The 54,881-nt window shown below is 72.8% G+C and carries 47 protein-coding genes and 1 tRNA gene; 42 read left to right on the top strand and 6 right to left on the bottom strand.

Going from position 1 to position 54,881, the window contains the following annotated elements; all coding sequences use genetic code 11:
- From KBY32_RS36030 to KBY32_RS34720, 14 genes are all read left to right on the top strand, one after another.
- The coding region (locus KBY32_RS36030) for a biotin/lipoyl-containing protein (protein ID WP_210982877.1) at positions 1 to 504 on the top strand (504 nt) is incomplete at its 5' end.
- A gap of 231 nt (positions 505 to 735) precedes the next feature.
- Entirely contained in the window at positions 736 to 1,065 is a 330-nt protein-coding gene (locus KBY32_RS34780; protein WP_055624625.1) for a TcmI family type II polyketide cyclase, read from the top strand.
- A complete protein-coding gene (locus KBY32_RS34775) occupies positions 1,062 to 2,333 on the top strand; it encodes a beta-ketoacyl synthase (protein ID WP_055624624.1) in 1,272 nt (423 codons plus the stop codon). Before KBY32_RS34780 ends, KBY32_RS34775 begins: the two co-directional genes overlap by 4 nt.
- Positions 2,330 to 3,541: a ketosynthase chain-length factor gene (locus tag KBY32_RS34770; RefSeq protein WP_210982876.1), complete on the top strand. Its 1,212-nt coding sequence runs from the start codon at positions 2,330 to 2,332 to the stop codon at positions 3,539 to 3,541. Before KBY32_RS34775 ends, KBY32_RS34770 begins: the two co-directional genes overlap by 4 nt.
- 43 nt (positions 3,542 to 3,584) lie before the next feature.
- Positions 3,585 to 3,863, top strand: coding sequence for an acyl carrier protein (locus tag KBY32_RS34765; RefSeq protein ID WP_210982875.1), 279 nt, complete (start codon positions 3,585 to 3,587; stop codon positions 3,861 to 3,863).
- A 104-nt stretch (positions 3,864 to 3,967) separates the two neighbouring features.
- Positions 3,968 to 4,756 (top strand): 3-oxoacyl-ACP reductase FabG, encoded by a 789-nt coding sequence (fabG, locus tag KBY32_RS34760; RefSeq protein ID WP_210982874.1) that lies wholly within the window; start codon positions 3,968 to 3,970, stop codon positions 4,754 to 4,756.
- Positions 4,757 to 4,788: 32 nt separating this feature from the next.
- Positions 4,789 to 5,739: an aromatase/cyclase gene (locus KBY32_RS34755; protein WP_210982873.1), complete on the top strand. Its 951-nt coding sequence runs from the start codon at positions 4,789 to 4,791 to the stop codon at positions 5,737 to 5,739.
- Between the two features lie 2 nt (positions 5,740 to 5,741).
- Entirely contained in the window at positions 5,742 to 7,223 is a 1,482-nt protein-coding gene (locus KBY32_RS34750; RefSeq protein WP_210982872.1) for an FAD-dependent monooxygenase, read from the top strand.
- A 42-nt stretch (positions 7,224 to 7,265) separates the two neighbouring features.
- Entirely contained in the window at positions 7,266 to 8,801 is a 1,536-nt protein-coding gene (locus KBY32_RS34745; RefSeq protein WP_210982871.1) for an FAD-dependent monooxygenase, read from the top strand.
- A gap of 4 nt (positions 8,802 to 8,805) precedes the next feature.
- Positions 8,806 to 9,681 (top strand): alpha/beta hydrolase, encoded by an 876-nt coding sequence (locus KBY32_RS34740; RefSeq protein WP_055624617.1) that lies wholly within the window; start codon positions 8,806 to 8,808, stop codon positions 9,679 to 9,681.
- On the top strand, positions 9,678 to 10,982 hold the full coding sequence (locus tag KBY32_RS34735; protein ID WP_210982870.1) for an MFS transporter: 1,305 nt from the start codon (positions 9,678 to 9,680) through the stop codon (positions 10,980 to 10,982). The genes KBY32_RS34740 and KBY32_RS34735 overlap by 4 nt, the downstream gene beginning before the upstream one ends.
- Positions 10,979 to 11,845, top strand: coding sequence for a 4'-phosphopantetheinyl transferase superfamily protein (locus tag KBY32_RS34730; RefSeq protein ID WP_210982869.1), 867 nt, complete (start codon positions 10,979 to 10,981; stop codon positions 11,843 to 11,845). Before KBY32_RS34735 ends, KBY32_RS34730 begins: the two co-directional genes overlap by 4 nt.
- On the top strand, positions 11,842 to 13,437 hold the full coding sequence (locus KBY32_RS34725) for an acyl-CoA carboxylase subunit beta (protein ID WP_210982868.1): 1,596 nt from the start codon (positions 11,842 to 11,844) through the stop codon (positions 13,435 to 13,437). Before KBY32_RS34730 ends, KBY32_RS34725 begins: the two co-directional genes overlap by 4 nt.
- Before the next feature lie 13 nt (positions 13,438 to 13,450).
- Complete coding sequence (locus KBY32_RS34720) at positions 13,451 to 13,672, top strand: acyl-CoA carboxylase subunit epsilon (RefSeq protein WP_247690414.1); 222 nt, start codon at positions 13,451 to 13,453, stop codon at positions 13,670 to 13,672.
- Between the two features lie 49 nt (positions 13,673 to 13,721).
- On the opposite strand, the gene KBY32_RS34715 is transcribed toward KBY32_RS34720, so the two are convergent.
- Entirely contained in the window at positions 13,722 to 15,020 is a 1,299-nt protein-coding gene (locus tag KBY32_RS34715; RefSeq protein ID WP_247690413.1) for an MFS transporter, read from the bottom strand.
- A gap of 83 nt (positions 15,021 to 15,103) precedes the next feature.
- Between KBY32_RS34715 and KBY32_RS34710 the strand changes: the two genes are divergently transcribed.
- The 13 genes from KBY32_RS34710 to KBY32_RS34650 all read left to right on the top strand — a co-directional run bounded on the left by KBY32_RS34710 (position 15,104) and on the right by KBY32_RS34650 (position 32,259).
- Positions 15,104 to 16,072 carry a LysR family transcriptional regulator gene (locus KBY32_RS34710; RefSeq protein WP_210982867.1) on the top strand — a complete coding sequence of 323 codons (969 nt, stop codon included), beginning with the start codon at positions 15,104 to 15,106 and terminating at the stop codon, positions 16,070 to 16,072.
- 248 nt (positions 16,073 to 16,320) lie between these two features.
- Positions 16,321 to 17,379: a hypothetical protein gene (locus KBY32_RS34705; protein ID WP_199835481.1), complete on the top strand. Its 1,059-nt coding sequence runs from the start codon at positions 16,321 to 16,323 to the stop codon at positions 17,377 to 17,379.
- On the top strand, positions 17,379 to 19,628 hold the full coding sequence (locus tag KBY32_RS34700) for a glycosyltransferase (protein ID WP_210982866.1): 2,250 nt from the start codon (positions 17,379 to 17,381) through the stop codon (positions 19,626 to 19,628). Before KBY32_RS34705 ends, KBY32_RS34700 begins: the two co-directional genes overlap by 1 nt.
- On the top strand, positions 19,625 to 21,013 hold the full coding sequence (locus KBY32_RS34695; protein WP_210982865.1) for an acyltransferase: 1,389 nt from the start codon (positions 19,625 to 19,627) through the stop codon (positions 21,011 to 21,013). The genes KBY32_RS34700 and KBY32_RS34695 overlap by 4 nt, the downstream gene beginning before the upstream one ends.
- Positions 21,014 to 21,149: 136 nt before the next feature.
- Positions 21,150 to 22,112 carry a hypothetical protein gene (locus tag KBY32_RS34690; RefSeq protein ID WP_210982864.1) on the top strand — a complete coding sequence of 321 codons (963 nt, stop codon included), beginning with the start codon at positions 21,150 to 21,152 and terminating at the stop codon, positions 22,110 to 22,112.
- Between the two features lie 165 nt (positions 22,113 to 22,277).
- Positions 22,278 to 23,660, top strand: coding sequence for a nitrate/nitrite transporter (locus KBY32_RS34685; RefSeq protein WP_210982863.1), 1,383 nt, complete (start codon positions 22,278 to 22,280; stop codon positions 23,658 to 23,660).
- 126 nt (positions 23,661 to 23,786) lie between these two features.
- Positions 23,787 to 24,938: a uroporphyrinogen-III synthase gene (locus tag KBY32_RS34680; RefSeq protein ID WP_055624609.1), complete on the top strand. Its 1,152-nt coding sequence runs from the start codon at positions 23,787 to 23,789 to the stop codon at positions 24,936 to 24,938.
- A gap of 224 nt (positions 24,939 to 25,162) precedes the next feature.
- Entirely contained in the window at positions 25,163 to 25,762 is a 600-nt protein-coding gene (locus KBY32_RS34675; RefSeq protein WP_210982862.1) for an ABATE domain-containing protein, read from the top strand.
- A gap of 319 nt (positions 25,763 to 26,081) precedes the next feature.
- On the top strand, positions 26,082 to 26,603 hold the full coding sequence (locus KBY32_RS34670; protein ID WP_010039908.1) for a sigma-70 family RNA polymerase sigma factor: 522 nt from the start codon (positions 26,082 to 26,084) through the stop codon (positions 26,601 to 26,603).
- Between the two features lie 59 nt (positions 26,604 to 26,662).
- Positions 26,663 to 27,445, top strand: coding sequence for an anti-sigma factor (locus KBY32_RS34665; protein WP_210982861.1), 783 nt, complete (start codon positions 26,663 to 26,665; stop codon positions 27,443 to 27,445).
- An 83-nt stretch (positions 27,446 to 27,528) separates the two neighbouring features.
- Positions 27,529 to 29,886: a UvrD-helicase domain-containing protein gene (locus tag KBY32_RS34660; RefSeq protein ID WP_210982860.1), complete on the top strand. Its 2,358-nt coding sequence runs from the start codon at positions 27,529 to 27,531 to the stop codon at positions 29,884 to 29,886.
- 317 nt (positions 29,887 to 30,203) lie between these two features.
- Positions 30,204 to 31,625, top strand: coding sequence for an NAD-dependent malic enzyme (locus tag KBY32_RS34655; protein WP_055624605.1), 1,422 nt, complete (start codon positions 30,204 to 30,206; stop codon positions 31,623 to 31,625).
- Positions 31,626 to 31,977: 352 nt separating this feature from the next.
- The gene (locus tag KBY32_RS34650; protein ID WP_007498188.1) at positions 31,978 to 32,259 is read left to right on the top strand and encodes an HU family DNA-binding protein; all 282 of its coding nucleotides are present in this window, start codon (positions 31,978 to 31,980) and stop codon (positions 32,257 to 32,259) included.
- A gap of 76 nt (positions 32,260 to 32,335) precedes the next feature.
- Here KBY32_RS34650 and KBY32_RS35770 read toward each other — a convergent pair whose 3' ends face one another.
- The 3 genes from KBY32_RS35770 to murA are packed head-to-tail and all read right to left on the bottom strand — an operon-like array spanning position 32,336 to position 33,956.
- Positions 32,336 to 32,470, bottom strand: a complete 135-nt coding sequence (locus KBY32_RS35770) for a hypothetical protein (protein WP_267890993.1) — start codon at positions 32,468 to 32,470, stop codon at positions 32,336 to 32,338.
- A 2-nt stretch (positions 32,471 to 32,472) separates the two neighbouring features.
- Entirely contained in the window at positions 32,473 to 32,607 is a 135-nt protein-coding gene (locus KBY32_RS35765; RefSeq protein WP_267890993.1) for a hypothetical protein, read from the bottom strand.
- A 2-nt stretch (positions 32,608 to 32,609) separates the two neighbouring features.
- Entirely contained in the window at positions 32,610 to 33,956 is a 1,347-nt protein-coding gene (murA, locus tag KBY32_RS34645) for a UDP-N-acetylglucosamine 1-carboxyvinyltransferase (RefSeq protein ID WP_055624604.1), read from the bottom strand.
- Between the two features lie 298 nt (positions 33,957 to 34,254).
- Here murA and KBY32_RS34640 point away from each other — a divergent pair, with 298 nt between their 5' ends.
- From KBY32_RS34640 to KBY32_RS34595, 10 genes are all read left to right on the top strand, one after another.
- A complete protein-coding gene (locus KBY32_RS34640) occupies positions 34,255 to 34,827 on the top strand; it encodes a YqgE/AlgH family protein (protein ID WP_055624603.1) in 573 nt (190 codons plus the stop codon).
- 29 nt (positions 34,828 to 34,856) lie between these two features.
- Positions 34,857 to 35,144, top strand: coding sequence for a DUF3039 domain-containing protein (locus KBY32_RS34635; RefSeq protein WP_019754409.1), 288 nt, complete (start codon positions 34,857 to 34,859; stop codon positions 35,142 to 35,144).
- A gap of 215 nt (positions 35,145 to 35,359) precedes the next feature.
- The gene (locus tag KBY32_RS34630; protein WP_210982859.1) at positions 35,360 to 36,673 is read left to right on the top strand and encodes an extracellular solute-binding protein; all 1,314 of its coding nucleotides are present in this window, start codon (positions 35,360 to 35,362) and stop codon (positions 36,671 to 36,673) included.
- Positions 36,670 to 37,575: a carbohydrate ABC transporter permease gene (locus KBY32_RS34625; RefSeq protein ID WP_055624601.1), complete on the top strand. Its 906-nt coding sequence runs from the start codon at positions 36,670 to 36,672 to the stop codon at positions 37,573 to 37,575. Before KBY32_RS34630 ends, KBY32_RS34625 begins: the two co-directional genes overlap by 4 nt.
- A gap of 5 nt (positions 37,576 to 37,580) precedes the next feature.
- A complete protein-coding gene (locus tag KBY32_RS34620) occupies positions 37,581 to 38,423 on the top strand; it encodes a carbohydrate ABC transporter permease (protein WP_210982858.1) in 843 nt (280 codons plus the stop codon).
- A gap of 1 nt (position 38,424) precedes the next feature.
- On the top strand, positions 38,425 to 40,056 hold the full coding sequence (locus tag KBY32_RS34615) for a beta-N-acetylhexosaminidase (RefSeq protein ID WP_210982857.1): 1,632 nt from the start codon (positions 38,425 to 38,427) through the stop codon (positions 40,054 to 40,056).
- A 245-nt stretch (positions 40,057 to 40,301) separates the two neighbouring features.
- On the top strand, positions 40,302 to 41,195 hold the full coding sequence (locus KBY32_RS34610) for a xanthine dehydrogenase family protein subunit M (RefSeq protein WP_055624598.1): 894 nt from the start codon (positions 40,302 to 40,304) through the stop codon (positions 41,193 to 41,195).
- Positions 41,192 to 42,646 carry a 2Fe-2S iron-sulfur cluster-binding protein gene (locus KBY32_RS34605; RefSeq protein WP_210982856.1) on the top strand — a complete coding sequence of 485 codons (1,455 nt, stop codon included), beginning with the start codon at positions 41,192 to 41,194 and terminating at the stop codon, positions 42,644 to 42,646. Before KBY32_RS34610 ends, KBY32_RS34605 begins: the two co-directional genes overlap by 4 nt.
- Entirely contained in the window at positions 42,643 to 44,955 is a 2,313-nt protein-coding gene (locus KBY32_RS34600) for a xanthine dehydrogenase family protein molybdopterin-binding subunit (protein WP_055624596.1), read from the top strand. The genes KBY32_RS34605 and KBY32_RS34600 overlap by 4 nt, the downstream gene beginning before the upstream one ends.
- Before the next feature lie 264 nt (positions 44,956 to 45,219).
- The gene (locus KBY32_RS34595) at positions 45,220 to 46,413 is read left to right on the top strand and encodes an SUKH-4 family immunity protein (RefSeq protein WP_210982855.1); all 1,194 of its coding nucleotides are present in this window, start codon (positions 45,220 to 45,222) and stop codon (positions 46,411 to 46,413) included.
- 186 nt (positions 46,414 to 46,599) lie between these two features.
- Here the strand turns inward: KBY32_RS34595 and KBY32_RS34590 are convergent, their stop codons facing one another.
- Positions 46,600 to 47,829, bottom strand: coding sequence for an LPXTG cell wall anchor domain-containing protein (locus tag KBY32_RS34590; RefSeq protein WP_210982854.1), 1,230 nt, complete (start codon positions 47,827 to 47,829; stop codon positions 46,600 to 46,602).
- A 198-nt stretch (positions 47,830 to 48,027) separates the two neighbouring features.
- Positions 48,028 to 48,102 (bottom strand) — tRNA-Cys (locus KBY32_RS34585).
- A 200-nt stretch (positions 48,103 to 48,302) separates the two neighbouring features.
- Here KBY32_RS34585 and KBY32_RS34580 point away from each other — a divergent pair.
- From KBY32_RS34580 to menC, 5 genes are all read left to right on the top strand, one after another.
- On the top strand, positions 48,303 to 49,757 hold the full coding sequence (locus KBY32_RS34580) for an MFS transporter (RefSeq protein WP_115507333.1): 1,455 nt from the start codon (positions 48,303 to 48,305) through the stop codon (positions 49,755 to 49,757).
- A 157-nt stretch (positions 49,758 to 49,914) separates the two neighbouring features.
- Entirely contained in the window at positions 49,915 to 51,705 is a 1,791-nt protein-coding gene (locus KBY32_RS34575) for a DEAD/DEAH box helicase (protein ID WP_055624590.1), read from the top strand.
- A gap of 353 nt (positions 51,706 to 52,058) precedes the next feature.
- Positions 52,059 to 52,700, top strand: coding sequence for an IclR family transcriptional regulator (locus tag KBY32_RS34570; RefSeq protein ID WP_055624649.1), 642 nt, complete (start codon positions 52,059 to 52,061; stop codon positions 52,698 to 52,700).
- A gap of 107 nt (positions 52,701 to 52,807) precedes the next feature.
- Positions 52,808 to 53,578, top strand: coding sequence for a chorismate synthase (locus KBY32_RS34565; RefSeq protein WP_210982853.1), 771 nt, complete (start codon positions 52,808 to 52,810; stop codon positions 53,576 to 53,578).
- The gene (gene menC, locus KBY32_RS34560; RefSeq protein ID WP_210982852.1) at positions 53,575 to 54,684 is read left to right on the top strand and encodes an o-succinylbenzoate synthase; all 1,110 of its coding nucleotides are present in this window, start codon (positions 53,575 to 53,577) and stop codon (positions 54,682 to 54,684) included. Before KBY32_RS34565 ends, menC begins: the two co-directional genes overlap by 4 nt.
- The last annotated feature ends 197 nt before the right edge of the window (positions 54,685 to 54,881 follow it).

Below are 54,881 nucleotides of genomic sequence, written 5' to 3'. Positions count from 1 at the left end.
GACCCGGCGTTCGCCCCCGAACTCACCGGCAGCGCAGACCCCTTCACGGTCCACACCCGCTGGATCGAGACCGAGTTCGTCAACGACATCAAGCCCTTCACCTCCCCCACCGACACCGACACCGACGTCGACGAGGTGGGGCGCGACACCGTGGTGGTCGAGGTCGGCGGGCGGCGCCTGGAGGTGTCGCTGCCCGCGTCCCTCGGGATGGCCCTCGCCCGCACCGGCCTCGCCGCCGGGGCCCGGCCCAAGCGCCGGGCGGCGCGAAGCTCGGGTCCCGCGGTCTCCGGCGACACCCTCGCCTCGCCCATGCAGGGCACCGTCGTCAAGGTCGCCGTGGAGGAGGGGCAGCGGGTCGAGGAGGGCGACCTGGTCGTCGTCCTGGAGGCCATGAAGATGGAGCAGCCCCTCACCGCGCACCGGTCCGGCACCGTCAAGGACCTGGCCGCCGAGGTCGGCGCCTCCCTCACCTCCGGCGCCCCGATCTGCGAGATCAAGGACTGAGGACGTCCGAGGAGGTGCGAACCGTGACATACGACGACGGGCGCGAGACGCCCGCTCCCCAGCCGCCGGCCTGGCTCCTGGCCGGCGAGGACGACGAGAACGAGCGCGAACAGCCGCACATCTGCCGGGGCATCGACTGACGGAAACGCGCCCGCGTATTCCGCGTGAGCGCCGCGTCTTTCGCCCGCCTGCCCTTCGTTTCCCCACGCACCCTTTCCGAGGAGAGAGTTCATGCACAGCACTTTGATCGTGGCCCGGATGGAACCGGGTTCCGCGGCCGATGTCGCCTCGTTGTTCGGCGCGTTCGACGACACCGAGATGCCGCATCTGATGGGCACCCGGCGCCGGCAGCTCTTCCAGTACCGGGGCCTGTATTTCCACCTCCAGGACTTCGACGCGGACAACGGCGGCGAGCTCATCGAGAAGGCCAAGTCCGACGAGCGTTTCGTGCGCATCAGCGAGGACCTGAAGCCCTTCATCGAGGCGTACGACCCTGCCACCTGGCGGTCCCCGGCGGACGCCATGGCCCAGCGCTTCTACTCCTGGGAGGCGTCCCGATGAGCGGTCGTCGTGTCGTCATCACCGGGATCGAGGTGCTCGCCCCCGGCGGCGTCGGCAAGGACGGCTTCTGGGACATGCTGAGCGAGGGCCGTACCGCCACCCGCGGCATCACCTTCTTCGACCCGAGCCCGTTCCGCTCCCAGGTGGCGGCGGAGATGGACTTCGACCCGGACCGGCACGGGCTCACCCCGCAGGAGGTCCGCCGGATGGACCGGGCCGCCCAGTTCGCGGTGGTCGCGGCGCGCGGCGCGGTCGCGGACAGCGGCATCGACCTCGCGGCCCACGAGCCGCACCGGGTGGGCGTCACCATCGGCAGCGCGGTCGGCGCCACCACGGGCCTCGACGAGGAGTACCGGACCGTCAGCGACGGCGGCCGGCTGCACCTGGTGGACCACACCTACGCCGTACCGCACCTGTACAACTACCTCGTCCCGAGCTCCTTCTCGGCCGAGGTCGCCTGGACGGTCGGCGCGGAAGGCCCCAACACCGTGGTCTCCACGGGCTGCACCTCCGGCATCGACTCGGTCGGCTACGCGGTCGAGCTGATCCGGGAGGGCTCGGCGGACGTGATGATCGCCGGGTCGTCGGACGCGCCGATCTCCCCGATCACCATGGCCTGCTTCGACGCCATCAAGGCGACGACCCCGCGCCGGGAGGACCCCGAGCAGGCGTCCCGGCCGTTCGACGGCACCCGCAACGGCTTCGTGCTCGGCGAGGGCTGCGCCGTCTTCGTACTGGAGGAGCTGGAGAGCGCCCGGCGCCGCGGGGCGCACGTCTACGCCGAGATCGCGGGCTACGCCACCCGCAGTAACGCGTACCACATGACCGGTCTGCGGCCGGACGGCGCCGAGATGGCGGAGGCCATCACGGTGGCGCTCGACGAGGCCCGGATGAACGTGGACCAGATCGACTACATCAACGCGCACGGCTCCGGCACCAAGCAGAACGACCGGCACGAGACGGCCGCGTTCAAGAAGAGCCTCGGCGAGCACGCCTACCGGACCCCGGTCAGCTCCATCAAGTCGATGGTGGGCCACTCGCTCGGCGCGATCGGCTCCATCGAGATCGCCGCGTCGGCGCTGGCCATGGAGCACCACGTGGTCCCGCCGACTGCGAACCTGCACACCCCGGACCCCGAGTGCGACCTCGACTACGTGCCGGTCACCGCCCGCGAGCAGCTGACCGACGCGGTGCTGACGGTCGGCAGCGGGTTCGGCGGCTTCCAGAGCGCGATGGTGCTCGCCCGTCCCGAGAGGAGCATGGCATGAGCGCGGTGGTGGTGACGGGCCTGGGCGTCACGGCACCCAACGGCCTGGGCGTCCAGGACTACTGGGAGGCGACCCTCGCCGGGAAGAGCGGCATCGGGCGGATTACCCGCTTCGACCCGTCCCAGTACCCGGCGCGGCTGGCCGGGGAGATACCCGGCTTCGCGGCCGAGGAGCATCTGCCGAGCCGGCTGCTGCCGCAGACCGACCGGATGACCCGCCTCGCGCTGGTCGCCGCCGACTGGGCGCTGGAGGACGCCGGGATACGGCCGCAGGATCTGCCCGACTCCAGCATGGGCGTGGTCACCGCCAGTTCGTCGGGCGGCTTCGAGTTCGGTCAGGGCGAGCTGCAGGCGCTGTGGAGCCGGGGCAGCCAGTACGTCAGCGCGTACCAGTCGTTCGCCTGGTTCTACGCCGTCAACAGCGGCCAGATCTCCATCCGGCACGGCATGAAGGGCCCCAGCAGTGTGGTCGTCAGCGACCAGGCCGGCGGTCTGGACGCGGTCGCGCAGGCCCGCCGGCAGATCCGCAAGGGCACGGCCGTCGTCGTCTCCGGAGCCGTGGACGCCTCCATCTGCCCGTGGGGCTGGGTCGCCCAGCTCGCCGCGCAGCGGCTCACCACCCGGGACGAGCCGAGCCAGGCGTATCTGCCCTTCGACGCCGCCGCCGACGGCTACGTCCCCGGCGAGGGCGGCGCGCTGCTCGTCCTGGAGTCCGAGGAGTCGGCGCGCTCCCGCGACGCCCGGGTCTACGGCGAGGTCGCCGGGTACGCGGCCACCTTCGACCCGGCGCCGGGCAGCGGACGCCCGCCGGGGCTGCGCCGGGCGATCGAACTCGCCCTGGCCGACGCCCGGATGGACGCCGAGGACATCGACGTCGTGTTCTGCGACGCCGCCGCCGACCCCGAGCTGGACCGGATCGAGTCGGAGGCGATCACCGCGGTCTTCGGCCCGTACGGCGTCCCCGTCACCGCGCCGAAGACGATGACCGGCCGCCTCTACTCGGGTGCGGCCCCCCTGGATCTGGCCACCGCGCTGCTGTCCCTGCGGGACGGGGTGATCCCGCCGACGGTGCACGTCACCCCGGCGCCGGAGCACACCCTCGATCTGGTGGCCGACCGCCCGCGCGAGACCGGACCGCGCTCGGCGCTGGTCCTGGCCCGCGGCCACGGCGGCTTCAACTCGGCGGCGATCGTCCGGGCGTCCGCCTGACCGACCCGCCACGACCCACGCGAACGAACGAGAGGAACCCCACGTGTCCACACAGCAGTTCACCCTCGACGACCTCAAGCGCATCCTTATCGAGGGCGCCGGCGCGGAGGAGACCGTCGACCTCGACGGCGACATCCTCGACGCGGACTTCGAGCACCTCGGCTACGAGTCACTGGCCCTGCTCGAGACCGGCGGCCGGATCGAGCGCGAGTACGGCATCACCCTCGACGACGACGTCCTGTCCGAGTCCAACACGCCGCGCGCCCTGATCGACGCCGTCAACGGACAGCTGAAGGGCGGGTCGTCGCAGGCCGCCGCCTGACGCCCCGCGCCCCCGACCCCACCTGAACCGCCGCCGTCGGCGACCCCTTCGGCCGACGGCGGCGCCCCCTCGCAGCCATCACCTCCAAAGGAGTTGGAACAGACATGCCGCAGCAGCAGACGCAGCGGGTCGCAGTGATCACCGGGGCCACCAGTGGCATCGGACTGGCGGCGGCCCGGCAGCTGGGCTCCACCGGGCACCGGGTGTTCATCGGCGCCCGCAACGCCGACAACGTGGCCGCGACGGTCAAGCAGCTCCAGGAGGAGGGCTTCGAGGCCGACGGCGCCGCCGTGGACGTCCGCTCCCGGGACGCCGTACGGGCCTTCGTGCAGGCCGCCGTCGACCGGTTCGGCGGCGTCGACGTCCTCGTCAACAACGCCGGCCGCAGCGGCGGCGGTGTCACCGCCGACCTCACGGACGAGCTGTGGGAGGACGTCGTCGACACCAACCTCAACAGCGTCTTCCGGATGACCCGCGAGGTCCTCACCACCGGCGGCATGCGCGACCGGGGCTGGGGCCGGATCATCAACATCGCCTCCACGGCCGGCAAGCAGGGCGTCGTCCTCGGCGCCCCCTACTCGGCCTCCAAGCACGGTGTCGTCGGCTTCACCAAGGCGCTCGGCAACGAGCTGGCGCCCACCGGGGTCACCGTCAACGCCGTCTGCCCCGGCTATGTCGAGACCCCCATGGCCCAGCGGGTCCGCCAGGGCTACGCCGACGCCTACGGCACCACCGAGGACGCGATCCTCGAGAAGTTCCAGGCCAAGATCCCGCTCGGCCGCTACTCCACCCCGCAGGAGGTCGCCGGGATGGTCGGCTACCTCGCCTCCGACCCCGCCGCCTCCGTCACCTCCCAGGCGATCAACGTCTGCGGTGGCCTCGGCAACTTCTGACCCCCGACCACCGAGAAGAAGAGGACGAGGACGTGACCACGACGAACGCGACGACCCGCGAGGTGGCGCACGAGATCACCGTCTCGGCCCCCGCCGACGCCGTCTACCGGCTGATCGCGGAGGTGGAGAACTGGCCGCGGATCTTCCCGCCCACCATCCACGTCGACCATCTGGAGAGGGGCGCCCGCGAGGAGCGCATCCGGATCTGGGCCACCGCCAACGGAGCCCCCAAGAGCTGGACCTCGCGCCGCACCCTGGACCCGGACAACCGCCGGATCACCTTCCGCCAGGAGGTCTCCACGCCCCCCGTCGCCGCGATGGGCGGCGCCTGGGTCATCGAGGAGCGGCCCGGCGGCGAGTCGCTGGTGCGGCTGCTGCACGACTACCGGGCCGTCGACGACGACCCGGCCGGCCTGGCCTGGATCGACGAGGCCGTCGACCGCAACTCCCGCTCCGAGCTGGCCGCCCTGAAGGAGAACGTCGAACGGGCTCACGCCACCCGCGAGCTGACGTTCTCCTTCGAGGACACCGTGCTCATCGAGGGCGCGGCCAAGGACGTCTACGACTTCATCGACCAGGCCGACCGCTGGGTCGACCGGCTGCCGCACGTGGCCCGCGTCCGCTTCGAGGAGCCCACGCCCGGCCTGCAGGTGCTGGAGATGGACACCCGGGCCAAGGACGGCTCGACGCACACCACCAAGTCGTACCGGGTGACGTTCCCGCACCGCGCGATCGCCTACAAGCAGGTGACCCTGCCGGCGCTCATGACCCTGCACACCGGCCTGTGGACGTTCGAGGAGTACCCGCGCGGGGTCGCCGCGACCTCCCAGCACACGGTCGTGCTCAACCCCGACAACATCCAGCGGATCCTCGGGCCCGACGCGACCGTGGAGGACGCCCGCGAGTACGTGCAGGGCGCCCTGAGCACCAACAGCCGGGCCACGCTGGGCCACGCCCGGGACCACGCGGAGAAGAGCCGCTGACCATGGCCACCGACACCTCCCCGGGCAGCCGGGTCGTCGTGGTGGGGGCGGGCCCGGTCGGCCTGTTCCTCGCCGGGGAGCTCCGCCTGGGCGGCGCCGACGTCGTCGTCCTGGAACGGCTGCGCACCCCCACCACGGAGTCCCGCGCCTCCACGCTGCACGCCCGCACGGCCGAGCTGTTCGACTGCCGGGGCCTGCTGGACGCGCTCGGCGACCCGCCGCGGGAGCCGCGCGGCCACTTCGGCGGCGTCCCCATGGACCTGACCGTGCCCGGGCCGTACGCGGGGCAGTGGAAGGTGCCGCAGACCCGGACCGAGGAGCTGCTCCAGGACTGGGCCCGCGCCCTCGGCGCGGACGTCCGGCGCGGCTGGGAGGTCACCGGACTCGACCAGTCCGACGCGCACGTGGAGCTGACGGTGGCGGCCCCGGACGGCGAACGGCGGCTGCGGGCGGCGTACGTCGTCGCCTGCGACGGCGAGGACAGCACCGTGCGCGCCCTGACCGGGGCGGCCTTCCCGGGCTCCCCGGCGGGCCGCGAGCTGCTGCGGGCCGACATCGCCGGCATCGACATCCCGAACCGGCGCTTCGAACGCCGGGAGCACGGGCTGGCGATCGCCGCCAAGATGCCCGGCGGCACCACCCGGGTGATGGTGCACGCCTTCGGCCGGCCCGCCCGGCCGCGCACCGGACCGCCCGCGTTCACGGAGGTCGTCGACGTCTGGCGGCACGTGACCGGCGAGGACCTGGGCGCCGGGCGCCCGGTGTGGCTCAACGCGTTCGGCGACGCCAACCAGCAGCTGGTGCGGTACCGGCACGGCCGGGTGCTGTTCGCCGGGGACGCCGCCCACCGGCAGATGCCCAGCGGCGGCCAGGCGCTCAACCTCGGGCTGCAGGACGCGGCCAACCTGGGCTGGAAGCTCGCCGCCGTGGCCCGCGGCCGGGCCCCCGAGGCGCTGCTCGACACCTACCACGACGAGCGGCACGCCGTCGGGCGCCGCGTGCTCGCCAACATCCGCGCCCAGGCGCAGCTGCTGCTCGGCGGGCCCGAGGTGGAACCGGCCCGCGCCCTGCTCGCCGAACTCATCGAGGCGGGCCCCACCCGGGACCACCTCGCGGCGATGATCACCGGGCTCGACATCCGCTACCCGGTGGGCGGCGGCACCCATCCGCTGCTCGGCGCCCGGCTGCCGCTCGGCACGCTCCCCACCCCGGACGGCCCGGTCGGGGTCGCCGAGGCGCTGCGGGACGGGCGCGGCTTGCTGCTGGTCGCCGACTCGGCCCGGGCGGAGCTGCGCTGGCTCGGCAAGATCTGGGCCGACCGCGTCACCCCGGTGGCGGTACGGGCCGGCGCGGACGCGCCGCTGCACGGCGCCGAGGGGCTGCTGGTGCGCCCGGACGGCCATGTCGCCTGGGCCGGCGCGGACCCATGGGCGGCCACGGCGGCGATCCGGCACTGGTTCGGACGGCCGGACCCCGGGCTGTGATCCCACGCGAGGCCGAACACCGCAAGTCATGGCAAGTCGTACATGTTCCTATCGATTCGGGCGTGCAGAGAGGGAAGCACTGTGGACACGGATGTGATCGTCGTCGGTGCGGGGCCGACCGGCCTCATGCTGGCCGGAGAACTGCGGCTGGGCGGAGCCCGGGTCGTGGTCGTGGAGAGGCTGGCCGAGCCGACCGGGCAGTCCCGCGGACTCGGCTTCACCGCCCGCGCCATGGAGGTGTTCGACCAGCGGGGCCTGCTCCCGCGCTTCGGAACGCTGGAGAAGAGCCCGATGGGCCACTTCGGCGGCATCCAGTTCGACTACACCGTCCTGGAGGACGCCCACTTCGGCGCGCGGGGCGTCCCGCAGTCGCAGACCGAGGCCGTTCTGGAGGAGTGGGCCGGTGAGCTGGGCGCCGACATCCGCCGGGGCTGGGAGCTGACCAAGCTGTCCGAGGACGGCCACGGTGTCGAGATCGTCGCCGCGACCCCCGACGGCGAACAGCGGCTGCGCGCCGCCTATCTGGTCGGCTGCGACGGCGGCCAGAGCGTCGTACGCCGGGCCGCCGGCTTCGACTTCCCCGGGCTGCCCGCCACCCGCCGGATGTATCTGGCCGACGTCACCGGCTGCGCCATCCGCCCCCGCTTCCTGGGCGAGCGGCTGGAGCACGGCATGGTGATGGCCGCCCCGCTCGCACCCGGCGTCGACCGCATCATCGTCTGCGAGCACGGCACCCCCGCCGGGGACCGCCCGCAGGCCGTGGAGTTCGAGGAGGTCGCCGCCGCCTGGGAACGCATCACCGGCGAGTCCCTCGCGGGCGGCGGCGCCGACTGGGTCAGCTCCTTCACGGACGCCACCCGGCAGGTCTCCGCCTACCGCAAGGGCCGCGTCCTGCTCGCGGGGGACGCCGCGCACGTCCACCTCCCGGCCGGCGGCCAGGGGCTTAGCACCGGCGTGCAGGACGCCGTCAACCTGGGCTGGAAGCTCGCCGCGGTGGCCCGCGGCCGGGCCCCCGAGGCGCTGCTCGACACCTACCACGACGAACGGCACCCCGTCGGCGCCCGTCTGCTGATGAACACCCGCGCCCAGGGCATGATCTTCCTCGGCGGCCCCGAGGCCGACCCCGCCCGCGCCGTCTTCGGCGAGCTGATGGAACTGGAGGACGTCCGCCGCCGCCTCGCCGGGATCGTCAGCCACCTCGACATCACCTACGACCTCGGCCCCGGCACCCACCCCCTGCTCGGCCGCCGCCTCCCGCCGCGCCCGCTGGAGCTGCCCGACGGCACCCGCACCGGCACCGCCGACCTGCTCCACCCGGCCCGCGGCGTCCTGCTCGACCTGGGCGGCGACCCCGCCCCGCGCGAGTCCGCGGCCCGCTGGTCCGACAGCGTCACCGTGGTCACAGCCCGCCCCGAGGACCCCGACGCCTTCGCCGGGGCCACCGCCCTCCTCGTCCGCCCCGACGGCCATGTGGCCTGGGCGGCCGGCGGCGACGGCGCCCGGGACGACGTGGCCGCCGGCATCGACCGTCTCGTCCAGTCCCTGCACCACTGGTTCGGCAGCCCGGAGGTGGCGTAACGCCATGACCACCGCGTCCCTGTCCGTCGGCCCCCGCGTACGGCGGATCACCCTGAACGCCGCCGGGCACACCCTGTCCGCCCTGCTGAGCGCCCCGGACACGCCACCGCGTGCCACCGTCGTCGCGCTGCACGGGGCCGGGATGAGCGCGGGGTACTTCGACGGCGGGGCCCAGCCCGACGCCTCCCTGTGCGCGCTGGGAGCGCATCTGGGCTTCCAGGTCCTCGCCGTCGACCGGCCCGGCTACGGCGACTCCGCCGCCGGGCTCCCCGAGGGCCTGGACCTCGCCGGGCAGGCCCGCGTCCTGCGGGCCGCGCTCGACGACTTCCGCGCCGGATACGACACCGGCGTCGGCACCTTCCTGCTCGCGCACTCCTTCGGCGGCAAACTCGCCCTCACCCTGGCCGCCGAGACCCCGCCGCCCGGACTGCTCGGCCTGGACGTCTCCGGCTGCGGGCACCGCTACGCCCCCCGCTCCGAGGAGTTGCTCACCAGCACCGACCGGGCCCGCTGGAAGCACAACTGGGGCCGGCTCGCCCTGTACCCGCCGGCCACCTTCCGGCACAGCGCCGACTTCGTCCGCCCGGTGCCCGAACGGGAACTGCGGGCCGCGTCCGCCTGGCCCGACGTCTTCGACGCGCTCGCCCCGCGCGTCCGCGTCCCCGTACGGCTGACGTTCGCCGAGCACGAACTGTGGTGGCGGCACGACGCCGACGCCCTCGACGACCTGCGGGCCCGGCTCAGCTCCGCCCCGCGCGTGGTCGTCGACCGGCAGCCCGACGCCGGGCACAACATCAGCCTGGGCCGCACCGCCCGCGCCTACCATCTGCGCGCGCTCGCCTTCTTCGAGGAGTGCCTGCCCGAGCGGGACGGTCCATGACCGGGTCCCACGCCGGGAAACGGGGGCCGCGGGGGCTGCTGGCCGCGGGGACGCGGTCGCTGGGCGTACGCAACTTCCGGCTCTTCGCCGGCGGGCAGATCGCCTCCGTCACCGGCACCTGGATGATGGTCGTCGCCCAGGACTGGCTCGTCCTCGACCTCACCGGCGACTCCGGCACCGCCCTCGCGACCGTCACCGCGCTGCAGTTCACCCCGATGCTGCTGCTCACCCTGTATGGCGGCCGGATCGCCGACCGGTACGACAAGCGGGCCCTGCTGACCGGGGCCAACATCGCCTCCGGGCTGCTCGCGCTGCTGCTGGGCCTGCTCGTCACCGGCGACGCCGCCCGGCTGTGGCACGTGTACGCGTTCGCGCTGGCCCTCGGCGTCGCCAACGCCGTCGAGGTGCCGGCCAGGCTGTCCTTCATCGCCGAGCTCGTCGGACCGGAGCTGGTGCCCAACGCCTCCGCGCTCAGCGGCGCCTACTTCAACATCGCGCGCGTCGTCGGCCCCTCGCTCGCCGGGCTGCTGATCGAGGCCGCCGGCACCGGCACCGTGATGCTCCTCAACGCGGCGAGCTACGCGGCCACCGTCGCCGGGCTGCGCGCCATGCGGCCCGGCGAACTGCACCGGCCGCCACGCCCCGCCGCCCACGACACCCGGGTCGTGGAGGGACTGGCCCATCTGCGGTCCCGGCCCGACCTGGTGGCCACCCTGTCCCTGCTCGCCGCCGTCTCGCTGTTCGGCCTCAATCTGCAACTGACCCTGCCGCTCATGGCCCGGACCGTCTTCCACACCGACGCCGCCGCGTTCGGCCTGCTCACCGCCGCGCTCGCGGCCGGCTCCCTGCTGGCCGCCTTCACCAGCACCCTGCGCCGGGGCCGCCCCCCGGCCCGCCTGGTCATCGGCTGGGCCTGCGCGTTCGGCGCGCTCGCCGCGGCCACCGGCTGGGCGCCGAACCTGACGGTCGCCCTGCTCCTGCTCGTCCCGACCGGCTTCGCGTCCCTGTACTTCGCGCAGGCCGCCAACCACCGCGTCCAGCTCGGCAGCGACGCCGCCCACCGGGGCCGTGTCATGGCCCTTTACACCCTGATCCTGCAAGGCAGCGCCCCGCTCGGCGCCCTGTTCGTCGGCGCCGTCACCCACTACCTGGGCACCCGCTCCGCGCTGTGGGCCGGGGGACTGATCTCCCTGGCGGCCGCGCTCGTGGCGGCCGTCGCCGACCGCCGCGCCCCGCGCACCGACGCCACCGGGACCGAGCGGACGCCCCACCCCACCACCGGAACCGGGAGCCGCCCGTGAACCACCCCCTCGACCCGCACCCCGCCCGCGGCACCCGGCACCTGGGCCCGTCGGACCTGCACCTGTGGCTGCTGCCCGCCCCGGCCTCACCGCGCGACGCGCCCGTCCGCGAACTCGACGAGGACGAGCGCCGGCGCGCCGCCGCCTACCGCCGGCACGCCGACCGGCAGATGTACGTCGCCGCCCATGTGGGCCTGCGCCGGGTGCTGTCCGTCTACACCGGCGTCGCGCCCCGGCGCCTCGTCATCGGCCGGGAGTGGTGCGAGGAGTGCGGGGAACGGCACGGCCGGCCCGTCCTCGTCGACCTGCCGGGCGCCCCCGAGTTCTCCCTCTCGCACAGCCACGGCCTCGCCCTGGTCGCCATCGCCCGCAGCCGGGTCGGCGTCGACGTACAGGCGCTGCCGACGCCCGCGACCGTCGACGCCTGTCTGCCCCTGCTGCACCCGGCCGAACGGCAGGAGATCACCCGCGTCCCGGCCGAGCGCCGGCCGACCGCCTTCGCCCGGCTGTGGTCCCGCAAGGAGGCGTATCTGAAGGGCCTCGGCACCGGGCTCGCCCGCGCCGCCGACCTCGACTACCTGGGCGAGGGCGCCGAGTCCTGGCGCCCGGCCGGCTGGACCGTACGCAACATCCCGCTGTGCGACGGGCACGTCGGCGCCGCCGCGCTGGCCGGCGCCGGCGACCGGAAGGCCGCCCTGCACCCGGTGCCCGCCGACTGGCTGCACGCCCGCGACGCCGTGGACCGGATCCTCGCCGTCGAACCGGGCCTGCGCACGGTGCTGCGCGCCCACGACCCGTCGTCCGTCCGCCCGCACGACCTCATCGACACCCGGAACAGGAAGGAAAGGGCCCAGGCATCATGACCGTCGTCGAACCCGAGACGCTGCTGCCCGACACCGACGCCCCCGAGGCGGACCGGTTCACCGAACTGGCGGCCATCAAGGAGCTCGCCCGCACCGGCCCCGACCCGAGGGCCACCGAACGCCAGCACGCCAAGGGCAAGCTGACCGCCCGCGAACGCATCGAACTGCTCCTGGACCCCGGGTCGTTCACCGAGGTGGAGACCCTGCGCCGGCATCGCGCCCAGGGCTTCGGACTGGAGGCCAAACGGCCGTACACGGACGGCGTGATCACCGGCTGGGGCACCGTCGAGGGCCGTACGGTCTTCGTCTACGCCCATGACTTCCGGATCTTCGGCGGCGCCCTCGGCGAGGCCCACGCGCAGAAGATCCACAAGCTGATGGACCTCGCCCTGATCGCGGCCGGCGCCCCGCTCGTGTCCCTCAACGACGGCGCGGGCGCCCGGATCCAGGAGGGCGTCTCCGCCCTCGCCGGGTACGGCGGCATCTTCCGGCGCAACACCAAGGCGTCCGGCGTCATCCCGCAGATCAGCGTGATGCTCGGCCCGTGCGCGGGTGGCGCCGCGTACAGCCCGGCGCTCACCGACTTCGTGTTCGCGGTGCGGGACATCTCGCAGATGTTCATCACCGGGCCCGACGTCGTGAAGGCGGTGACGGGGGAGGAGATCACCCAGAACGGCCTCGGCGGCGCCGACGTCCACGGCGGCACCTCCGGCGTCGCCCACTTCGTCTACGACGACGAGCGCACCTGCCTGGAGGAGGTCCGCTATCTGCTGACCCTCCTGCCCTCCAACAACCGCGAACTGCCGCCGGCCCAGCCCTCCGGCGACCCGGCGGACCGCCCCGGCGACGCCCTGCTCGACCTGGTCCCCGCCGACGGCAACCGCTCCTACGACATCCGCAAGGTCATCGAGGAGATCGTCGACGACGGCGACCACCTGGAGGTGCACGCCGCGTTCGCCACCAACCTCGTGTGCACCCTCGCCCGGATCGACGGCCACGTCGTCGGTGTCGTCGCCAACCAGCCCGCGTCCATGGCCGGCGTCCTCGACATCAAAGCCAGCGAGAAGGGTGCCCGGTTCGTCCAGTTCTGCGACGCCTTCAACATCCCGCTGGTCACCCTCGTCGACGTGCCCGGCTTCCTGCCCGGCGTCGACCAGGAGCACGAGGGCATCATCCGGCGCGGCGCGAAACTCCTGTACGCCTACTGCAACGCCACCGTGCCCCGCGTCTCCGTCGTCCTGCGCAAGGCGTACGGCGGCGCCTACATCGTCATGGACTCCCGGTCCATCGGCGCCGACATCGCCCTGGCCTGGCCGACCAACGAGATCGCCGTGATGGGTGCCGAGGGTGCCGCCAACGTCGTCTTCCGCCGTGAGATCGCCGCCGCCGACGACCCCGAGGCGATGCGCCGCCAGAAGATCGAGGAGTACCGCGGCGAACTCGTGCACCCCTACTACGCGGCCGAGCGCGGCCTCGTCGACGACGTCATCGACCCCCGCGAGACCCGCCTCGCCCTCAGCCGCGCGCTGGCGATGCTCGCCACCAAGTCCGAGTCCCTGCCCACCCGCAAGCACGGCAACCCGCCCCAGTGAGGAGGAGCACCCCATGACCACCATGACCCCGACCGACCTGCTCGCCGCCACCTCGGTCCGCGTCCTGCGCGGCGCCCCGAGCCCCGAGGAACTGGCCGCCTTCACCGCGGTCCTGACCCTGCGCCTCGCCCCGGCCCCGGCCCCGGACCCGGCGCCGGCCCGCCCCGCCACGGCCGCCTGGTCCCGCCCCGACCGCACCCGCCCCTACACCAGCCCCCGCGCCTGGCACACCTGATCCGCGGGGCCGCTCCGGGTGCCGGCGGGGTCCGAAAACCCGCTTCGTCCTACGCGTCCCGCCCGCCCCGCCGCCCCAGGACCGGTGCCAGAGCCGCCACCACCAGGGCGACCCCCGCCGCCACGACCGGCACCGCGTACCCGGCGGACGGGGACAGGTGGTCCGTCGTGAAGCCGCCGGCCGCGCTGCCGCAGGCGATGCCGCTGAGCAGGGCCGTCACCGCCAGGGTCATGCCCTCGTTGAGACGGCCCGGCGGGGTGCGCCGCTGCACCAGGGCCATGTTGGTGATCATCGTCGGCGCGGTGGCCATCCCGGCGAGCAGCAGGGCGCCGGCCAGGAACACGAGCGAGCCGGTGCCGGCGGCCACCGCGGGCAGGACCAGCAGCGCGGTCATCGCCGCCACGCACCACGGGTAGCGGCGCTCGGGGGACCCGGTGAGCCGCAGCCGCCCGTACAGCAGGCCCGCCGCGCAGGACCCGGCGGCCTGGAGCCCCAGCACCGCGCCCGCGGCCGCCCGATGCCCCTGCTCGTCGGCGAACGCGAGCGTCACGACCTCCGTCGCCCCGAACACCGCGCCCAGCGCGAGGCAGACGGCGAGCAGCGCGGGCATGCCGGGCGCGCGCAGCGGCGCGGGGCCGGACGTCGAGGCCGGGCCGTGCGCGGGCGGCTCGGTGGACCGCTGGGCGGCGAAGGCCAGCACCCCCGTCACGAGCAGCGTCACGGCGACCAGCGTGCCCGCCTCCGGGAAGACGGCCCCGCACAGGAAGGCCGCGAGCACAGGGCCGAGCATGAAGCACAGTTCGTCGACGGCCTGCTCGAAGGAGTTCGCGGTGTGCAGCGCCCCCGCGTCGTCCTTCAGCAGATGCGCCCACCGCGCCCGGGACATACCGCCGGTGTTGGGCGTGGTCGCGGTGGCGGCGTACGACGCGAACAGCGTCCAGGCGGGGGCGCCGTACCGCACGCACAGCACCAAGGAGATGCTGCCCAGCGCCGCGAGGAGCGTGGCCGGGACGGCGACCCGGGCCTGCCCGTACCGGTCGACGAGCCGCGCGATCCAGGGCGCGACGACCGCGGTGGCCGCGAGCCCGGTCGCGGTGACGGCCCCGGCGAGGGCGTACGACCCGCGTGTGCCGGCGATCATCACGACCGCGCTCACGCTGAGCATGCCCATGGGCAGCCGGGCCGCCAGATTGGCGGCGGTGAAGGCGAGCGCGCCGGGCCGGGCGAACAGCCGCCGGTAGGGCCCGGGCGGCCGGCTCCGCCCCGGAGGCAAAGGGGCCTGCCGGGCATTCGGTATGTTCCGGACTTCCCCGGCATCAGAGGCACTTGGTGTGGTCGACTGCGGCATGCGCCCAGCCTCACCCGGCGCCGATCACCGGGTCCAACACCTGCTCCGCGCGGATTCACGCACCCCTGTTGTAAGTTCACCGCATGCCGGCCCCCGCCCACCTCGACCCCCGTCTGCTGCGCTCCTTCCTGGCCGTCGCGGAGGAACTGCACTTCACCCGCGCCGCCGCCCGTCTGTACGTCGCCCAGCAGGCGCTCAGCCGGGACGTGCGCCGCCTGGAGCGCGAACTCGGCGCCGAGCTGTTCGTCCGCACGACCCGGCAGGTCACCCTCACCCCCGACGGCGAGCGGCTCGTGCCGTACGCCCGCCGTGCCCTCCAGGCCCAGGACGACCTGCTCGCCGCCTTCGGGCAAGCCCGCCCGCTGCTCGTGGACCTGAACTCGCCCGGCCTGCGCACCACCCGCGCGGTCCTGCACCGGGCCCGCGAACTCGCCCCGGAGCTGGAGCTGATGGCCCGCTACGAGAGCGGTCTGACGGGTGCCGCCGCCGATCTCCTCGCCGGGCGCCTCGACGCCTCGTTCGGCCGGTTCGCCGGCCTGGACCCGGCGCTGCGGGCCGGCCTCGACCACCAGCCGGTCCGCCTGGAGCCGATGGCCGTCGTCCTCCCCGAGGACCACCCCCTGGCCACCCGGGACGCGGTGCCGCTGGCCGCGCTCGCCGGGGAGACCGTCTACGCCGGTGCCGGCAATCCCCGTACGCCCGAGTGGACCGCCCTGGCGCGCACCCTGTTCGAGGGGCGGGGTGTCGAGATCGCCGCCCCGGCGCCGCTGGCCGTCGGCGACGAGGAATTCCAGCGGCTCATGGCGAAGACGCGTAACCCGGTGCTCGCCGTGGTCGGCTTCCCCCCGATGCCGGGCACCGTCCTCCGTCCGCTGACGGACCCGGTCCCACTGTCGCCAGTATCACTTGTATGGAGAAACGGTCTCGAACATCCCGGACTTATCGCCCTTCGGCAGGCGGCGGCGCAGGTCACAAGGGAGGAAGGGTGGCTGAATCGACCCCTTGAGGGATGGATTCCGGCCACCGACGCATGCGTCATGGGCGTCCATTAATTGGCACGTGGCAACCACGAAACCTCCGCGTGCGCTACATTCTTCGCCTGAGCACAGTGTGGTAAGGGGGGCGCTCGGACCGGGTGGGGGCTCGGTACGACGACGAGTGCTCGGAGTCGTGTGCGCACCCGGAACGGTCCCGTGGGGGGATGTGGGTGCGCGTGAAGAAGTGGCGAGAAGACGCCCAACCGGAGTGGCCCCAGGCCGCGTACCGGTCTGTGGGCGATTCTTCCGCGGGGGGAGCCGGGGTGCACACCCAGGCATTCCCGGCGACCGGGGAGACCGGGCTCCCGGGTCGGGGGCCGCGCTCCCGGACCGAGGCAAGGGAGACGGACATACTCCAGGGTGGCAGGCGTGCCTCGACGGACGCCGACAAGACGGAGATCCTGCGCGGCGGCCCCGCCGCGCACGGCGACGAGACCGCGGTCCTGCCCAGCGTCGGAAGACCGGCGGAACCGCCCCGGCACGGCCGTCACGCGGCCCCCGGCACCGACCCGTTCGCGGCGTCCGGCGGTCCGCGCACCGCACCCGTGCGCGACCCGTGGGCCGAGCACGAACAGACGGCGGGCACCGGCGCGACCCACGACCCGCACGAGGTCACCGTCCAGCTCGACGGCGTCGGCCTCCAGCTGGACGGCATGCTGCGCGCCGCCAAGGACGCCCCCGGCGGCCCCGAGGGCTCCGACGGACCGGTGTTCGTCGACGAGACGGGCCGCCGCAGCCGTCGCTGGCGCCGGCTCGGCATGGCCGTCGCGCTCGCCTGCGCCGTCTACGCCGTCGTCATCGTGACCACCCTGCTGTCCGGCAACTCCGACGCGCCCTGGCTGCCCGTCGAGGGCCCCAAGGAGAAGCCGGCCGGCCAGGTCGACACCTCGCCGCAGCCCGCCGAGTCCGCGACCGCGCCCTCCGAGACCTCCGATGTCGCCCCGGGCGCCTCCCCGTCCGCCTCGGACGGCGAGAGCGTCCTGCCCGGCGCCGGCAGCACCGCGCCCGGCGCGTCCGCCGACGCCCAGGACCCGGCCGCGACCGGCGCCGCGAAGCCGACCGGCACCAAGGGCCCGGCCAACCCCGGCGGCGGCAACCCGACACCCGACCGGGAGCCGTCCACGGACCCGGTCACCGACCCCACCGCACCGAGCCCGACGGACGGCGGCGGCACCACCACGGAGCCGACCGACCCCACGACCACCGAAGACCCCGGCACGGGGACGGTCGCCAACGGCCCGAGCAACCCTGAGCCCGTCGCGCAGGAGCCCGGAGGCACGCCCTCCGCTCCCGCCGCCCCGTTCCCGGAGAACAACTTCTGATGGCATCCCGCACCCGCCGCCGTGGGGCAGAGCACGGAGCCCGCGGCGGCTCCTCGCGTCGCCACGCACCCGAACACCGGGCCCGCGCCGCCGCCCCGCGCCGCCGCCGCGTCCCCATGCGCCTGCTGCTGCCCTGTCTGGTCCTCGTCGCCCTGATGGCGATGCTGATGCTGCGGGGCTATGTCCACAGCGAGATCCTGGCCGACCACCGGGTGCGGCCCGCGGCCGCCTCCGACAAGGTCCCGGAGAAGATCCTCGAGGGCGGCCCCGTCATCGACACCCGCGGCGGCCGCACCGAGAGCCTGAGCCTGAGCGACCACCGCCTGGTCCTCACCTTCGACGACGGCCCGGACCCGGAGTGGACCCCGAAGGTCCTCGACGTGCTCAAGAAGCACAACGCCCACGCCGTCTTCTTCGTCACCGGCACCATGACCTCCCGCCACCCGGACCTGGTCAAGCGCATGGTCGACGAGGGCCACGAGGTCGGCCTGCACACCTTCAACCACCCCGACCTCTCCTACCAGTCGAAGAAGCGCATCGACTGGGAGCTGTCCCAGAACCAGCTCGCGATCACGGGCGCGGCGGGCATCCGCACGTCCCTGTTCCGGCCGCCGTACTCGTCGTTCGCCGACGCCATGGACAACGAGTCCTGGCCGATCACCCGGTACATCGGCCAGCGCGGCTACCTCACCGTCGTCAACAACACCGACAGCGAGGACTGGCAGAGGCCGGGCGTCGACGAGATCATCCGCCGCGCCACCCCCAAGGGCGGCAAGGGCGCCATCGTCCTGATGCACGACTCCGGCGGCGACCGCAGCCAGACGGTGGAGGCGCTCGACCGGTTCCTGCCCGATCTGCAGGCCGAGGGCTACAAGTTCGAGAACCTGACCGAGGCGCTCGACGCGCCCAGCGCCCACAGCCAGGTCACCGGAGCCGACCTGTGGAAGGGCAAGGCCTGGGTCTTCCTCGTCCGGGCGTCGGACAACATCACGTCCGTCCTCGTGGTCGGCCTCGCGGTGATCGGCTTCCTGGTCATCAGCCGCTTCGTGCTGATGCTGCTCCTGTCGGGCATCCACGCCCGACGCGTGCGCCGCAAGAACTTCCGCTGGGGGCCGCCCGTCACCGAACCGGTGTCGGTGCTCGTCCCGGCGTACAACGAGGCCAAGTGCATCGAGAACACGGTGCGTTCCCTCATGGCGAGCGAGCACCCCATCGAGGTGATCGTCGTCGACGACGGCTCCAGCGACGGCACCGCCCGCATCGTCGAGGCCATGGGCCTGCCCAACGTCCGGGTCGTGCGCCAGCTCAACGCCGGCAAGCCCGCCGCGCTCAACCGCGGTCTGGCCAACGCCAGCTACGACATCATCGTGATGATGGACGGCGACACCGTCTTCGAGCCGGCCACGGTCCGCGAGCTCGTCCAGCCCTTCGGCGACCCGCGCGTCGGCGCCGTCGCCGGCAACGCCAAGGTCGGCAACCGCGACTCGCTCATCGGCGCCTGGCAGCACATCGAGTACGTGATGGGCTTCAACCTCGACCGCCGGATGTACGACATGCTGCGCTGCATGCCGACCATCCCGGGCGCCGTCGGCGCCTTTAGGCGGTCGGCGCTGGAGCGGGTCGGCGGCATGAGCGACGACACGCTCGCCGAGGACACCGACATCACCATGGCGATGCACCGCGACGGCTGGCGCGTCGTCTACGCCGAGAACGCCCGCGCCTGGACCGAGGCACCGGAGTCCGTCCAGCAGCTGTGGTCCCAGCGCTACCGCTGGTCGTACGGCACGATGCAGGCGATCTGGAAGCACCGCCGCGCCCTCGTGGAGAAGGGTCCCTCCGGCCGCTTCGGCCGGGTCGGCCTGCCCCTGGTGTCGCTCTTCATGGTCCTGGCGCCGCTGCTCGCGCCGCTCATCGACGTCTTCCTGATCTACGGCCTGATCTTCGGCCCGACCCAGAAGACCGTCGTCGCCTGGCTGGGCGTCCTCGCGATCCAGCTGGTCTGCGCCGCCTACGCCTTCCGCCTGGACAAGGAGCGCATGACCCATCTGATCTCGCTCCCGCTCCAGCAGATCCTCTACCGCCAGCTGATGTACGTCGTCCTGCTCCAGTCGTGGATCACGGCCCTCACCGGTGGCCGCCTGCGCTGGCAGAAGCTGCGCCGCACCGGCGTGGTGGAGGCACCCGGCGGCCCCGTGCCGTCGCAGCGCTCGGCAGGCACACGTGACGGCGATCGGAGGCCGGTGGGATGACGCACGGATACCAGCCCACGGGCCAGGGAGCCTCCGGGCCCGGGGCACCGGAGCCCTCGTGGCAGAACGACCCGGCCTGGCGGACCGAGCCGTACCCCGGCGCGTACGGGCACCCGGCCGGACCGGAGCCGACGGCCACCGCGGTCGCACCGGAACCCGCCGTACCCGAACCCGCCGCGCCCGCACCGGCCGCCGCCGCGCCGAAGAAGCCCGGCCGCGACCGCTATCTGGACCTGCTGCGCTCCATCGCGCTCGTCCGCGTGGTCGCGTACCACCTCTTCGGCTGGGCCTGGCTGACGGTGCTGTTCCCGTCCATGGGCGTGATGTTCGCGCTGGCCGGCTCGCTGATGGCCCGCTCCCTGAACCGTCCCGCGTGGGGCGTGATCAAGAGCCGCGTCCGGCGTCTGCTGCCGCCTCTGTGGGTGTTCAGCGCGGTCGTGCTGTCGATGATGTTCCTCGGCGGCTGGAACCCGACGAAGGACCCGGACCTCGGCGGCGGCTTCCAGGCCGTCCTCCATCTGTTCAACTACCTGGTCCCGGTGGGCGCGCCGCCGTTTCCCTGGCAGATCGGCTCCAAGTCCGGTCTGCTGGAGCAGACCTGGGCGGTGCAGGCGGCCGGTGTGCTCTGGTACCTGCGGGCCTACCTGTGGTTCGTCGTGGCGTCCCCGCTGCTGCTGTGGGCGTTCCGCCGGGCCCCCTGGCCGACGCTGCTGGCCCCGCTCGCCCTGACGGCCGTCGTCGGCACCGGCGTCGTGAAGATCCCCGGCGAGACCGGCAACGCCGTCTCCGACTTCGCCGTCTACGGCGGCTGCTGGGTCCTGGGCTTCGCCCACCACGAGGGCCTGCTCGCCCGGATCCCGCGCTATGTGGCCGTCTCCGGCGCCTCGCTCGTGATGGCGTTCGGACTGTGGTGGGCCTCGGGCCACCTCGGCCCGGACGGCTGGGACCTCAACGACATCCCACTCGCCCAGGCCACCTGGTCCTTCGGATTCGTCGTGATCCTGCTGCTGTACTCGCCCTCCTGGCAGGAGCTGCCCGGCCGGCTCGCCCGCTGGGACAAGCTGGTCACGCTGTCCAACAACCGCGCGGTCACGATCTACCTGTGGCACAACCTCCTGATCATGGCCACGGTGCCGATCCTGGACCAGCTCTACAACCTGCCCTTCATGGAGAGCGAACGGGCCTCGGCCGCGCTCGACTCCACGTACATGATCTGGATGTTCTTCCTGGTCTGGCCGCTGATAGGGCTGGCCGTCGTGTCCGTCGGCTGGGTCGAGGACATCGCCGCCAAGCGCAGCCCGCGCCTGTGGCCGAACGGCACGAAGAAGAACGGCACGAAGAAGAAGGCCGCCGCGTCGGGCGGCGGCGGCCGGCGCCGGGGATGACGTCGTCCCCGTCCGCCACCGCGCCCGCCCGGCGGCGCGGGTCCGTTGTCCTCGACGGCGGATTCGCATGGAAGACTGGCCGGGTCGCGGTGGTGAACGGGGTCGCCGGGTGGTCCGGTGGGGGAGTGGGTGACGCGTGAGCAAGCGGCAGGTCCAGAAGATGCTGCGGTTGATCGCGAGCGGTCAGCCCGTGGAGCTCACGAGCCCGATGGCCTCGGTGAAGAAGCTCGCCCATCTCGCCTTCATCGCCCAGCAGTTCGGCTACGAGTATCTGGACGTGAAGCAGGGCGGGCGCAACAACGCCCTCGTGATGCTGATCGCGCCCGACCCCAGCCCCCAGGCCCGCGCCCGGGCCGCGCAGAACTGGGCGCAGTACCCGGACGCCGGTGACGGTGTCTCGGTGCCGCCGCTCGTGCCCGACGCGCACGAGCTGCTCAAGGCGCGCATCAACTTCGACCTCACCGGCCGGCATGTCGAGAAGCGCCTGTACTGGGCGGCCGCCGGTATCACCGGTGGCTTCTTCTTCTCCGCCCTGAAGGCGGACATGGAGGGCGACTCCGCCTTCTTCGCCGTCCTCAGCTGGCTGGGGCTCATGGCGCTGCTCGCCGTCGGTGTCGTCGTCACCCGCAAGCGGAACGCCAAGTTCGCCGCGCGGCTCACGGCCGCCGGGTTCACACCCGTGCGGGACGAGACGGGCCGGCTGCGGTATCTGCCGGCGAGCGGGAGCGGACCGTACGGGCGACAGGCTCCGGCAGCGGCGCCGGGCGTCCCCGGTGGGTACGGGCAGCAGGCACCGGCAGCTCCCGGTGGGTACGGGCAGCAGGCTCCGGCGCCCTACGCGCAGCCCGCCGCGCCGGTCTCGTACGGCCATCAGCCCGCCCCGGGCCCGTACTCCGCGCCCCAGGTGCCTCAGCAGCCGTACCAGCCGCAGCAGCCCCAGCCGCCCCAGAGTCCCTACGCGGCGCCCCCGCAGCAGCCGTACGGGCAGGCATACGGGCAGCCGCAGCAGCCGTACGGGCAGCCGCCGCAGGGCTACGGGCAGGCGCAGCCGCCGTATCCGCAGCAGAACCCGCACTGGCAGCCCCCGCAGCAGCCTTGACCGGCCCGTACGGGCCGGGCTCGCGGGACCTCTCATCCGCCCCGCCCGGCGGGTGAGAGCAACGTTCCTTGCCGGTCACCGGGTGCCACAGCCCGGAAACGCGCCCTCCCTACCTTCGGGATCAGCCACTCGCAGGCGACCGAGCCCGAAGACCGTGGAGGCGCCATGACAGCCCCGAGCACTGCCCCCGTCGCGAGCAGGGGAGGCCGCTGGATCGACCACTGGGACCCCGAGGACGAGACCTTCTGGAACACCACCGGGGAGCGGATCGCCCGCCGCAACCTGTTCTTCTCCGTGCTCTCCGAGCACATCGGGTTCTCGATCTGGACCCTGTGGTCCGTGATGGTGCTGTTCATGGGGCCGGAGTACGGCCTCACCCCCGCCGACAAGTTCACCATCGTCTCGATGGCCACCCTGGTCGGCGCCGTCGTCCGCGTCCCCTACACCTTCGCCGTCGCCGTCTTCGGCGGCCGGATGTGGACGGTGGTCTCGGCGAGCCTGCTGCTCGTGCCGACCGTCGCCGCGTTCCTGGTGATGGAACCGGGGACGTCCTTCGCCACCTTCCTGATCTGCGCGATGCTGGCCGGCGTCGGCGGCGGCAACTTCGCCTCCAGCATGACCAACATCAACGCCTTCTTCCCGCTGCGGAAGAAAGGCTGGGCGCTCGGCCTGAACGCGGGCGGCGGCAACATCGGCGTGCCCGTCGTGCAGCTCGTCGGTCTCGCCGTGATCGGCGCCAGCGGTGGCCCGCGTCTGCTGCTCGGCCTCTACATCCCGTTCATCGTGGTCGCCGTGGTCCTCGCCTGGCTGAAGATGGACAGCATCTCCTCCGTCCGCAACGACACCGGTGCCGCCAAGGACGCCGCGAAGGACCCGCACACCTGGATCATGTCCTTCCTCTATATCGGCACCTTCGGCTCCTTCATCGGCTACAGCTTCGCCTTCGGCCTGGTCCTGCAGACCCAGTTCGGCCGTACGCCCCTGCAGGCCGCCTACGTCACCTTCATCGGCCCGCTGCTGGGCTCCCTGATCCGTCCCCTCGGCGGCTCGCTCGCCGACCGCTTCGGCGGCGCCCGGATCACCCTGTGGAACTACGTCGCCATGGCCGCCGCGACCGGCGTCGTCATCGTGGCGTCCATCCGCGAGTCGCTGCCGCTGTTCACCGTGGCCTTCATCGCCCTGTTCGTCCTGACCGGGCTCGGCAACGGCTCCACGTTCAAGATGATCCCCGGCATCTTCCACGCCAAGGCGCTCGCCCGCGGCCTGGAGGGCGACGCGGCCGCCGCCTACGGCCGCCGGCTCTCCGGCGCCTCCATGGGGCTCATCGGCGCGGTGGGCGCGCTCGGCGGACTCGGCATCAACCTCGCCTTCCGCCAGTCCTTCCTCAGCGTGGGTTCCGGCACCGGCGCCTTCGTCGCCTTTCTCGCCTTCTACGGCCTCTGCTTCGCGGTCACCTGGGCCGTATACCTTCGCCGCCCGGCGCCCGCCACGACCTCCACGGCTTCGGCGACGGAGACGAAGCCGCAGCTCAGCTACGCCGAGGTGTGACGTAACACCGCTGACACGTGGCCGATCCGAGCCTGTCACGCACCGTTGACAGGCTCGCTCGGCATGCGGACGCACGTGTGCGGGCGTCCGGCACCGGCACCACGACTCGAGTGCGGAACGAGAGTTATGTACGACGAACAGCAGCAACCCGACCATGGACCCCTCGCCGGGTTCACCGTGGGCGTCACCGCCGCGCGCCGTGCCGACGAGCTCGGGGCGTTGCTCCAGCGGCGCGGCGCCGCCGTCGTGCACGCACCGGCGCTGCGCATCGTGCCGCTCTCCGACGACAGCGAACTGCTCGCCGCGACGAAGGAGATCATCCAGCGGCACCCGGACGTCGTGGTCGCCACGACCGCGATCGGCTTCCGGGGCTGGGTCGAGGCCGCCGACGGCTGGGGCCTCGGCGAGGATCTGCTGAACCGGCTGCGCGAGGTGGAGCTGCTCGCGCGCGGGCCCAAGGTCAAGGGCGCGGTGCGGGCGGCCGGGCTGACCGAGGAGTGGTCGCCGTCCAGCGAGTCCATGGCCGAGGTGCTGGACCGGCTGCTGGAGGAGGGCGTCGAGGGGCGCCGGATCGCCGTCCAGCTGCACGGCGAACCGCTGCCCGGCTTCGTGGAGGCCCTTCGGGCCGGCGGGGCGGAGGTGCTCGGCGTGCCCGTGTACCGGTGGCTGCCGCCCGTGGAGATCGGCCCGGTGGACCGGCTGCTGGACGCGGCGATCTCCCGTTCGCTGGACGCGGTGACCTTCACCAGCGCGCCGGCCGCCGCCTCCCTGCTGACGCGGGCCGAGGAACGCGGACTGCTCGACGAACTGCTGGCCGCGCTCGGGCACGACGTCCTGCCGGCCTGCGTGGGACCGGTCACCGCCCTGCCGTTGCAGGCGCGGGGCGTCGACACCGTGCAGCCCGAACGCTTCCGGCTCGGGCCGCTGGTGCAGCTGCTGTGCCGGGAACTGCCCGGCCGCGCGCGGTCGCTGCCGATTGCCGGGCACCGGGTCGAGATTCGCGGCCACGCGGTGCTGGTCGACGGGGAGCTGCGGCCGGTGCCGCCCGCCGGGATGTCCCTGCTGCGGGCCCTGGCCCGGCGGCCGGGGTGGGTCGTGGCCCGCGCCGACCTGCTGCGCGCGCTGCCCGGCGCCGGGCGCGACGAGCACGCCGTGGAGACGGCGATGGCCCGGCTGCGTACGGCCCTGGGGGCGCCGAAGCTGATCCAGACGGTGGTGAAACGGGGGTATCGGCTGGCGCTGGATCCGGCCGCCGACGCGAAGTACGGGGGCGAGTGAGGGGCGTTGGGGTGAGCCCCTGTCGGGCTGTACCCGGCGTGGGGGTGGCCGTCTCTCGGTGGCTGCCGCCCCCGAACCCCTGCCGCCCTGGGTGTGCCTCGGTACGAGGGGTTCCGGCGGAGCGCGGCGACGGGCACTGTGGGAGGGAACGGTTCCTCAGCCCCTTCACGCATCCACCGGCCCCCGCCGACGGGGGACGGTGACCCCTAGGCGGTGACAGGCACATGGCACCGGGTACGGCCACGGCCGCGTACGAGCTGCGGTTCGGCGCGGGGCGGATCAGTCTGGATCTGCTCGCGACCGCGCACCCTTGTGAACGGTTCGTCTCCGTCGAGGTGTTGTGCGCGTGGATCACCGGGTCGGGGCTCGTGCCCCCGCACACCCCGCTCGGGCACGCCGACGCCTCCTGGGTCACCGGCTTCCGGGAAGTACGCGCTTGCACGGATCAGTTGGTGCGCGGGGCGCTGGCCGGGCCGGCGTCCTGGCCGTCGTACGACAGGGCGCTGGAGCGGGTGAACGACCTCGCCCGCGCCGCGCCCCCCGCCCCGCGGGCCGTGCGCGGCGTGGACGGTTCGCTGGTGCGGCGGCTGGAGCGGCCGCCCGTCTGCGCGGAGTTGCTCGGCGCCCTCGCGCGGGACGTCCTGGAGCTGCTCACCGACCCCGTCGCGCGGGCGGGGCTGCGGGAGTGTGAAGGGGACAATTGTCCCCTCGTGTACCTGGACACGTCCCGGGGGCGGCGGAGGCGCTGGTGCTCCAGCGAGGTCTGCGGAAACCGCGAAAGAGTGGCCCGGCACCGTCGCCGCGCGGCCCTCGCACGCAGCTGACCGCCCGTTATGTCCCTTGTGTTCTCGGGTCGTCGAAGTGATTTCGATTACACGTTGTTTACCTACGCCACCGTAGGGAAGCGTGGAAATGATCTTGCCGATGTGACGGAAATGTAAAGATCGCACGGTGGGAATGTGGCGCCATGTCTGGCTCGTCACGTCACTCCGAAGAAAACTGTCGCCTCACGTTGAACACGCAACCCGCCGTCTGCGTACGGGTGGTCGAGCGACCGACTGGGGGAACCCCCGGACATCGGAGGTGGGCGTGCGCAAGGATTCCGTCGTGGCCAATGAACGTGGATCGAGGGCCCGACATCGCATGTCCCAGCCCTCGGAACCTGATGAGGAGCTGATGCGTGCGCTGTACAGAGAGCACGCCGGACCCCTCCTTGCGTATGTCCTCCGTCTGGTCGCCGGTGATCGGCAACGAGCAGAGGACGTCGTGCAGGAGACGCTCATCCGTGCCTGGAAGAACGCCGGACAGCTCAATCGAGCGACCGGATCGGTACGCCCCTGGCTGGTGACGGTCGCCCGGCGCATCGTCATCGACGGCCACCGCAGCCGGCAGGCCCGGCCGCAGGAGGTCGATCCGTCGCCGCTGGAGGTCATCCCCGCGGAGGACGAGATCGACAAGGCGCTGTGGTTGATGACGCTGTCGGACGCGCTCGACGACCTGACCCCCGCCCACCGGGAGGTCCTCGTCGAGACGTACTTCAAGGGGCGTACGGTCAATGAGGCGGCCGAGACCCTGGGCATACCCAGCGGAACCGTCCGCTCAAGGGTTTTCTACGCCCTGCGGTCGATGAAGCTGGCTCTGGAGGAGCGGGGGGTGACGGCGTGATGAGCGGATACGGGGGAAACCAGGGATTCGGCATGGGCGGGTCGGGTATGTCTGGCTCCATGAGCCCCACGCAGGGACGACCGGGCCCCAGCGAACACGAGACCGTCGGCGCCTACGCCCTCGGGATTCTCGACGACGCCGAGGCAACCGCTTTCGAGGCTCACCTGGCCACCTGCGAATGGTGCGCCCAGCAGCTGGACGAACTCGCCGGAATGGAACCGATGCTGGCCGCCCTCGCGGACCTGCCCGGAGCCGGCACTCCCGACATCGGCGACTCGCTGTCGGCCAAGCCCAGCCCGCGCCTGGTGAACAAGCTCGTCGACGAGGTCGCCGAGCGCCGCGCCCAGAAGCGCCGGCGCGGTTTCTACCTCGTGGCCGCGGCGGCCGCGCTGATCGTCGGCGGTCCCTTCGTGGCCGTCGCGACGAACGGCGACAGTGGAGGCGGCGGCACCGAGGGGAACCGCACGGTGCAGGCGGCCAACCCCGCCAAGGAGCTGTTCACCGGCATCGAGAACAAGGTCACCGGCACCGACGCCACCACCGGCGTCACCGCGACCGTCGGCCTGAGCGAGAAGCTCTGGGGCACCGAGACCGGCCTGGAGCTCAAGGGCGTCAAGGGTCCGCTCAAGTGCTCCATGGTCTTCGTCAGCAAGGACGGCTCGCGCGAGACGGCGGCCTCCTGGTCCGTGCCCAAGTGGGGCTACGGCCTCCCGGACGCGAAGACCGAGCAGGCCAGGAACCCGCTCTACGTCAGCGGCGGCGTCGCCATGTCCCCGGACAAGATCGACCACGTCGAGATCATCGACTTCGACGGGAACAAGCTCGTGCAGGTCGACGTGTAGGCACCCCGCAGGGCCTGTCGTAGCGCCACCGGCCCCCCTTCGCGTACCTTTGACGGCTGCCCAGCACGTCAGAAGGGGGCCCGGTGGCCGCTCAGGCGCAGGACAGTGCGCTCGACTCCCTGCGAGACCGAGAGATCGGCGTCGAACAGGAACATCTCGACCGGGTGTACCGGCGTCTCGAGGAGAAGATCCACGAGGCCGAGTTCCTCATGAACGACGCCGCCCAGCGCGGTCAGGTCGGCACACCCGGCGCGCTCGCCGAACGCGACGCGCAGGTCTTCCGCGCCGGAGTGCACCTCAACCGGCTCAACAACGAGTTCGAGGACTTCCTCTTCGGCCGGATCGACCTGCTCCTCGGCAAGGACGGCAAGAAGGGGCCCGACGGCGCCTACACCGCCGTGGAGCCCGCCGAGGGCGCGGTCCGCGACGACAACACCGCCGACATCGCCGAGACCCTGCACATCGGGCGCATCGGCGTGCTCGACCAGGACTACGCGCCGCTGGTCATCGACTGGCGCGCCCCGGCCGCCGCGCCCTTCTACCGCTCCACCCCGGTCGACCCCGGGCGGGTCGTCCGGCGCCGGGTCATCCGCTCCAAGGGGCGCAGGGTCCTCGGTGTCGAGGACGACCTGATGCGACCCGAGCTGAAGGCGTCACTGAACGGTGAGGAACTGCCCGTCATCGGCGACGGCGCCCTGATGGCCGCCCTCGGCCAGGCCCGCGGTCACACCATGCGGGACATCGTGGCGTCCATCCAGGCCGAGCAGGACATGGTCATCCGCGCCCCCGCCGCCTCCGTCACGTACGTCGAGGGCGGCCCCGGCACCGGCAAGACCGCCGTCGCCCTGCACCGCGCCGCCTACCTGCTCTACCAGGACCGGCGCCGGTACGCGGGCGGCATCCTCATCGTCTCGCCGACCCCGCTGCTGGTGGCGTACACCGAGGGCGTGCTCCCGTCGCTCGGCGAGGAGGGCCAGGTCGCCATCCGCGCGATCGGCTCCCTGGTCGACGGCGCCGAGGCCACGCTGTACGACTCCCCGGCCACCGCCCGCGCCAAGGGCTCGTACCGGATGCTCAAGGTGCTGCGGAAGGCGGCGCGCGGCGCACTGGAGCTGGGCGCGGGCGCCCGGGGCACCGGCGGCGACCGCGGCGGGCAGCTCGCGTTCGGCGACGACCCCGCCCCGGTGCCCGCGGGCCCCCCGACCCGCTTGCGCGTGGTCGCCTTCGGGCGCCGGCTGGAGCTGGAGGCCGACGCCCTCGACCGGGTCCGGCGCACCGCCCTCGGCGGGACGGCTCCCGTGAACCTGCTGCGCCCGCGCGCCCGCAAGCTGCTGCTCGACGCCCTGTGGGAGCAGTCCGGCGGCGCCAAACGGCACAGCGACCCCGAGCTCGCCGCCGAGCTGCGCTCCTCCTTCGACGAGGACGTGACCTCGGAGGACAGCTTCATCGCGTTCCTGGACGCCTGGTGGCCGGAGCTCACCCCGGCCGCCGTCCTCGCGGCGATGGCCGACGAGCGCCGGCTCGGCCGCTGGGCCCGCCGGGTCCTCAACCCGGGCGAGATCCGCAAGGTCGCCCGCTCGCTGCGCCGCGACGGCCTGTCCGTGCACGACATCGCCCTGCTGGACGAGCTCCAGGCGATCCTCGGCACCCCGGCCCGCCCCCGCCGCAAACGCGAACTGGACCCGCTCGACCAGCTCACCGGCCTCGAGGAGCTGATGCCGGTGCGCGAGGAGTCGCAGCGCGAGCGCGCCGAGCGGCTGGCCGCCGAACGCGTCGAGTACGCGCACGTCATCGTCGACGAGGCGCAGGATCTGACGCCGATGCAGTGGCGCATGGTCGGCCGCCGCGGCCGGCACGCCACCTGGACGGTCGTCGGGGACCCGGCCCAGTCGTCCTGGTCCGACCCCGACGAGGCCGCCGAGGCCCGCGACGAGGCCCTGGGCAGCCGGCCCCGCCGCCGCTTCCAGCTCACCGTCAACTACCGCAACCCGGCCGAGATCGCCGAGCTGGCCGCGAAGGTGCTCGCCCTCGCCATGCCGGGCTCCACCTCACCGTCGGCGGTGCGTTCGACCGGCGTACGGCCCAGGTTCACGGTCGTCCGGGACTCCCTCGCCGCGACCGTCCGCGCCGAGGCCGCCCGGCTGCTGGACCAGGTCGACGGCACGGTCGGCGTGGTCGTCGCCATGCAGCGCCGCGAGGAGGCGGCCCGCTGGCTGGCCGGGCTCGGCGACCGGGTCGTGGCGCTCGGCAGCCTGGAGGCCAAGGGCCTGGAGTACGACGCCACGGTGGTGGTCTCCCCGGCGGAGATCGCCGACGAGTCACCGGCCGGACTGCGCGTGCTGTACGTGGCGCTGACCCGGGCGACGCAGCAGCTCACGGTCGTGTCGGGGGAGCGCGACGAGCCGGACGCCGACGGGCTCCCGGACCTGCTCAGGGACTGATGAGAAGGAACACCGCCGGAGGGAATGGCCTCACGGCATCCGTTTGTTAGCCTGGACGTGACACCGGCTCGATCCAAGCCCCCGGGCCCAACCTTCGTCGCTACGAGCGACCACTTGCCGCGAGGCGAGCATGGCGGGTCGGTGTCACCTACGTAGGGCGGAGGCCCACGTCACGGATGTGACGTGGGCCTCTTCTCATGAGAAGACGTGGCGAACAATACGTTCGCAATGTCAGCCCGGCTAACTCCTACTCGGCGGTAGGTGCGACGATCGGACGGCAGATCGCAGCTATACGGTGAAAGCAGAGGAAGTCGGCCATGGCAACGGCGCCCAGCGTCTCCTACTCGATGACGGTCCGGCTGGAGGTGCCCGCGAGCGGAACCGCGGTCTCCCAGCTCACCACGGCCGTGGAGTCCCACGGAGGCTCGGTGACCGGCCTCGACGTCACCGCGTCCGGCCACGAGAAGCTCCGCATCGACGTCACCATCGCCGCGACCTCCACCGCGCACGCCGACGAGATCGTCGAACAGCTGCGCCAGATCGAGGGCGTCACGCTCGGCAAGGTCTCCGACCGTACGTTCCTGATGCACCTCGGCGGCAAGATCGAGATGGCGTCGAAGCATCCCATCCGCAACCGTGACGACCTGTCCATGGTCTACACGCCCGGTGTGGCCCGCGTGTGCATGGCGATCGCCGAGAACCCCGAGGACGCCCGCCGGCTGACCATCAAGCGCAACTCCGTCGCGGTCGTCACCGACGGCTCCGCGGTCCTCGGCCTGGGCAACATCGGCCCGAAGGCGGCGCTGCCGGTCATGGAGGGCAAGGCGGCCCTGTTCAAGCGGTTCGCGGGCATCGACGCCTGGCCGATCTGCCTGGACACCCAGGACACCGACGCGATCGTGGAGATCGTCAAGGCGATCGCCCCCGGCTTCGCGGGCATCAATCTGGAGGACATCTCCGCTCCGCGCTGCTTCGAGATCGAGGCCCGGCTGCGCGAGGCCCTGGACATCCCGGTCTTCCACGACGACCAGCACGGCACGGCGATCGTCGTCCTCGCGGCACTGACCAACGCCCTTCGGGTGACCGGCAAGGCCATCGAGAACATCCGCGTGGTCATGTCCGGCGCCGGCGCGGCCGGTACGGCCATCCTCAAGCTGCTGCTCGCCGCGGGCGTGAAGAACGCCGTCGTGGCCGACATCCACGGGGTCGTGCACACGGGCCGTGAGGACCTGCGCCAGGCCCCGGCGGACTCGCCGCTGCGCTGGATCGCGGACAACACCAACCCGGAGAACCTCACCGGCACCCTGAAGGAGGCCGTGCGCGGCGCCGACGTCTTCATCGGTGTCTCGGCCCCCAACGTGCTCGACGCCGACGACGTGGCCGCCATGGCGGAGGGCGCGATCGTGTTCGCGCTCGCGAACCCGGACCCCGAGGTCGACCCGGCAATCGCCCGTCAGACGGCCGCAGTTGTGGCCACCGGCCGCTCGGACTTCCCCAACCAGATCAACAACGTGCTGGTCTTCCCGGGTGTGTTCCGCGGTCTGCTGGACGCGCAGTCCCGCACCGTCAACACGGACATGATGCTCGCGGCCGCGAAGGCTCTGGCCGACGTGGTCACCGAGGACGAGCTCAACCCGAACTACATCGTCCCCAGCGTCTTCAACGACAAGGTCGCCGGTGCCGTCGCCGGCGCCGTCCGCGAGGCCGCCAAGGCCGCGACCGCTTCCTCGGGGGCGTAAGCCCCGTGCGGCGGGGTAACCGGCACGTGTGACCGGGCTGTGAGGATCACCACGGCAAGCCCTTGTGACGGCGCGTCGCGGAACCTGAGGCCTGTTTTCGCCGTTTATCGTGACGGCCAGGCTCAGGCCCTCTCTTCGTGTGACTCCCAAGGGTGTTCTCACGACTCCTCCGGGTGCCGGATTGGCTTTCCCGCCGCAGGTAGGGGCAGGATGCGTCCCTGGGCGCGAGGGTCTGGCCACGGACCCGGTCCGGGGACCGACCGAGGACCCTGGCAGCATCGACACCGCTGTGCCCGACATGCGGCTCCGCCGCGTGGCACGCCTCAAGGCAATTGAACACGGGAGTAACAACATGAACCGCAGTGAGCTGGTGGCCGCGCTGGCCGACCGCGCCGAGGTGACCCGCAAGGACGCCGACGCCGTGCTGGCCGCGTTCGCCGAGACCGTCGGCGAGGTCGTCGCCAAGGGCGACGAGAAGGTCACCATCCCTGGCTTCCTGACCTTCGAGCGCACCCACCGTGCCGCTCGCACCGCCCGCAACCCGCAGACCGGCGACCCGATCCAGATCCCCGCCGGCTACAGCGTGAAGGTCTCCGCGGGCTCCAAGCTCAAGGAAGCCGCGAAGGGCAAGTAAGCGCTCCGCCTCGAGCGAGAGACGCCGAAGGGGCGGTCACCCGGAATGGGTGACCGCCCCTTCGCCATGAACAGCCTCAGCCGAGCGCCTTGCCCGGGAGTTCGACCTTCGCGCCCAGCTCGACCAGCTTCTCCATGCTGTGCCTGCCCGGGGGATGACCCCCGGACCCCCAGCCGGGGACGGCGCCGCCCCGCCCGGCGCCGCGGGGCACGGTCAGCCGAGCGCCTTGCCCGGCAGTTCGACCTTCGCGCCCAGCTCGACCAGCTTCTCCATGCTGTGCCTGCCCGGGGGATGACCCCCGGACCCCCAGCCGGGGACGGCGCCGCCCCGCCCGGCGCCGCGTGGCACGGTCAGCCGAGCGCCTTGCCCGGCAGTTCGACCTTCGCGCCCAGCTCGACCAGCTTCTCCATGAAGTTCTCGTAGCCGCGGTTGATCAGTTCGATGCCGTGGACCCGGGACGTGCCCTGGGCCGCCAGCGCCGCGATGAGGTACGAGAAGCCGCCGCGCAGGTCGGGGATGACCAGATCGGCGCCCTGGAGCTTCGTGGGGCCCGAGACGACGGCGGAGTGCAGGAAGTTGCGCTGCCCGAAACGGCAGTCGGAGCCGCCCAGGCACTCGCGGTACAGCTGGATGTGCGCGCCCATCTGGTTCAGGGCGGAGGTGAAGCCGAGGCGGGACTCGTAGACCGTCTCGTGGATGATGGACAGGCCCGTCGCCTGCGTCAGCGCGACCACCAGGGGCTGCTGCCAGTCGGTCTGGAAGCCCGGGTGCACGTCCGTCTCCAGCGCGATGGACTTCAACTGGCCGCCGGGGTGCCAGAAACGGATGCCCTCGTCGTCGATCTCGAAGGCACCGCCCACCTTCCGGTAGGTGTTGAGGAACGTCATCATCGAGCGCTGCTGCGCCCCACGGACGTAGATGTTGCCCTCGGTCGCCAGCGCCGCGGACGCCCACGAGGCGGCCTCCAGACGGTCCGGCAGGGCGCGGTGGGCGTAACCGTCGAGTTTGTCGACACCGGTGATGCGGATGGTGCGGTCGGTGTCCATCGCGATGATGGCGCCCATCTTCTGCAGCACGCAGATGAGGTCCTCGATCTCCGGCTCGACGGCCGCGTTCGAGAGCTCGGTGACGCCCTCCGCGAGGACGGCCGTCAGCAGGACCTGCTCGGTCGCGCCGACGGACGGGTACGGCAGCCGGATCTTGGTGCCGCGCAGCCGCTGCGGGGCCTCCAGGTACTGCCCGTCGGCCCGCTTCTCGATCCGCGCGCCGAACTGCCGCAGCACCTCGAAGTGGAAGTCGATGGGCCGGCCGCCGATGTCGCAGCCGCCGAGGCCCGGGATGAAGGCGTGGCCGAGGCGGTGCAGCAGCGGGCCGCAGAACAGGATCGGGATCCGGCTCGATCCCGCGTGGGCATCGATGTCAGCGACGTTGGCGCTCTCGACGTGCGACGGGTCCATCACCAGCTCGCCGGGCTCCTCACCCGGTCGGACGGTGACACCGTGCAGTTGGAGCAGGCCGCGAACGACCCGGACGTCCCGGATGTCGGGGACGTTGCGCAGTCGGCTGGGGCCACTGCCCAGGAGGGCGGCGACCATGGCCTTCGGTACGAGGTTCTTCGCACCGCGGACACGGATCTCGCCCTCGAGCGGGGTTCCGCCGTGGACAAGCAGTACATCGTCATTGCCGTTGACGGTCATGTATCTCGCGTTCCGATGAGTTGGGCAGGGGCCAGAAGGGAAAGGGTAATCGCCGCGCACCCCCCTGGAGTAAGCCCGTGCAGGGCTCAGCGACGTCATAGTCCTGTCACAACACGAACGGTTCCGCGCCGGGCACGAGCGGTCACCGCCCGGCCCCGCGCCCCGGGGCGCACACCCGTGTCCCACCGCCCCCGGCGGACCCGGCCTCACCAGGACGCTCCCTCCCGCCCCGGCCGCGTTCCCCCGCGAAGCGGCATTGCCTCCCCATGTGGGGGGAAGATGCGGGATCATGTCTGGCATGACCGAGGTGTCCTCGCTCACAGGGCGGCTGCTCGTGGCCACGCCCGCCCTGGCGGACCCGAACTTCGACCGTGCGGTGGTGCTCCTTCTCGACCACGACGAGGAGGGCTCCCTCGGTGTCGTCCTCAACCGGCCGACCCCCGTCGACGTGGGCGACATCCTGGAGGGCTGGGCGGATCTCACCGGCGAGCCCGGCGTCGTCTTCCAGGGCGGCCCGGTGTCGCTGGACTCGGCGCTCGGCGTCGCCGTGATCCCCGGCGACGCGGACGGGGACAGCGCGCCGCTGGGCTGGCGCCGGGTGCACGGCGCGATCGGCCTGGTGGACCTGGAGGCGCCGCCGGAGCTGCTGGCGCCGGCCGTGGGGTCGCTGCGGATCTTCGCCGGGTACGCCGGCTGGGGGCCCGGTCAGCTGGAGGACGAACTGGTCGACGGCGCCTGGTACGTCGTCGAGTCCGAGCCCGGTGACGTGTCGTCCCCGGCGCCCGAGCGGCTGTGGCGCGAGGTGCTGCGCCGCCAGCGCAACGAGCTCGCGATGGTGGCCACGTATCCGGACGACCCTTCGCTCAACTGATGGCTGTGAGCTTCAGTACCCTTGGCGGTATGAGCACTCTCGAGCCCGAGCGCGGGACTGGTACGGGGACCCTCGTCGAGCCCACGCCGCAGACTTCCCACGGCGACGGCGACCACGAGCGCTTCGCCCACTACGTCCAGAAGGACAAGATCATGGCGAGCGCCCTCGACGGGACTCCCGTCGTGGCGCTCTGCGGCAAGGTCTGGGTGCCGGGCCGCGACCCCAAGAAGTACCCCGTGTGTCCCATGTGCAAGGAGATCTACGAATCCATGGGCGCGGGCGGCGACGACAAGGGCAAGGGCAAGGGCGACAAGTAGGCCCGTCCTCCCCGGACCCGTGTGCCGAGGCCCCCAGGTGCGTTTCGCGCATCCTGGGGGCCTTTGTGCTGTTCGGCCGTTGCACGGAGTGCGTCGGCCGGTCACAGAGTGGTTGAGACCTCTTGTGGTCGTGTTCATGAACTCCCTAGCCTCCCGGTGTTGTGCACAGCGAAACCGTCATTGCGCATGATGCAACGCCTCATCGGAGGAGTGCCATGAACACCAGGAAGCCCGCCGCCCGTGTCCTGGGCGCCACCGCCCTCGCGGCCGCCACCCTGATCGTCTCCGCCTGCGCCCCCCAGACCACCGGCGACTCCTCCTCCGACAAGGACGAGAAGACCGGCACCCTGCGGGTCTGGCTCTTCCAGGAAGTCGGCAACAAGCCCAAGGAGAAGGTCGTCGACGCCGTCGTCGCCGACTTCGAGAAGCAGCACGAGGGCACGAAGGTCGACGTCGAGTACATCCCCGTCGAGACCCGCGCCCAGCGCGTCAAGGCCGCCTTCAACGACCCCAAGTCGGCACCTGACCTCATGGAGTACGGCAACACCGACACCGCCGGCTATGTGAAGGACGGCGGACTCCTCGACATCACCGAGGACTTCGCGGCCTGGGACGAGGCCAAGGACACCGACCCCACCGCCCGCCAGTCCGTCACCGTCGACGGCAAGGTCTACGGAGCGCCCTTCTACGTCGGCGTCCGCGCCCTGTACTACCGCACCGACGTGTTCGAGGAACTCGGCCTGGAACTGCCGAAGACCATGGACGAGTTGGCCACGACGGCCCGCAAGATACGCGCCGAGAAGCCCGAGTTGTACGGCCTGGTGGTCGGCGGCGCCTACACCTACGGCGCCATGCCGTTCGTATGGGCCAACGGCGGCGAGCTCGCCGAGGGCAAGGGCGGCTCGTACGCCTCCGCGATCGACAGCGCCGCGGCCCAGAAGGGCGTCAAGGCCTACACCTCGCTGTTCTCCGACGACAACTGCCCCGCCGCCAAGTGCGCCGGCATGGGCGGCAACGACACCGTCACCGCGTTCGCCGCGGGCAAGGCCGGCATGGCCATCGGCGGCGACTTCAGCCACGCCGCCGTGGAGGCCGGCAAGGTCAAGGGCAAGTACGCCGTCGTCCCCCTTCCGGGGGTGAAGTCCGGATCGGTCGCGCCGGCGTTCGCGGGCGGCAACAACATCGGCGTCCTGAAGAGCACGTCGCACCGCACCCTCGCCGTCCAGCTGATGGAGCGGCTGGCCGCCAAGGACACCCAGGAGTCCATGTTCGAGGCGATGGGCTTCCTGCCGACGTTCGCCGACGTACGCCGTGAGGCCGCGGCGAAGAAGCCGTACGTGAAGCCGTTCGTCGAGACGCTCGCCGCCGGCACCAAGTTCGTCCCCGCCTCGCCCGCCTGGGCCCAGATCGACGCGTCGCTGGTCCTGCCGACCATGTTCCAGGAGGTCATCAGCGGCAAGAAGGACGTCGCCGGGGCCTCGCGCGACGCGGCGAAGAAGATGGACGCGGCGTTCGGCTCCGCCGGATGAAAACGCCCGCCCGGCCGCGGGCCCGCCGCCCGCGGAGCACGACACCCTGGCTCTACCTCGCCCCCGCCCTCGTCGTCATCGGCGGACTGCTCGTCTACCCCGTCTACCAGCTCGGGCTGATCTCGTTCTTCGAGTACACCCAGGCCCAGGTCAGCGGGGGCGAGCCGACCACCTTCCAGGGGTTCGGGAACTACACGGAGCTGTTCTCCGACGAGCAGTTCTGGCAGGTGCTCATCGCCACGGTCGGCTTCGCGGCGGCCTGCGTCGTGTCGACCCTGGCGGTCGGCTGCGCGCTCGCCGTGCTGCTGACCCGGGTGCGGGCCGTGCCGCGGCTGGCGCTGATGCTGGCCGCGCTCGGCGCCTGGGCCACCCCGGCCATCACCGGGTCGACGGTCTGGCTGTTCCTGTTCGACCCGGACTTCGGGCCCGTCAACCGGCTGCTGGGGCTCGGCGACCACTCGTGGACGTACGGACGCTTCAGCGCCTTCTTCCTGGTGCTGCTCGAAGTGGTCTGGTGCTCCTTCCCGTTCGTCATGGTGACGGTCTACGCGGGCATCCGGGCCGTCCCGTCCGAGGTGCTGGAGGCGGCCTCCCTGGACGGCGCCTCGCAGTGGCGGATCTGGCGCTCGGTGCTCGCGCCGATGCTCCGGCCGATCCTGGTCGTCGTCACCATCCAGTCGGTGATCTGGGACTTCAAGGTCTTCACCCAGATCTACGTCATGACCAACGGCGGCGGTATCGCCGGCCAGAACCTGGTGCTGAACGTGTACGCCTACCAGAAGGCGTTCGCGTCCTCCCAGTACAGCCTGGGCTCGGCGATCGGCGTCGTGATGCTGCTGCTCCTGCTGGCGGTCACGCTCGTGTACCTGCGGCTGCTGCGCCGGCAGGGAGAGGAACTGTGAGGCCGATGAGCGCGAGGCGTCTCGTACGGCGTCCCTGGCGGCTGCTCGCGGAGACCACCGCGCTGCTGATCGCCGTGGCGGTGGCCTTCCCGCTCTACTGGATGGTGCTCGGCGCCTTCAAACCGGCCGGGGAGATCGAGTCCACCGAGCCCCGGCCGTGGACCCTGTCGCCCTCCCTGGATTCCTTCCGGAGGGTCTTCGAGCAGAACGAATTCGGCCGCTACTTCGTCAACAGCCTCGTCGTCGCGTGCACGGTCGTGGTCGTCTCGGCGCTCATCGCCTTTCTCGCCGCGACCGCCGTCACACGATTCCGGTTCCGCTTCCGGACCACCCTGCTCATCATGTTTCTGGTGGCCCAGATGGTGCCCGTCGAGGCCCTGACGATCCCGCTGTTCTTCCTCATGCGGGACTTCGGCCAGCTGAACACCCTGGGGTCGCTGATCCTGCCCCACATCGCCTTCTCGCTGCCCTTCGCGATCTGGATGCTGCGGGGGTTTGTGAAGGCCGTTCCGGAGGCCCTGGAGGAGGCCGCCGCGCTCGACGGGGCGAGCCGGTCGCGATTCCTGTGGCAGATCCTTTTCCCCCTGGTCTTCCCGGGCCTCGTGGCCACGAGCGTGTTTTCCTTCATCTCCGCCTGGAACGACTTCCTGTTCGCCAAGTCGTTCATCATCAGCGACACCTCCCAGTCGACCCTTCCGATGGCCCTGCTCGTCTTCTACAAGCCCGACGAGCCGGACTGGGGCGGGGTGATGGCGGCGTCCACGGTGATGACGATTCCGGTGCTGATCTTCTTCGTCCTCGTACAGCGGCGACTGGTGTCGGGGCTGGGCGGGGCGGTAAAGGACTGATGTGACTTCCGCTCGGCAACTGATTCCCGCGCCGCGCGCGACCGAGGGCCCGCGCGACGGCACCCTCACGCTCGGCGCCGACACCACCCTCTGGGCCGCCGACGGCACCGGGACCGCCGAACGCCGGCTGCGCGCCACGCTCGGCGCGGCGTACGGCCTGCCCCTGCGACCTGGGCCGCCGGACGCGCCAGGCGGTATCCGGCTGCTCCTGGACGGCACCCTGGGCGCCGAGGCGTACCGGCTGCGCACCGACGCGCACGACGGTGTGGAGATCCGGGGCGGGGACGCCGCCGGCGTCTTCTGGGGTGCCCAGACCCTGCGTCAGCTCCTCGGCCCGGACGCCTTCCGCCGCGCTCCGGTCCGCCCCGGCGCCCTTCCCGTCCTGGAATCTGCGACCGTCGAGGACGCGCCCCGATTCCGCTGGCGCGGACTCATGCTGGACGTCGCCCGGCACTTCATGCCCAAGGACGGTGTCCTGCGCCACCTGGACCTGATGGCCGCCCACAAACTCAACGTCTTCCACTTCCATCTGACGGACGACCAGGGCTGGCGTATCGAGATCCGGAAGTACCCGCGGCTCACGGAGACCGGCGCCTGGCGGGCGCGCACCAAATTCGGCCATCGCGCCTCGCCGCTCTGGGAGGAGAAGCCGCACGGCGGCTTCTACAGCCAGGACGACATCCGCGAGATCGTGGCGTACGCGGCCGAGCGGCATATCACCGTCGTCCCCGAAATCGACGTGCCCGGCCACTCCCAGGCCGCGATCGCCGCGTACCCGGAACTCGGCAACACCGACGTCATCGACACCACCGCCCTCTCCGTCTGGGACACCTGGGGGATCTCTCCGAACGTACTCGCCCCCACTGACAGCACCCTGCGCTTCTACGAGGGGGTGTTCGAGGAAGTCCTGGAACTGTTCCCCGGCGCGTTCGTCCATGTCGGCGGCGACGAATGCCTGAAGGACCAGTGGCGCGCCTCGCCCACCGCCCAGAAGCGCGTCCGGGAACTCGGGGTGAAGGACGAGGACGGTCTCCAGGCCTGGTTCATCGGCCATTTCGACCGATGGCTCTCCGCGCGCGGGCGCCGCCTCATCGGCTGGGACGAGATCCTGGAGGGCGGGCTCGCACCGGGCGCCGCCGTGTCGTCCTGGCGCGGCTACGCGGGCGGTGTCGCGGCGGCCCGCGCGGGACACGACGTCGTCATGTGCCCCGAGCAGCAGGTGTACCTGGACCACCGGCAGGACGGCGGCGCCGACGAGCCGGTGCCGATCGGGTACGTGCGCACCCTGGAGGACGTCTACCGGTTCGAGCCGGTGCCGGGGGAGTTGACGCGGGACGAGGCCCGGCACGTGCTCGGCACTCAGGCCAACGTGTGGACCGAGGTGATGGAGGACGCCGCGCGCGTCGACTACCAGATGTTCCCGCGCCTGGCGGCCTTCGCCGAGGTCGCCTGGAGCGCCCTGCCCGCCCCGGCCGAGCGCGACTTCGCCGGCTTCGAGCGGCGGATGGCCGCGCACTACGCGCGCCTGGACGCCCTGGGCGTCGCCTACCGGCCGCCCACCGGGCCCCGGCCGTGGCAGCGGCGCCCCGGGGTCCTCGGCCGCCCGATCGACGGACCGCCTCCGCACAGGTGACCGCCCCGGGCGAACAGACAGGGGAAAAACCGGCAGCGGATCACCGAAGAGTGTCAATCGGCACTCATCGGTGATGCCGTGCCAAAACGGACCATCTCCCCGATGAGGTGGGCGAATGCCTCCTAGCGGACCCGTGTCCGCGTGCCCTGGGAAGATGTGCCAGAGTTGCCACGTCCGCCCTGTCAGCACGTACCGTACGGCAGCACAGGTGGGACCAGGTGGGGCAGCGGGAAGGGGCAGCCGGTTTGACCACGCACGCACCGCAGGCGGCGCAGGCCGTCACGCTGCCCACGACGCTGGACGAGGCCGTGGCGGCGCTCACCGCCATGCCCGCCGCCGTGCCCGTCGCGGGCGGCACCGACCTCATGGCCGCCGTCAACTCCGGGCAGCTCAGGCCCGCCGCCCTGGTCGGCCTCGGCAAGATCAGTGAGATCCGCGGCTGGCAGTACCAGGACGGGCACGCCCTGCTCGGCGCCGGACTCACCCACGCGCGGATGGGCCGCCCCGACTTCGCCGCCCTGATCCCGGCGCTCGCGGCCGCCGCGCGCGCCGCCGGCCCGCCGCAGATCCGCAACGCCGGCACCCTCGGCGGCAACGTCGCCTCCGCGTCCCACACCGGTGACGCGCTGCCGGTCCTCGCCGCCCTCGAGGCGACCCTGATCATCGCGGGCCCGGGCGGGGCCCGCCGCGAGATCCCGGTGTCGCACCTGCTGGCGGGCGTGGACACGCTGCGCGCCGGTGAACTCATCGGCTACGTGCGCGTGCCGCTGCTGCACGCCCCGCAGGTCTTCCTCAAGGCCACCGGGCGCACCGGCCCCGGGCGGGCCCTCGCGTCCGTCGCGGTCGTCCTCGACCCGGCCCGGCGCGGCATCCGCTGCGCGGTGGGCGCCATAGCGCCGATGCCGCTGCGGCCTCTGGAGGCCGAGCAGTGGGTCGCCCAGCTGATCGACTGGGACAACAACCGCGCGGTCGTCCCCGAGGCCCTGCAGGCCTTCGGCGAGTACGTCGCCGCGGCCTGCATCCCCGACCCGGCCCCGGCCGAGGACGGGACCGTCGCCCAGCACCCGCCCGCCGTTCTGCACCTGCGGCGCACCGTCGCCGCGCTGGCCCGACGAGCACTGGGGAGGGCGCTGTCGTGACCGACGACCGGCACGGAGAGGGCGCGCCCCGCGGCAACGGCCGCTGGGACCCGCTGCCCCAGGGCGAGTACGACGACGGCGCCACCGCCTTCGTCGAGCTGCCCGAGGGCGGCATCGACGCCCTCCTGGCCTCCGCCGACAGCCCGCTCGCCGCCCCCGGCCAGGGCTATGTGCCGCCGCGGATCACCGCCGCGCCCGGCACCACCGACCCGGCGGCGCCCGGCGGCTGGCCCGCCGCGGGCACGCCCCCCGAGGGCGCCGGCTGGCCCGACCCGAACGCCGCGCCCCAGGACGGCGGCGACCGGTTCACGTACAACCCCGCGGCCACCCAGCAGTGGCACCTCCCGGACGCCCAGAGCCGCCCGCCCGGCCAGGACGTCACCGGGCAGTGGTCGATCCCGCTCGCCGGAGGGGACCTTCCGGACGAGTCGGGCGAGTTCACCACGTCCTCGCTCGTCGAGCAGTGGGGCGGCGGAGCCCCGGCCACGCTTCCGGGCGGCGCGTCCGCCCCCTGGGCGCCCCAGCAGCCCGAGCAGCCCTGGGAGCGCACCGCCCCCGGCGAGCCCGCGCCCGACGGCTACACGGCCGCGCCTGAGCGGCAGTCCGCGCCCGATGCCGCCGAGGAAGCCGCGGAGGCGGCGGAGAACGCCGCGCAGGCCGCCCAGGCGGCCCGTGAGGCGGGCGATGCGGCAGCGGCTGCCGAGGACGCCCGGGAGGCCGCCGAGGCCGCCCAGGGCCCCGCGGAGCCCTCCGCCGAGGCCGACGCCGACGGCGAGGGCGCCGAGGAGTCCGGCGAGACGCCCCCGCCGTCCGGCGAGGAACACCCCCTCGCCTCCTACGTGCTGCGCGTCAACGGCGTCGACCGGCCCGTCTCCGACGCCTGGATCGGCGAGTCGCTGCTCTACGTGCTGCGCGAGCGGCTCGGCCTCGCGGGCGCCAAGGACGGCTGCTCGCAGGGCGAGTGCGGCGCGTGCAACGTCCAGGTCGACGGTCGGCTCGTCGCCTCCTGCCTGGTGCCCGCCGTGACCGCCGCCGGCAGCGAGGTGCGCACCGTCGAGGGGCTCGCCCAGGACGGGCACCCCTCGGACGTGCAGCGCGCGCTCGCCCGCTGCGGCGCCGTCCAGTGCGGCTTCTGCGTACCGGGCATGGCGATGACCGTGCACGACCTGCTGGAGGGCAACCCGGCCCCGAGCGAGCTGGAGACCCGGCAGGCCCTGTGCGGCAACCTCTGCCGCTGCTCCGGCTACCGCGGTGTCGTCCGGGCCGTCCAGGAGGTCGTCGCCGAACGCGAGGCCCACGCGGCCGCCGAGTCCCCCGACGGGGAGGACGGCGAGGCCCGCATCCCGCACCAGGCGGGCCCGGGAGCCGGCGGCGTCAACCCGTCGGCGTTCGAGGCGCCCGGCGCCATGGGACCGCACGACCCGTACGGCCAGGACGGAGGCCAGGCGTGAGCAACGAAGCCGCCACCGCGACCACCGCCGCGGAGGCAGCCCCCGCCCCCGAGCAGGTTCCGCACGGCCTCGGCGCCTCCCTGCCGGCCGCCGACGCCCGCGCCAAGACCGAGGGCACGTACCCGTACGCGGCCGACCTGTGGGCCGAGGGCCTGCTCTGGGCGGCCGTCCTGCGCTCCCCGCACCCGCACGCGCGCATCACGTCCATCGACACCACCCACGCGCGGGAGATGCCCGGCGTCCGCGCCGTCGTCACCCACGAGGACGTCCCCGGCAGCCCCCTGCTCGGCCGCGGCCGGGCCGACCGGCCCGTCTTCGCCTCCGACGTCGTACGCCACCACGGCGAGCCCATCGCCGCCGTCGCCGCCGACCACCCCGACACCGCGCGCCTCGCCGCCGCCGCCGTCATCGTCGAGTACGAGGTGCTCGACCCGGTCACCGACCCCGAGCAGGCGTTCGAGGCCGAGCCGCTGCACCCCGACGGCAACCTGATCCGGCACATCCCGCTGCGCCACGGCGACCCCGACGCGGCCGGCGACATCGTCGTCGAGGGCATGTACCGCATCGGCCGCCAGGACCCGGCCCCCATCGGCGCCGAGGCCGGACTCGCCGTACCGCGCCCCGACGGAGGCGTGGAGCTCTACCTCGCCTCGACCGACCCGCACACCGACCGGGACCGCGCCGCCGCCTGCTTCGGCCTGGAGCCCGAGCGCGTCAAGGTCGTCGTCACCGGCGTCCCCGGCGCCACCGCCGACCGCGAGGACCAGGGCTTCCAACTCCCGCTCGGCCTGCTCGCGCTGAAGACCGGCTGCCCGGTGAAGCTCACCGCCACCCGCGAGGAGTCCTTCCTCGGCCACACCCACCGGCACCCCACCCTGCTGCGCTACCGCCACCACGCGGACGCCGAGGGCAGGCTGGTGAAGGTCGAGGCGCAGATCCTGCTCGACGCGGGCGCCTACGCGGACACCTCCTCCGAGGCGCTGGCCGCCGCGGTCGCCTTCGCCTGCGGCCCGTACGTCGTCCCGAACGCCTTCATCGAGGGCTGGGCCGTACGCACCAACAACCCGCCCTCCGGCCATGTGCGCGGCGAGGGCGCCATGCAGGTGTGCGCCGCGTACGAGGCGCAGATGGACAAGCTCGCCAAGAAGCTCGGCGTCGACCCGGCCGAACTGCGCCTGCGCAACGCCCTGGCCACCGGCGACGTCCTGCCGACCGGCCAGAGCGTGACCTGCCCGGCCCCGGTCGCCGAGCTCCTGCAGGCCGTACGGGACCATCCGCTGCCGCCGCTGCCCAAGGACACCCCCGAGGACGAGTGGCTGCTGCCCGGCGGCCCCGAGGGCGCCGGTGAACCGGGCGCCGTACGGCGGGGCGTGGGTTACGGCCTGGGCATGGTGCACATGCTGGGCGCCGAGGGCGCCGACGAGGTCTCCACGGCCACCGTGAAGGTCCAGGACGGGGTCGCGACGGTGCTGTGCGCCGCCGTCGAGACCGGCCAGGGCTTCACCACCCTCGCCCGGCAGATCGTCCAGGAGACCCTGGGCGTCGACGAGGTGCACGTCGCCCCCGTCGACACCGACCAGCCTCCCGCCGGCGCGGGCTGCCGCGGCCGGCACACCTGGGTCTCCGGCGGCGCCGTCGAACGGGCCGCCAAGATGGTCCGCACCCAGCTCCTGCAGCCCCTGGCGCACAAGTTCGGCATGTCCACCGAGCTGCTCCAGATCACCGACGGCAAGATCACCTCGTACGACGGCGTCCTGTCGACGACCGTCAGCGAGGCGCTGGAGGGCAAGGAGCTGTGGGCCACGGCCCAGTGCCGCCCGCACCCGACCGAGCCGCTGGACGGCGCCGGCCAGGGCGACGCGTTCGTGGGCATGTCCTTCTGCGCGATCCGCGCGGTCGTCGACGTCGACATCGAGCTGGGCTCGGTACGCGTGGTGGAGCTGGCGCTCGCCCAGGACGTCGGCCGGATCCTCAACCCGGCCCAGCTGGAGGCCCGGATCGAGGCGGGTGTCACGCAGGGTGTGGGCATAGCGCTCACCGAGAACCTGCGCTCCGCGCGCGGTCTGATCCGCCACCCCGACCTGACCGGCTACGCGCTCCCCACGGCGCTGGACGCCCCGGACATCCGGATCGTGAAGCTGGTCGAGGAGCGGGACGTCGTCGCGCCGTTCGGCGCCAAGGCCGTCAGCGCCGTGCCCGTGGTGACGTCGCCCGCGGCCATCGCCTCGGCCGTGCGCGCCGCGACCGGCCGCCCGGTCAACCGCCTCCCGATCCGCCCCCAGGCCGCGGTCGTCCACACCACCCAGTGAACGGGCCCGGCGCAGCAGCCGCCGGGCCCGGATCAGACGTGAATCCCTCATGAATCAGCGGCGAATTCGGCGCGTTGTGGGAACGTACCCGGGGCGCTCCGGCGTCTACTGAGGTGAAGCGCTCTCATGGGCCGTGCCGGGGCCGGTGCGTTGTCAGTGGTGGCGCGTAGTGTTCTGGGCAGTGGGGACGACGGCCGGGTCCGGTGACCGGCCGGTCAGGCGTGTCGTGCCCAGGGGCGGTGAGCAAGCGCATGCGGGGGAGCCATGAGCACGACGATCACGACCCAGGCGGGTGACCGGACGATCATCCTGTCCGAGCCCGAACTCGACCCGTACGTCACGCACGCGGCCACCCGCCGCTGGCTGACCGGCCCCGGACTCCCCGGCGGCAACACGGTGCTGAGCTTCGCCGAGCTGTCCCGCGCGGGCCTGCGCACGGTCGCCGACTCGACCGGCGACGCGGCCCCCGGCCGGCTCACGGCGGAGCTGTGCGACCAGCTGGTGATAGGCGGACTGCTCGGCCCCGGCGGCCGGGAGACCGAGTCCGTCCTCCTCGACGGCACGACCGGCGAGATCTCCACGACCCACGTTCTGCGGGACCGGCCCGACCTGATGGACCGCCGCGCTCTCGCACCCTCCCTGCGCACGCTGGTCCGCTTCGCCGAGGCCACGGACGAACTCGCCGGGCTGCGCGGCCAGTTCGCCTCCTACGCCGGGCGCTACGGCACGAAGGCGGTCGCGGAGGCGTCCCGGCATCTGCTGTCGGTGTTCGAGGAGGGCACGGACGGCGAGCCCGCACCCTTCTGGAAGATGGCCGCGCTGATCCGCCCGCTGGCGCTCGTCGCGGGCCGCGCCGGGCAGTCCGGGCTGGCCCTGGACCTGCCGCCGCGGTTGCTGGACGAGGAGTTCGGGCGGCGCGCGGTGGTGCGCTTCGAGGAGGTCGACTTCCCGTCCGCCCTCGGCCATGAGCCGACCCGCCGCTTCCTGCGTGAAGTGGGCCTGCCGGAGGGCGGGTTCCTCTTCACCCTGGACACGGACGCGCCGCTGGCCACCCTGGACGAGTACGACGCCGAGTGCGGCGCGCCGGCCGAACTGCCCTTGGCCGCCGCGTCCTTGATCCGCCTCGGCGACCTCGCGGAGGACGGCAGCCTGGTCCTCGACGGCATGACCGGCGCGGTCCTGCACTGGAGCGAGCGCGAGGGTCGTCTGTACCCGCTGAACACGGACGTCTCGACGCTGGCCTTCACCCTGTGGCTGCTGCACCGCGAGCGGGCGATAGACGCGGCGTCGGGCCACGAGCTGACGACCGCCACCTACGACCAGCTGGCCATGACGATGCTCCAGGTCCTGTCCACGGTCGACCCGACGGGCACCGCGACGGACGGCACCGCCCGGCACTACTGGACGGAGGCGTTCCAGGACGAGGCGGTGGGTGTACTGGAGTCCTGCGGACGCTGAACCGGCGCCGGGTGGGTGGCCCCAGTAGGACGGGCGACGTCAGCCGGTCTCCGTTTGTGCGGCGCGACGGCGGCGTACGCCGGGAAGCGAGTCCAGGCCGACGAGGCCGCCGGCGTGCCGGAGTGCGACGCCTGCTGACCTGGTGCGGGTGCCCCCGGGGCGAGCTGCCCCAGGGGCGGGCGTTCGTCAGCCGGTCTCGGCTCCGGCGGCGCGACGGCGGCGTACGGCGAGGAAGAGGCCGGCGCCCAGGGCCGCGGCGGCCGCAGCGGAGCCCGCGATGAGCGGGGTGCCGTCCGAGCCGGTGCTCGCGAGGTTGCCGTCGACGGAACCGGTGCCGGAGCCGGAGCCGCCGGTGGAAGAACCGCCGGTACCACCGGAGCCCCCGGTGCTCTGCCCGGACGGGTCGTTGCCACCGGAGGAGCCGTTGCCCCCCGTGCCGCTGCCGCCGGAGGACCCCTCGGAAGGCGTCGGGTCGGGCTCGTAGTCGGTCGGGATGGCGATGCGGATGGCGGCCTTGTCGTTGGCGGGGTTCTTGTCGAAGGCGGGGTGGATGTCGTACACCGACGTCGCCTTCACCTCACCCGTCGTCGTCTTCGTGTCCTTGCCGATGTCCAGCGTGAAGGTGAACAGCACCTCCTCGCCGACGTCGAGCGTGTTGTCGTCCGGCACGCACACGTACGTCGGCTTGCCCGGTGTGCCGCCCGGTCCGCTCGGGCCGTCGATGCCGAACGGCGAGCAGGCCTTCGGCACCACGGAGGCGGTGGTGCCCTTCGGGATGCGGACCATCAGGGCCGTCTGGTCGTCGCTCTCCTGGTTCTGGATCCAGCCGGGTCCGTCGTTGCGCAGCCGCACGGTGATGGACTGCCGGTCACCCGCGAGCGCCTCGGTGTCCTCACCGACGGCCGCCAGGTCGGCCGAACTGTCCGCCGTCAGGGTGAGCCGCCGGTGGCTGTCGTCGTACCCCTCGCCGGGGGCCTCACCGGTGGCGGACGTGCCGTACTGGACGGCCTCCATCAGGGCGTTGGGCAGCGCCTTGAACCGTACGGGCGTCTCGATGGAGGCGCCCGGCTCGATCACCTCGTCGATCTCGCACAGCGCCTGGCGGACCTTGTCCTCGACGGTCGTGTAGGTACAGCCCGGCACCTGGGCGGGGAAGTCCAGCCCACGGGTCAGCCGGACCCGGAACGTGATCCCGTCCGCGGCGGCGGTGCCCTTGTTGGTGATGACGACGTTCTCGTCGTACACGTCGCCCGGCTTTGGAGACGTCTTCGGCAGCTCCGATATCACCAGGTCCGCCGCACCCTCCTCCGCGTACGCCGACGGAGCGGCGAGCGTGGGAACGGCGGCGGCGATCGCGGCGGCGGCCACGAAGGCGGCCGAGGTACGAAGGTGCGAGGTGCGGATGCGCTGGCGCACGGATGGGTCTCCTCGTCGGACAGAAGGCACGGCGACCGGAGTCTGCGACCCCGACACCAACAGGACCCGCCGGGCCGGCGGAGGGTTGTGCTCCTGTTTGAGGAGAGACGGGGGAGGACTTGTGGGGCGAGGAGAGACGGACAGAAAAAGGGGGCGGCACCTCAGGGGTGCCGCCCCATGTCTCGCTCGGTCGGGCGGTGGAGGCCGTGGCGGGAATTGAACCCGCGTACCTCGCTTTGCAGGCGAGTCCCTGAGCCACTCGGGCACACGGCCGTTCGCAAGGCCCGTGGGGCGGGCCTGGTCGGTGGTTCGACCGTACGGGCGGGGTCCTGCGGGGCTCAAGGGAAGCGGGCCGTGTGCAATGTGACTGCCATGCCGCGTTCATGAAACCGGCGGTCGTACGACCAAGGTCCCAGGGGAGGTGAGGCCCCCGACAGGGGTCAATGTCAGTCACGGCCCTTACTCTGGCGACCATGACTGCCCTCGAGCCGCGCGACGCCGATGTCGCCAAGACGTCCGCCCTTCCCTCCGCCGCCGCACCGGAGGAGAGCGTGCTGGGGCGGTCGTATCGGGCGCTCAGCATCGGGATCGTCTCCGTCGTGCTGCTCATCGCCTTCGAGGCGACGGCCGTCGGGACGGCGATGCCGGTCGCCGCGCGGGAGCTGGACGGGGTGTCGCTGTACGCCTTCGCGTTCTCCGGGTACTTCACCACGAGTCTTTTCGGCATGGTGCTGTCGGGTCAGTGGTCCGATCGGCGTGGGCCGCTCGCGCCGCTGACCTGCGGGATAGCCGCCTTCGGCGCCGGTTTGCTGTTGTCCGGCACGGCGGGGGTCATGTGGCTGTTCATCCTCGGGCGGGCCGTCCAGGGACTCGGCGGCGGGCTGGTCATCGTCGCCCTGTACGTCGTCGTCGGCCGTGCCTACCCCGAGCGGCTGCGCCCGGCGATCATGGCGGCGTTCGCCGCGAGCTGGGTCGTGCCGTCCATCGTGGGGCCGCTGGCCTCGGGTGCGGTGACCGAGCATCTGGGCTGGCGGTGGGTGTTCGTCGGGATACCTGTGCTGGTGCTTCTGCCGTTGGGGCTCGCCCTGCCGCAGATACGCCGCCGCGCCGCCGGGCCCGTGCCGGGAGCCGGGGGTGACGCCTCCTTCGACCGGCGCCGTATCCGGCTCGCCCTTGCGATCTCCTTCGGGGCGGGGCTGCTGCAGTACGCCGCGCAGGACCTCCGGTGGATCTCCCTCGTCCCCGGCCTCCTGGGCGCCGGGCTTCTCGTCCCGGCCGCGCTCGGCCTGCTCCCGCGCGGCACCTACCGGGCGGCGCGCGGCCTGCCGTCCGTGGTCCTGCTGCGCGGTGTGGCCGCCGGGTCGTTCATCGCGGCTGAGTCCTTCGTGCCGCTGATGCTGGTCACCCAGCGGGGCCTGTCGCCGACGCTCGCCGGGTTCTCGCTCGCGGCCGGCGGGGTCACCTGGGCGCTGGGTTCCTGGGTGCAGTCCCGGCCGCGCGTGGAGCCGTACCGGGAGCGGCTGACGACCACCGGGATGGTGCTGGTCGCCGCGGCCGTCGCGGCGGCGCCCAGCGTGCTGATCCACTCCGTGCCGGCCTGGACGCTGGCCGTCGCCTGGGCGTTCGGCTGCTTCGGGATGGGCCTGGTGATCTCCTCCACCAGCGTGCTGCTGCTCAAGCTCTCCGCCCCCGAGGAGGCCGGCACCAACTCCGCCGCCCTCCAGATCTCCGACGCCCTGTCGAACGTCGTCCTGCTGGCTGCGGGCGGCGCCGCGTTCGCCGCGCTCGGCGGCGGCGCGCTGAGCCACGCCCCGCTCGACGCGGGCGGCGCGGGTTCGCACCCGGCGGCGTTCGCGGCGGTGTTCCTGCCGATGGCGGCGGTCGCCCTGGTGGGCGCCTGGGTGACCACCCGGCTCCGGGAGCGCTGAACCCGCGCCCGCCGGACCGCTCCGCCGGACCGCTCCGCCGGACCCTCGGCTGTGACGTCGGTCCCACCCCCGGGTGACGCGGGCCGGTGCGCGCGTCGTGGGGGTGGGGCGCCGGTAGGGTGACCCGGTCGTCGTACGCAGCCGAGAACCGGAGACCGTGACTACCACCGCCGCCTCCTCCCACCACCTTTCCCCCGCCTTCCCCGGCCGGGCCCCCTGGGGCACCGCGAGCAAGCTGCGCGCCTGGCAGCAGGGCGCGATGGAGAAGTACATCCAGGAGCAGCCGCGGGACTTCCTCGCGGTCGCCACGCCCGGCGCCGGAAAGACGACCTTCGCCCTCACCCTGGCCTCCTGGCTGCTGCACCACCATGTCGTGCAGCAGGTCACGGTGGTCGCGCCGACCGAGCACCTGAAGAAGCAGTGGGCCGAGGCCGCCGCGAGGATAGGCATCAAGCTGGACCCCGAGTACAGCGCGGGCCCGCTCGGCAAGGACTACCACGGCGTCGCCGTGACCTACGCGGGCGTCGGTGTGCGCCCCATGCTGCACCGCAACCGCGTCGAGCAGCGCAAGACCCTGGTGATCCTCGACGAGATCCACCACGCCGGTGACTCCAAGTCCTGGGGCGAGGCGTGCCTGGAGGCGTTCGAGCCGGCCACGCGGCGGCTCTGCCTGACCGGTACGCCGTTCCGGTCCGACACCAACCCGATCCCCTTCGTGACGTACGAGGAGGGGCAGGACGGCATCCGCCGGTCCGCCGCCGACTACACCTACGGCTACGGCAACGCGCTCGCCGACCACGTCGTGCGCCCCGTCATCTTCCTCTCCTACAGCGGCAACATGCGCTGGCGGACCAAGGCCGGCGACGAGATCGCCGCCCGGCTCGGCGAGCCCATGACCAAGGACGCCGTCAGCCAGGCCTGGCGCACCGCGCTGGATCCGCGCGGCGAGTGGATGCCGAGCGTGCTGCGCGCCGCCGACCAGCGGCTCACCGAGGTCAGGAAGGGCATCCCGGACGCGGGCGCCCTCGTCATCGCCTCCGACCAGGACTCCGCCCGCGCCTACGCCAAGCTGATCCGGGAGATCACCGGCAGCAAGGCGACCCTCGTGCTGTCCGACGACGCCGGCGCCTCGAAGCGGATCGACGACTTCAGCGCCAGTGACGACCGTTGGATGGTCGCCGTCCGGATGGTGTCCGAGGGCGTCGACGTACCCCGGCTCGCGGTCGGCGTGTACGCCACGACGATCTCCACCCCCCTCTTCTTCGCACAGGCCGTCGGCCGTTTCGTACGGTCCAGGCGGCGCGGCGAGACCGCCTCCGTCTTCCTGCCGACCGTCCCCGACCTGCTCACCTTCGCCAACGAGATGGAGGTGGAACGGGACCACGCCCTCGACAAGCCGAAGAAGGAGGGCGAGGAGGACCCGTACGCCGAGTCCGAGAAGGAGATGGAGGAGGCGAACAAGGAGCAGGACGAGGACACCGGCGAGCAGGAGCAGTTCTCCTTCGAGGCGCTGGAGTCCGAGGCCGTCTTCGACCGGGTCCTCTACGACGGCGCCGAGTTCGGTATGCAGGCCCACCCCGGCAGCGAGGAGGAGCAGGACTACCTCGGTATCCCCGGGCTCCTCGAACCCGACCAGGTGCAGCTGCTGCTGCAGAAGCGGCAGGCCCGGCAGATCGCGCACAGCCGCAAGAAGCCGGACTCCGAGGCCGACCTCCTCGAACTGCCCGCCGAGCGGCGCCCGGTCGTCTCGCACAAGGAGATGATGGAGCTCCGCAAGCAGCTCAACACCATGGTCTCCGCCTACGTCCACCAGAGCGGCAAGCCGCACGGCGTGATCCACACCGAGCTGCGCCGGGTGTGCGGGGGACCGCCGAGCGCCGAAGCGACGGCCGGGCAGCTGCGGCAGCGGATCGCCAAGGTGCAGGAGTGGGCCACCCGGATGCGGTGACTCCGGGCGCGAGTGACCCGCCACCCGCGTACCGCGCCGTCGCGCGCCCCACCCGGCACCGCACGCCCCTCCCGCAACTCCGTGCACCGCACATATAGGGCCGAACCCGCCCGGTCCGTCCCCGGCCATGCCCGGATTCTGGACGGAGCCTTCCGCTCAGCGAACCGGCTTCGCTAATGTCCGCCTACGCACACGCCCCGTGGCAGCGCCGCCGCGGAGCGCAGCCGTGAAGCGACGCGGTCCGGAAGGCCGGACCGCCGGCCGATCGGCGGCCTCTGAAGCGCGTGACCGACGGGACTCGGTGACGCCCGCCGTGACGAGGCCGTCGACCTCACCACTAAGGAGTGGGCGTCGTGACCGCGGAGACCTCTCAGACGCTCGACCGGGGACTGCGCGTCCTCAAGCTGCTGGCCGATACGGACCACGGACTGACCGTCACCGAGCTATCCACCAAACTGGGCGTGAACCGGACCGTCGTGTACCGGCTGCTCGCCACGCTCGAACAGCACGCCCTCGTCCGCCGCGACCTCGGTGGCCGCGCCCGCGTCGGGCTCGGCGTGCTGCGGCTCGGCCGCCAGGTGCATCCGCTGGTGCGCGAGGCGGCGCTGCCCGCGCTGCGCTCCCTGGCCGAGGACATAGGCGCCACGGCCCATCTGACGCTGGTGGACGGCTCGGAGGCGCTGGCCGTCGCCGTGGTAGAGCCGACCTGGACCGACTACCACGTGGCCTACCGGGCGGGTTTCCGGCACCCCCTGGACCGCGGGGCCGCGGGCCGCGCCATCCTCGCCGCCCGCAAGCAGCCCCCCGAGGGCCCCGGCTACACCCTGACCCACGGCGAACTGGAGGCGGGGGCGAGCGGAGCCGCCGCCCCGCTGATAGGCGTCACCGGCGTCGAGGGCAGCGTGGGCGTCGTGATGCTGGCCGACGCCGTACCCGAGCGGGTGGGGCAGCGGGTCGTGGACGCGGCCCGGGAGGTCGCCGAGGCACTGCGCTGACGCGGCCCGGGAGGTCGCCGAAGCACTGCGCCGACGCGCCACGCCCCCGGCATGATCGGCGCGACACCCCCTAGGCAGCCCCCGCGCCCCCTCGCGACACTCGTGTCATGACCTCACTGAGCATCCGCACCGTGCACGAGACCGCCGGGTTCGCCGCCGTCGCCGACTACTTCAGTGATGTGTGGAAGACCCCGCGCAGCGCGCCCCCGCTGCTGCCGGAGACGCTGAACAGCCTCGCCCACGCGGGCGGCGCGGTGCACGCCGCGTACGACGGGGACCGCCTCGTCGGCGGCTGCGTCGCCGTGTTCGGGCCGCCGGCGGCCAGAGAGACGTACTCGCTGCTCGCCGCCGCCGAGCGGGGGCTCGGGCCGCGGCTGAAGGAGACGCAGCGGGCGTGGGCGGTGGGGCTCGGGGCGCGCACCATGCGTTGGACCTTCGACCCGCTGGTGGGCCGCAACGCCCGCTTCAACTTCGCCAAGCTGGGCGCCGAGGGCACCGGCTACCTCGTCGACTTCTACGGCCCCATGGCCGACGGTGTGAACGACGGTGACGAGACCGACCGGCTGGAGGCCACCTGGGACCTGACCGGTGCCCGCCGTCCGTCCGCCGTCACGGCCGCCGAACGCGAGGCCGCGCCCGTCACCCACCGGGCGCCGGACGGCGGGCCGCTCGCCCGCCGCGACCCGGGGGACCGGTATGTGTGGTGCCGGGTGCCGGAGGACGTCGTGGCGTTACGGGTGACGGACCCCGAGCTGGCCCTCGGCTGGCGGCGGGCCGTGCGCGAGGTGCTCACCAAGGCGTTCGCCGAGGAGTTCACGGCCACGGACATGTCCCGCGACGGCTGGTACACGCTGACCCGCCGGGAGGACACCCCGTGAAACTCGAACGCGTCGAGCTGGTCCACATCGCCATCCCGCTCGTCACCCCGTTCCGCACCTCCTTCGGCACGATGACGACGAAGGACACCTTCCTGCTGCGGGTCGTCACGGACACCGCCGAGGGCTGGTCCGAGTTCGCCGGCGACCCCGAGCCGCTGTACTGCTCGGAGTTCGTCGCCGGGGCCGAGATCGTGCTGCGGGACGTCCTGCTGCCCCGGGCCGCGGCCCTGCCCGCCCTCACCGCCCCCGTGCTCGGCCCGGCCCTGGCCGGCGTCAAGGGGCACGAGCTGGCGAAGGCGGCCCTGGAGACGGCGGTCCTCGACGCCGAGCTGCGGTCGTACGGCATGTCGCTGGCGACCTACCTCGGCGCGGTGCGCGAGCGCGTGCCGGCCGGGGTGTCGGTCGGGATCCGGCCGAGCATCGGCGAACTGCTGGACGACGTCGAGGGGTACCTCGCCGACGGGTACGTGCGGATCAAGCTGAAGATCGAGCCCGGCTGGGACCTGGAGCCGGTGCGTGCCGTACGGGAGCGCTTCGGGGAGACCGTGCCGCTCCAGGTCGACGCCAACGCCGCCTACACGCTCGCGGACGCCGAGCATCTGCGCCGGCTCGACGCGTTCGGGCTGCTGCTGGTCGAGGAGCCGCTCGCGGGCGGCGACCTGTACGGCCACGCCCGCCTCCAGCAGCGCCTGGCGACCCCCGTCTGCCTGGACGAGTCCCTGCACAACGCCCGTGACACCGCGTCCGCGATCGCCCTGGACGCCTGCCGGGCGGTGAACGTGAAACCGGCCCGGGTGGGCGGCTATCTGGAGGCGCGGCGCGTCCACGACGTGGCGTACGCGCACGGGGTGCCGGTGTGGTGCGGCGGCATGCTGGAGACGGGCATCGGCCGCGCGGCCAACCTGGCGCTGGCCGCGCTGCCCGGCTGCACCCTGCCCGGTGACACCTCGGCCTCCGCCCGCTACTTCGCCGAGGACCTCACGGAGCCGTTCGTCCTGACCGACGGCCACCTCCCCGTGCCCAAGGGCCCCGGCATCGGCGTCCACCCCCTCCCGGAACCCCTGCACCGCTTCACGACCTCCCGCCGCGCCCTGTACACCCAGTGACCCGGCGCCCCGCGCACTGCCCCCGGTCCGCCCCGAGGCCCCTGCCCGATCCGGGGCCCCGCCCCGGTCCGGCGCCCCGGTCCACCCCCGAGGCTCCTGCCCCGGTCGGGCGCCCCGGACCGAATCCGACGCCACCCCCCGGTACGGCGGCCCCGTACCGCCCCGACGCCCTTGCCCCGGTCCGACGCCCTTGCCCC

The sequence above is a fragment of the Streptomyces sp. RK62 genome (assembly GCF_018070255.1).
GTDB classification, from domain to species: Bacteria; Actinomycetota; Actinomycetes; order Streptomycetales; family Streptomycetaceae; genus Streptomyces; species Streptomyces nigra.
The sequence above is the reverse complement of the archived record's forward strand: the minus strand, read 5'-3'. Positions and strand labels throughout refer to the sequence as shown.

What these genes read in the sequence shown, in the direction of transcription:
- KBY32_RS34710 (WP_210982867.1), top strand. Translation starts at nt 15,104, where the DNA reads ATGCCGGCCCCCGCCCACCTCGACCCCCGTCTGCTGCGCTCCTTCCTG.
- KBY32_RS34680 (WP_055624609.1), top strand. Translation starts at nt 23,787, where the DNA reads ATGTACGACGAACAGCAGCAACCCGACCATGGACCCCTCGCCGGGTTC.
- KBY32_RS34670 (WP_010039908.1), top strand. Translation starts at nt 26,082, where the DNA reads ATGTCCCAGCCCTCGGAACCTGATGAGGAGCTGATGCGTGCGCTGTAC.
- KBY32_RS34770 (WP_210982876.1), top strand. Translation starts at nt 2,330, where the DNA reads ATGAGCGCGGTGGTGGTGACGGGCCTGGGCGTCACGGCACCCAACGGC.
- KBY32_RS34740 (WP_055624617.1), top strand. Translation starts at nt 8,806, where the DNA reads ATGACCACCGCGTCCCTGTCCGTCGGCCCCCGCGTACGGCGGATCACC.
- KBY32_RS34595 (WP_210982855.1), top strand. Translation starts at nt 45,220, where the DNA reads ATGAGCACGACGATCACGACCCAGGCGGGTGACCGGACGATCATCCTG.
- fabG (WP_210982874.1), top strand. Translation starts at nt 3,968, where the DNA reads ATGCCGCAGCAGCAGACGCAGCGGGTCGCAGTGATCACCGGGGCCACC.
- KBY32_RS34640 (WP_055624603.1), top strand. Translation starts at nt 34,255, where the DNA reads ATGACCGAGGTGTCCTCGCTCACAGGGCGGCTGCTCGTGGCCACGCCC.
- KBY32_RS34695 (WP_210982865.1), top strand. Translation starts at nt 19,625, where the DNA reads ATGACGCACGGATACCAGCCCACGGGCCAGGGAGCCTCCGGGCCCGGG.
- KBY32_RS34780 (WP_055624625.1), top strand. Translation starts at nt 736, where the DNA reads ATGCACAGCACTTTGATCGTGGCCCGGATGGAACCGGGTTCCGCGGCC.
- KBY32_RS34650 (WP_007498188.1), top strand. Translation starts at nt 31,978, where the DNA reads ATGAACCGCAGTGAGCTGGTGGCCGCGCTGGCCGACCGCGCCGAGGTG.
- KBY32_RS34685 (WP_210982863.1), top strand. Translation starts at nt 22,278, where the DNA reads ATGACAGCCCCGAGCACTGCCCCCGTCGCGAGCAGGGGAGGCCGCTGG.
- KBY32_RS34720 (WP_247690414.1), top strand. Translation starts at nt 13,451, where the DNA reads ATGACCACCATGACCCCGACCGACCTGCTCGCCGCCACCTCGGTCCGC.
- KBY32_RS34725 (WP_210982868.1), top strand. Translation starts at nt 11,842, where the DNA reads ATGACCGTCGTCGAACCCGAGACGCTGCTGCCCGACACCGACGCCCCC.
- KBY32_RS34655 (WP_055624605.1), top strand. Translation starts at nt 30,204, where the DNA reads ATGGCAACGGCGCCCAGCGTCTCCTACTCGATGACGGTCCGGCTGGAG.
- KBY32_RS34630 (WP_210982859.1), top strand. Translation starts at nt 35,360, where the DNA reads ATGAACACCAGGAAGCCCGCCGCCCGTGTCCTGGGCGCCACCGCCCTC.
- KBY32_RS34745 (WP_210982871.1), top strand. Translation starts at nt 7,266, where the DNA reads ATGTTCCTATCGATTCGGGCGTGCAGAGAGGGAAGCACTGTGGACACG.
- KBY32_RS34675 (WP_210982862.1), top strand. Translation starts at nt 25,163, where the DNA reads ATGGCACCGGGTACGGCCACGGCCGCGTACGAGCTGCGGTTCGGCGCG.
- KBY32_RS34700 (WP_210982866.1), top strand. Translation starts at nt 17,379, where the DNA reads ATGGCATCCCGCACCCGCCGCCGTGGGGCAGAGCACGGAGCCCGCGGC.
- KBY32_RS34620 (WP_210982858.1), top strand. Translation starts at nt 37,581, where the DNA reads ATGAGCGCGAGGCGTCTCGTACGGCGTCCCTGGCGGCTGCTCGCGGAG.
- KBY32_RS34625 (WP_055624601.1), top strand. Translation starts at nt 36,670, where the DNA reads ATGAAAACGCCCGCCCGGCCGCGGGCCCGCCGCCCGCGGAGCACGACA.
- KBY32_RS34635 (WP_019754409.1), top strand. Translation starts at nt 34,857, where the DNA reads ATGAGCACTCTCGAGCCCGAGCGCGGGACTGGTACGGGGACCCTCGTC.
- KBY32_RS34665 (WP_210982861.1), top strand. Translation starts at nt 26,663, where the DNA reads ATGAGCCCCACGCAGGGACGACCGGGCCCCAGCGAACACGAGACCGTC.
- KBY32_RS34775 (WP_055624624.1), top strand. Translation starts at nt 1,062, where the DNA reads ATGAGCGGTCGTCGTGTCGTCATCACCGGGATCGAGGTGCTCGCCCCC.
- murA (WP_055624604.1), bottom strand. Translation starts at nt 33,956, where the DNA reads ATGACCGTCAACGGCAATGACGATGTACTGCTTGTCCACGGCGGAACC.
- KBY32_RS34580 (WP_115507333.1), top strand. Translation starts at nt 48,303, where the DNA reads ATGACTGCCCTCGAGCCGCGCGACGCCGATGTCGCCAAGACGTCCGCC.
- KBY32_RS34565 (WP_210982853.1), top strand. Translation starts at nt 52,808, where the DNA reads ATGACCTCACTGAGCATCCGCACCGTGCACGAGACCGCCGGGTTCGCC.
- KBY32_RS34750 (WP_210982872.1), top strand. Translation starts at nt 5,742, where the DNA reads ATGGCCACCGACACCTCCCCGGGCAGCCGGGTCGTCGTGGTGGGGGCG.
- KBY32_RS34735 (WP_210982870.1), top strand. Translation starts at nt 9,678, where the DNA reads ATGACCGGGTCCCACGCCGGGAAACGGGGGCCGCGGGGGCTGCTGGCC.
- KBY32_RS34715 (WP_247690413.1), bottom strand. Translation starts at nt 15,020, where the DNA reads ATGCCGCAGTCGACCACACCAAGTGCCTCTGATGCCGGGGAAGTCCGG.